The sequence below is a fragment of the Sporolactobacillus laevolacticus DSM 442 genome (assembly GCF_000497245.1).
Classification (GTDB): domain Bacteria; phylum Bacillota; class Bacilli; order Bacillales; family Sporolactobacillaceae; genus Sporolactobacillus; species Sporolactobacillus laevolacticus.
In genome coordinates this window covers 1-57,671 of sequence record NZ_AWTC01000008.1, presented here as the reverse complement: position 1 = coordinate 57,671, position 57,671 = coordinate 1, and the positions used below count along the sequence as shown (strand labels likewise).

The 57,671-nt window shown below is 44.8% G+C and carries 43 protein-coding genes (1 of these 43 running past the window's edge); 23 read left to right on the top strand and 20 right to left on the bottom strand.

The window, feature by feature from the left end:
- The 3 genes from P343_RS27750 to P343_RS27740 form a co-directional block, all read left to right on the top strand.
- A protein-coding gene (locus tag P343_RS27750; protein WP_152525279.1) for a SpaA isopeptide-forming pilin-related protein crosses the window boundary here: on the top strand, positions 1-6,484 show its 3' portion. Its footprint begins 731 nt before the window's first position; the window shows 6,484 of its 7,215 coding nt (coding positions 732-7,215); the start codon falls outside the window, past its left edge; it ends in the stop codon at positions 6,482-6,484.
- 325 nt (positions 6,485-6,809) lie between these two features.
- A complete protein-coding gene (locus P343_RS27745) occupies positions 6,810-7,442 on the top strand; it encodes a class A sortase (RefSeq protein ID WP_023510095.1) in 633 nt (210 codons plus the stop codon).
- 107 nt (positions 7,443-7,549) lie between these two features.
- The gene (locus P343_RS27740) at positions 7,550-9,451 is read left to right on the top strand and encodes an ABC-F family ATP-binding cassette domain-containing protein (RefSeq protein WP_023510094.1); all 1,902 of its coding nucleotides are present in this window, start codon (positions 7,550-7,552) and stop codon (positions 9,449-9,451) included.
- Between the two features lie 64 nt (positions 9,452-9,515).
- Here P343_RS27740 and P343_RS27735 read toward each other — a convergent pair whose 3' ends face one another.
- Positions 9,516-9,965: a nuclear transport factor 2 family protein gene (locus P343_RS27735; RefSeq protein ID WP_023510093.1), complete on the bottom strand. Its 450-nt coding sequence runs from the start codon at positions 9,963-9,965 to the stop codon at positions 9,516-9,518.
- Between the two features lie 4 nt (positions 9,966-9,969).
- Positions 9,970-12,159 carry an alpha-galactosidase gene (locus P343_RS27730; RefSeq protein WP_031263915.1) on the bottom strand — a complete coding sequence of 730 codons (2,190 nt, stop codon included), beginning with the start codon at positions 12,157-12,159 and terminating at the stop codon, positions 9,970-9,972.
- Between the two features lie 433 nt (positions 12,160-12,592).
- Here P343_RS27730 and P343_RS27725 point away from each other — a divergent pair, with 433 nt between their 5' ends.
- The gene (locus tag P343_RS27725; RefSeq protein ID WP_023510091.1) at positions 12,593-13,102 is read left to right on the top strand and encodes a PTS sugar transporter subunit IIA; all 510 of its coding nucleotides are present in this window, start codon (positions 12,593-12,595) and stop codon (positions 13,100-13,102) included.
- Positions 13,103-13,162: 60 nt separating this feature from the next.
- Here P343_RS27725 and P343_RS27720 read toward each other — a convergent pair whose 3' ends face one another.
- Both P343_RS27720 and P343_RS27715 read right to left on the bottom strand, forming a co-directional pair.
- A complete protein-coding gene (locus tag P343_RS27720) occupies positions 13,163-14,371 on the bottom strand; it encodes an ABC transporter permease (protein WP_023510090.1) in 1,209 nt (402 codons plus the stop codon).
- The gene (locus P343_RS27715) at positions 14,368-15,099 is read right to left on the bottom strand and encodes an ABC transporter ATP-binding protein (RefSeq protein WP_031263913.1); all 732 of its coding nucleotides are present in this window, start codon (positions 15,097-15,099) and stop codon (positions 14,368-14,370) included. The genes P343_RS27720 and P343_RS27715 overlap by 4 nt, the downstream gene beginning before the upstream one ends.
- 160 nt (positions 15,100-15,259) lie before the next feature.
- Here P343_RS27715 and P343_RS27710 point away from each other — a divergent pair, with 160 nt between their 5' ends.
- Positions 15,260-15,880 carry a TetR/AcrR family transcriptional regulator gene (locus P343_RS27710; protein ID WP_023510088.1) on the top strand — a complete coding sequence of 207 codons (621 nt, stop codon included), beginning with the start codon at positions 15,260-15,262 and terminating at the stop codon, positions 15,878-15,880.
- Between the two features lie 76 nt (positions 15,881-15,956).
- On the opposite strand, the gene P343_RS27705 is transcribed toward P343_RS27710, so the two are convergent.
- A complete protein-coding gene (locus P343_RS27705; protein ID WP_023510087.1) occupies positions 15,957-16,586 on the bottom strand; it encodes a fumarylacetoacetate hydrolase family protein in 630 nt (209 codons plus the stop codon).
- A 118-nt stretch (positions 16,587-16,704) separates the two neighbouring features.
- Positions 16,705-17,547, bottom strand: a complete 843-nt coding sequence (gene pdxK / locus P343_RS27700) for a pyridoxine/pyridoxal/pyridoxamine kinase (protein WP_023510086.1) — start codon at positions 17,545-17,547, stop codon at positions 16,705-16,707.
- 241 nt (positions 17,548-17,788) lie between these two features.
- On the opposite strand from pdxK, the gene P343_RS27695 reads away from it, so the two are divergent.
- The 9 genes from P343_RS27695 (at position 17,789) to ptsP (ending at position 30,724) form a co-directional block, all read left to right on the top strand.
- Positions 17,789-19,561: a putative bifunctional diguanylate cyclase/phosphodiesterase gene (locus tag P343_RS27695; protein ID WP_023510085.1), complete on the top strand. Its 1,773-nt coding sequence runs from the start codon at positions 17,789-17,791 to the stop codon at positions 19,559-19,561.
- Positions 19,562-19,706: 145 nt separating this feature from the next.
- On the top strand, positions 19,707-20,867 hold the full coding sequence (locus P343_RS27690) for a LysM peptidoglycan-binding domain-containing protein (protein WP_023510084.1): 1,161 nt from the start codon (positions 19,707-19,709) through the stop codon (positions 20,865-20,867).
- 438 nt (positions 20,868-21,305) lie between these two features.
- Positions 21,306-22,256 carry a cytochrome aa3 quinol oxidase subunit II gene (qoxA, locus tag P343_RS27685; protein ID WP_023510083.1) on the top strand — a complete coding sequence of 317 codons (951 nt, stop codon included), beginning with the start codon at positions 21,306-21,308 and terminating at the stop codon, positions 22,254-22,256.
- Positions 22,257-22,272: 16 nt separating this feature from the next.
- On the top strand, positions 22,273-24,216 hold the full coding sequence (gene qoxB / locus P343_RS27680; RefSeq protein ID WP_031263907.1) for a cytochrome aa3 quinol oxidase subunit I: 1,944 nt from the start codon (positions 22,273-22,275) through the stop codon (positions 24,214-24,216).
- Positions 24,216-24,845, top strand: coding sequence for a cytochrome aa3 quinol oxidase subunit III (qoxC, locus tag P343_RS27675; protein WP_023510081.1), 630 nt, complete (start codon positions 24,216-24,218; stop codon positions 24,843-24,845). The genes qoxB and qoxC overlap by 1 nt, the downstream gene beginning before the upstream one ends.
- 1 nt (position 24,846) lies before the next feature.
- Entirely contained in the window at positions 24,847-25,164 is a 318-nt protein-coding gene (gene qoxD / locus P343_RS27670) for a cytochrome aa3 quinol oxidase subunit IV (protein WP_023510080.1), read from the top strand.
- 395 nt (positions 25,165-25,559) lie between these two features.
- Positions 25,560-26,471, top strand: a complete 912-nt coding sequence (gene pfkB, locus P343_RS27665; protein ID WP_023510079.1) for a 1-phosphofructokinase — start codon at positions 25,560-25,562, stop codon at positions 26,469-26,471.
- A gap of 220 nt (positions 26,472-26,691) precedes the next feature.
- Positions 26,692-28,611 carry a PTS fructose transporter subunit IIABC gene (locus P343_RS27660; RefSeq protein ID WP_023510078.1) on the top strand — a complete coding sequence of 640 codons (1,920 nt, stop codon included), beginning with the start codon at positions 26,692-26,694 and terminating at the stop codon, positions 28,609-28,611.
- 394 nt (positions 28,612-29,005) lie between these two features.
- Positions 29,006-30,724, top strand: a complete 1,719-nt coding sequence (ptsP, locus tag P343_RS27655) for a phosphoenolpyruvate--protein phosphotransferase (protein ID WP_023510077.1) — start codon at positions 29,006-29,008, stop codon at positions 30,722-30,724.
- A gap of 286 nt (positions 30,725-31,010) precedes the next feature.
- Here ptsP and P343_RS27650 read toward each other — a convergent pair whose 3' ends face one another.
- Complete coding sequence (locus tag P343_RS27650) at positions 31,011-33,032, bottom strand: penicillin-binding transpeptidase domain-containing protein (protein WP_023510076.1); 2,022 nt, start codon at positions 33,030-33,032, stop codon at positions 31,011-31,013.
- Between the two features lie 321 nt (positions 33,033-33,353).
- On the opposite strand from P343_RS27650, the gene P343_RS27645 reads away from it, so the two are divergent.
- Positions 33,354-34,919, top strand: coding sequence for a bifunctional metallophosphatase/5'-nucleotidase (locus P343_RS27645; protein WP_031263906.1), 1,566 nt, complete (start codon positions 33,354-33,356; stop codon positions 34,917-34,919).
- An 83-nt stretch (positions 34,920-35,002) separates the two neighbouring features.
- Entirely contained in the window at positions 35,003-35,692 is a 690-nt protein-coding gene (locus tag P343_RS27640) for a uracil-DNA glycosylase (RefSeq protein WP_236620349.1), read from the top strand.
- Positions 35,693-35,764: 72 nt separating this feature from the next.
- On the opposite strand, the gene P343_RS27635 is transcribed toward P343_RS27640, so the two are convergent.
- From P343_RS27635 to menB, 10 genes are all read right to left on the bottom strand, one after another.
- Complete coding sequence (locus P343_RS27635) at positions 35,765-36,907, bottom strand: ABC transporter permease (protein WP_023510073.1); 1,143 nt, start codon at positions 36,905-36,907, stop codon at positions 35,765-35,767.
- A 15-nt stretch (positions 36,908-36,922) separates the two neighbouring features.
- The gene (locus P343_RS27630; RefSeq protein WP_023510072.1) at positions 36,923-37,840 is read right to left on the bottom strand and encodes an ABC transporter ATP-binding protein; all 918 of its coding nucleotides are present in this window, start codon (positions 37,838-37,840) and stop codon (positions 36,923-36,925) included.
- A 19-nt stretch (positions 37,841-37,859) separates the two neighbouring features.
- Positions 37,860-38,381, bottom strand: coding sequence for a CcdC protein domain-containing protein (locus tag P343_RS27625; protein WP_023510071.1), 522 nt, complete (start codon positions 38,379-38,381; stop codon positions 37,860-37,862).
- Between the two features lie 14 nt (positions 38,382-38,395).
- The gene (locus P343_RS27620; RefSeq protein ID WP_023510070.1) at positions 38,396-39,133 is read right to left on the bottom strand and encodes a hypothetical protein; all 738 of its coding nucleotides are present in this window, start codon (positions 39,131-39,133) and stop codon (positions 38,396-38,398) included.
- Between the two features lie 11 nt (positions 39,134-39,144).
- Positions 39,145-39,843 (bottom strand): ABC transporter ATP-binding protein, encoded by a 699-nt coding sequence (locus tag P343_RS27615; RefSeq protein WP_023510069.1) that lies wholly within the window; start codon positions 39,841-39,843, stop codon positions 39,145-39,147.
- Between the two features lies 1 nt (position 39,844).
- Complete coding sequence (locus P343_RS27610) at positions 39,845-40,243, bottom strand: GntR family transcriptional regulator (RefSeq protein WP_023510068.1); 399 nt, start codon at positions 40,241-40,243, stop codon at positions 39,845-39,847.
- 277 nt (positions 40,244-40,520) lie between these two features.
- Complete coding sequence (locus tag P343_RS27605) at positions 40,521-41,957, bottom strand: PH domain-containing protein (protein ID WP_023510067.1); 1,437 nt, start codon at positions 41,955-41,957, stop codon at positions 40,521-40,523.
- A complete protein-coding gene (locus P343_RS27600; RefSeq protein ID WP_023510066.1) occupies positions 41,947-42,429 on the bottom strand; it encodes a PH domain-containing protein in 483 nt (160 codons plus the stop codon). Before P343_RS27600 ends, P343_RS27605 begins: the two co-directional genes overlap by 11 nt.
- 502 nt (positions 42,430-42,931) lie before the next feature.
- On the bottom strand, positions 42,932-44,404 hold the full coding sequence (locus tag P343_RS27595; protein WP_023510064.1) for an o-succinylbenzoate--CoA ligase: 1,473 nt from the start codon (positions 44,402-44,404) through the stop codon (positions 42,932-42,934).
- Positions 44,405-44,433: 29 nt separating this feature from the next.
- Complete coding sequence (gene menB, locus P343_RS27590) at positions 44,434-45,255, bottom strand: 1,4-dihydroxy-2-naphthoyl-CoA synthase (RefSeq protein WP_023510063.1); 822 nt, start codon at positions 45,253-45,255, stop codon at positions 44,434-44,436.
- A gap of 228 nt (positions 45,256-45,483) precedes the next feature.
- On the opposite strand from menB, the gene truA reads away from it, so the two are divergent.
- Entirely contained in the window at positions 45,484-46,221 is a 738-nt protein-coding gene (gene truA / locus P343_RS27585) for a tRNA pseudouridine(38-40) synthase TruA (RefSeq protein WP_023510062.1), read from the top strand.
- A 5-nt stretch (positions 46,222-46,226) separates the two neighbouring features.
- On the opposite strand, the gene P343_RS27580 is transcribed toward truA, so the two are convergent.
- Together P343_RS27580 and P343_RS27575 are read right to left on the bottom strand one after the other, a co-directional pair.
- Positions 46,227-47,918, bottom strand: a complete 1,692-nt coding sequence (locus P343_RS27580) for an adenine deaminase C-terminal domain-containing protein (protein ID WP_023510061.1) — start codon at positions 47,916-47,918, stop codon at positions 46,227-46,229.
- Positions 47,919-48,152: 234 nt separating this feature from the next.
- The gene (locus tag P343_RS27575) at positions 48,153-49,391 is read right to left on the bottom strand and encodes an MFS transporter (RefSeq protein WP_023510060.1); all 1,239 of its coding nucleotides are present in this window, start codon (positions 49,389-49,391) and stop codon (positions 48,153-48,155) included.
- A gap of 351 nt (positions 49,392-49,742) precedes the next feature.
- Between P343_RS27575 and P343_RS27565 the strand changes: the two genes are divergently transcribed.
- Positions 49,743-50,891 carry a branched-chain amino acid aminotransferase gene (locus tag P343_RS27565; protein ID WP_023510058.1) on the top strand — a complete coding sequence of 383 codons (1,149 nt, stop codon included), beginning with the start codon at positions 49,743-49,745 and terminating at the stop codon, positions 50,889-50,891.
- Between the two features lie 141 nt (positions 50,892-51,032).
- Positions 51,033-52,196, top strand: coding sequence for an aminotransferase A (locus tag P343_RS27560; RefSeq protein WP_031263900.1), 1,164 nt, complete (start codon positions 51,033-51,035; stop codon positions 52,194-52,196).
- A gap of 84 nt (positions 52,197-52,280) precedes the next feature.
- Here P343_RS27560 and P343_RS27555 read toward each other — a convergent pair whose 3' ends face one another.
- Positions 52,281-52,745: an Hsp20/alpha crystallin family protein gene (locus P343_RS27555; RefSeq protein WP_023510056.1), complete on the bottom strand. Its 465-nt coding sequence runs from the start codon at positions 52,743-52,745 to the stop codon at positions 52,281-52,283.
- A gap of 287 nt (positions 52,746-53,032) precedes the next feature.
- On the opposite strand from P343_RS27555, the gene recQ reads away from it, so the two are divergent.
- From recQ to P343_RS27535, 4 genes are all read left to right on the top strand, one after another.
- Positions 53,033-54,826 (top strand): DNA helicase RecQ, encoded by a 1,794-nt coding sequence (gene recQ, locus P343_RS27550; protein ID WP_023510054.1) that lies wholly within the window; start codon positions 53,033-53,035, stop codon positions 54,824-54,826.
- A 475-nt stretch (positions 54,827-55,301) separates the two neighbouring features.
- Positions 55,302-55,559: a hypothetical protein gene (locus P343_RS37180; protein ID WP_023510053.1), complete on the top strand. Its 258-nt coding sequence runs from the start codon at positions 55,302-55,304 to the stop codon at positions 55,557-55,559.
- Position 55,560: 1 nt separating this feature from the next.
- Positions 55,561-56,838, top strand: coding sequence for a glutathionylspermidine synthase family protein (locus P343_RS27540; protein ID WP_023510052.1), 1,278 nt, complete (start codon positions 55,561-55,563; stop codon positions 56,836-56,838).
- A gap of 90 nt (positions 56,839-56,928) precedes the next feature.
- Positions 56,929-57,516: a YdcF family protein gene (locus P343_RS27535; protein ID WP_023510051.1), complete on the top strand. Its 588-nt coding sequence runs from the start codon at positions 56,929-56,931 to the stop codon at positions 57,514-57,516.
- Positions 57,517-57,671: the final 155 nt, after the last annotated feature.

Genomic DNA, 57,671 nt, shown 5'->3' with positions numbered 1-57,671 from the left:
GAACGGCCAGAAGCAGACAGTAGATGTTGCCGTTAAGGCGGAGGAACAGAGCGAGGCGCAGTCTTCTACATCTTCTTCTACAGGTTCAACAGATAGCAGCGCAACAGATAGCTCCTCTGCAGCAAAAGAAGATCAGACGAAAGCAGATTCGAGTTCGTCGGACAATACGTCCAATACGTCGAATTCGAAAACAGCATTGTCGCCGGCACCCAAATCTGCTTTGCGCTCATTCGTAGCCTTAGCCGCACCGAAAGAAATTACGCAAATCACATTTTCAGAGATTAAAGTAACCGATGCTAATGGAAACGCGTGGAACTCAAGCAATCGCCCGGGTCTTAATTCACCCGCAAAAATAGATATGACTTGGAATATATCGGATTCAGTTGACGTCCAAGATGGTGACTATTATCAATTCGATTTGCCCAACCAATTCGCCATCTACAATACCATCACAGGAGACCTGACAACAGCCACCGGCGGTTCGATCGGAACGTTCACGATTACGCCCGACAGCAATCATATAGGTACTGTGAAAATGGTGTTTAATGGTGTCAACGCAGATCATTCCCAGATTCAAGGAACATTGCATGTAAACACCGAATTCAATCAACAAGAAATTACCGGTTCGACGCAGCAGGAAATCACATTCCCTTTTGAGCAACCGTATACGCTGACCATTCCGTTCAAGCCGTCGGCAACAATGAGTTCTATTGACAAACAAGGTAAGCCGTGGGACGGGAGCACGCAAACGGCCTTTAATGCCACAAGTATTAAATGGACCGTGAACATTAATGAAACAGAGAGCCACCTGACCAACGCTAAAGTGACGGATCCGATTCCGGACGGCTTAAGCCTAGACGGCAGCTCAGTGGAAATCTATCCGGTTACGGTCAATGTGGATGGATCGACAACTGTGGGCAATACGCCAATCGCTGCGAATCAATATACATTAACAACAACGGGAAGCAATCTGGAAGTGGATTTTAAAGATCCAATCGACAGCGCCTATCAGATTCGCTATACAACGAATATTGACGATAAGACAAAGAGCCCGTTCGTAAACACGGCCACACTTTCGAGTATTGAAAATGGAAACCAGCCTGCAAGCGCGACCGTAGCTGTTACCAAAGGCGCTCATCTAACAAAATCGAATACCAGCTATGATCCGAAAACACAGACGATCACATGGACGGTCAATTACAACGGCGACAATCAGACTATTTCTAAAAATAATGCGATTCTGCATGATTGGTTTGACAATACACAAGCGTTAGTACCGGGTTCAATCAATGTATATAATGCGACAGCGACATCACCAACGACATTTACCAGAGGTTCGCTCGTTGACATTAGTGAATACACGGTAACCGACCCAACGAGTACTCCACATGCAGGTAAGAATGGCTTTGATCTGCAGTTTAATCAGACCATCAACAGCGCTTATCAGATTGTTTACCAGACAAAGGCGGTCGGACTGGTGACCGATAATGGCAACGTGAATAATACAGTTGCTGAAGGCGGTACTACAGGGATTGGTGCAGGGCAGGCAATCACGCAGCAGAACTTGATCAAGCATTGGGATGGCACTGCCGATTATAATGGCAAGAAAACGACGTGGACGATGACCGTTAACGGCAATAATTACCCAATGAAAAATGCAACGATCACCGATACGTTCGATAAAGGCGGATTGACGTTGATTCCGGAAACGTTGAGCATCAACGACAAAACGTCAGGGGAGATATTAATTAATGGCAAAGATTATACGGTTAACCCAACCGCTAACGGATTTACGATTACATTCCTTAACGGATTAGGCAATGGCGGCACTGCTGATTACACGAATACAACCGACAGCTTCACGATCATGTATTCGACCAGCTTCGATTATAAGACCTTACCGGCAGGAGTTACAACCTTTCCGAATACTGCGGTGATTAACTGGACGGGTGCCGATAATAAGACGCATACGAGTTCATCGAGCGACACCTTTACTCCGGATTCTTATACACAGAACGACGGATATAAAAATGGTACGTACAATGCGGTGACGAAAGAGATCACATGGAAGGTTGGTTTCAACTACAACCTGCGGACGATTCAGACACCGATCATCAAGGATCCAATTCAGGGGAACCAGCAATTCGAAAACAATTCGCTGGAAGTCCATTATATGACGCTGACCGGTGGCTCCAATGGAACGGATGATGGCGGCACCGTTCCGGCAACCGATTACGATGTTGCTTACCCGGGCGATAACGGGGGGACACTCCAGATCACCTTTAAAAATCCGATTAACTCGCCGTACTATATTACCTATAAAACATCGCTCAACGGTGTGGTTGTGAATCAAACATACCCCAATACGGCGACGCTGTATGACGATCAGCAAAAGCTCGTTGATCTGACGGGTTCGGTCAGCCCAGCTAATGGCGGGACATTCGCGACAAAAACAGGTGCGCAAGGCACCGGCACCGATAGCGAAAACGTTAACTGGACGGTGACGATCAATCCAAGTCAGTCGACCATCTCGAATGCTGTGCTTACGGATGTGCCGACGAATAACCAGATCATTGATCCGGATTCATTCCATCTATACAAAACAACAGTAGCTCAGGATGGAACCATCACGCAGTCTGCTGAAGAACTGGTCAAAGGAACGGATTATACGGTTCAAGTGACTGATCCCGATACTAATGGAAATCAGCAGTTCAAGATCGTATTTACACATCGAATCACTGAGGCTTATATCCTCGCCTATAAAACAATCATCAATGCCGGTAACAATGCACAGCTCGGCAACACGGCGACGCTGAATGGAGATGGCGTGGACTTAATCACCAAACCGACCATGAATACGGTTACCGTCAAGTTCTCCAGTGGTTCCGGAACCGGAAGTGGCGTTAACGGCAATCTTGATGTAGTGAAAACTGATGCAGATACTGGTACTAAGCTTCCGGGTGCCACCTTCGCACTCTACGACAGTACCGGAACAAAATTGTTGCGTACATTGACGACCGATAATAATGGTGAAGCAAATTTCAATAACTTTAAATATGGGACTTATATTTTGAAGGAAACGAAGGCGCCTGAAGGTTATGTCATCAATCCTGCTTATGCAGGTAACGGCAAAGCTGTACAGATCGGTGCCACGTCAGGCTCGAATCCGATAAATACGGTAACGGTTACCGATCAGAAATTTGTCGGGAAGGTTGTACTGACTAAGACCGATGCAACCCAGCTCGGATTAAAACTGGGCGGAGCGGTCTTCCAGCTTCAAGATCAAAACGGCAACCCGATCAGCGGCTATTCGAATCAGACGACGGATCCTATTAACGGTCAGGTGACCTTTGACAACCTGACTCCGGGAGATTATCAACTCGTTGAAATAACGGCTCCAGCGAATTACCAATTGGATGCTACACCGCATAAGTTTACGGTTGCTGTTAACCAGACAACAGTTATTCCGCTCTCTGCAAAGGATAAAATTAATCCTGGAGGAGTTGAACTAGACAAGGTAGACGGATCAACGAATAATTTTATTACATCTTCTCCAGCAGTGTTCCAATTGATTGATAACAGTACGAACAAGGCTGCTGTTGATGCCGATGGCAACACAATCACTTCCGAACAATTGACAACGAATAACGGCAAATTAATCGTTACTAATTTGCGACCGGGAGATTATACATTCAAGGAAATTTCGGCACCGACCGGCTACCTTTTAAATAAAGAAACCTTGACGGTTCATATTACAGCCGGGCAAAAAGCGGCGGACAATGTTTTAACTTTTGAAGATTATCAGGGCTCAGCTTCATTAATCAAAGAAGACGCAAACAGTAATGCATTGCCAGGGGCCACATTTAAAGTAATCAATACCATCACGAATGAAGATGTTCTGACTGGATTGATTTCAAACAGCGATGGTGAAGTTAAAGCGGCAGGACTCAAACCGGGAAACTATGCATTTGTCGAAACAGCAGCTCCTAAGGGGTATGTGAAAAATACTCAATTACGACCGTTTACGATTGAAACAGAAGCTACAGGCGAACCTATTACAGTTGACGCCGGTACTTTGGAAAATGGGCAAGGCTCAGTACGGTTCACGAAGGCTGATGAGAGTGGTAATGGGTTGAGCGGTGCGATTTTCAAAATCACCGATCTTCAAGGACATGTGATTCAGGGGCAGGATAATTTGAAGTCGGTTGACGGTGGATTTGTTTCAGCAATCGGACTTGCACCGGGCACCTATCATTTTGTTGAAACCTCCGCGCCTGATGGCTATATTCTAAATTTGGATGAACTTGAATTTACAATCGACGCTGAGGCGAATGGATTACCTTCAATTAAGGTTATTCCAGGTCAATTTGTTAACTACAAAGGTTCGGCTGAATTGAATAAAGTTGGCAGTGATAATAAGCCATTATCGGATGCACATTTCGATTTACAGAAAAAGAACAAAGATGGTTCATGGACAACGATCAAATCTGATTTAACAACTCCTGCCGATGGTAAAATCAGTGTTTCTGATCTGAATGTTGGTGACTATCAGTTTGTTGAGACTCAAGCATCAAATGGTTATCTAATCCATGATCCTGTTGGCTTCACGATTGTAGATAAAAATAATGGCAAGCCAGCAGTTGTTAAGGTTCCTATAACAGATCAATTAAATAGTGTTGTTCTGACGAAGGTCGACAAGAATGACACCAATGCGAAACTTGTCGGTGCAGAATACAAGCTGGTTAAAAAGGGAACCGACGAAGTCGTTGATAAGGACATCAATGGAAACAATCTTAATAGCATCTGGACCACTGATGAGCATGGTCAATTTACGGTAACAGGTCTCCCTTCCGGAGAATATGAGTTTATTGAGACAAAAGCGCCGGATGGTTATGAATTAGACACTACACGAATTCCGTTTACGGTTACGAATAAGGATGTACAGGCTCAAGAAATTACCGCAACTGATAACCTGAATGAAACCGTGTTGACGAAAGTTGATGAGAACGATAAAAATGCAGTGCTAACCGGAGCGGAGTTCAAGATTCAAGACAGCAATGGCAAAGTTGTAACCAAAGACATCACTGGAAAAGATCTTCCGGCTACTTGGACAACGGATGATAAAGGCCAATTTACAGTCAAAGGCCTGCCAGAGGGAAGCTATCAGTTTATCGAAACCAAGGCACCGAACGGCTATCAGCTTGATACGACTCCAATTCCGTTTACGGTAACGAAAACAGGAACAAAAGCAGTTGAAATTACCGCAACGGATAAACTGAGCGAAGTCGTGCTGACTAAGGTCGACAAGAATGATAAAGACGCTGTTCTCAAGGGTGCAGAATTCAAACTGGTCGATAAAGACGGCAACGTTGTAGAAAAAGATGCAACAGGCAAGACGTTGTCTAAGGTTTGGACGACGGATGAAAAAGGCCAATTTGCAGTCAAAGGACTTCCAAATGGAAAATACAATTTTATTGAAACAAAAGCACCAAACGGCTATGAACTTGATGCAACGCCGATTCCGTTCGAAGTTACGAATCAAGATACCAAAGCAATTCCGATTACGGCAACAGATAAATTAAACAGCGTTGTCCTCACCAAAGTCGATGAAAATGATAAAGGTGCTGTGCTGGCCGGTGCTGAATTTACACTTTATGACAGCAACGGAAAAGTTGTAGAAAAAGATGCGAATGGTAAAACACTTCCATCTGTTTGGACTACAGATGAAAAAGGCCAATTCACTGTAAATGGTTTGGCACCTGGCAACTATCATTTTATTGAAACTAAGGCACCAAAGAATTACGATCTGGATACAACGCCAATTCCTTTCCAGGTGACAAATACGGATATCAAGGTGATCCCGATTACAGCGACAGATAAGTTGACGCCAGGCGATGTGCGTCTGACTAAAGTCGATAGAAACGATAAGGATGCAGTGCTCAAAGGCGCAGAATTCAAGTTGACGGACAGCAATGGCAAGACGTTGAAAACAGGATTAACGACTGATAATAGTGGTCAGTTCGTTGTGAAGGGTCTAGCACCAGGCAAGTACTTCTTCATTGAAACCAAAGCGCCGAAGAATTACGCATTGGATGAGACACCAATTCCGTTTGTCATTGAAAAAGGCCAGGCAAAAGCCGTTGAGATTACAGCAACGGATAAGCCGCTCGAAATTACGAGAACTCTAGATGGCAAGCCAGGTGCAACTTACAACGTTGTTGATAAAAATGGGCACATCATTGCACGCGGTGTAATGGCCGATGAGGAAGGTAATGTTAATTTTAAAGGTCTTGCAACGGGCCAATATCATCTAGTTTTGGTTCGTGGTGTAGAAGCGGAAACGCAGACGAGCAAGAAAGCAAACGCCAAAGGACTGCCAATCACCGGCGATACGAATGATATTATGACGATGGCTGCTGGAGCACTTCTTCTTCTTGGTGGCGGATCCTTGGCGATCTTCTCAAGAAGACGGAGAAAAAACTAAGCTGTAAAAATAAATAATGCAATTGAGAAAGCACTCGATCAACATATTGATCGGGTGCTTTCTGCTGGTTCAGAATTTGTAATAGAACGCGTATTTTGCGCTAAAAAGTGAAACAGATTTGCCTGTAACTGAAGACACCAATAGTCAGTCTGGTTTATTGGTTCGGCACACTATTTCTGCTCACAACCGCTATTATAGGCTTTGCGGGAAGAAGAAAAACGAAGAAATCACGATGATTGATTGATAAAGATAACAATCCACATCTGATCATGGTAAGATTTGATCAGGTGCTTTTCTTTTTTCGGAATAAAGGCGGGATCATTTTATGTGGCGAAGAGCATTGATTATCATTCTAATTTTAGCAGGCGCGGCTTTGATCGCATCGCCATTCCTCAAGGAAGGCTTGATCGGATTCTTAAGCGCAAAATATAATACTGAGAAGCTGACTGCTACCCAGTTAGCGAAAAATAATCAGCGGGATGCTCCCTATGATTTCAGCAAAATCCAGCCCCCTTCATTTTTTGAAACCGTAAAAGCGAGTGCACATGTCAATTCAAAAGCGATGATTGGTCAGATTCAGATTAAGCGGCTGGGGATTAAACTGCCGATACTTAAAGGGACGACCAGTGCGAATCTGTTGGCCGGTGCGACAACGATGCGTCCTGACCAACGGATGGGCGAAGGTAACTACCCGCTTGCCGGTCACCATATGCGCCGCGAAAATCTGCTCTTCGGTCCTTTGATGCGTACCAAAATTGGTGATCAGATCATGATTACCAATTTGAAAAAAGACTATGTCTATAAAGTTGTGAGCAAAAAGATTGTTTCCGAATCCGAAGGTGCTGTCATTGACCAGACAAAGGACAAGCGGATTACACTTGTGACCTGCGATAAACCGACACGGACACCGAAGCGTCTCGTTATTATCGGAAAAATGGTCCGTGCGACGAATCATTAATAGGCTACTCGTTATGAACGGGAACAGTCTCTTGGGTACTGGATCGGCTTAATCATTGGCAAAAAGCTTTTACTAGTAAAAAGTTAAGTTTAGATAGGATGATTTACGTGAGTATTCTTGATGCGGAAGATTTATATAAAACATACGGCACACAAACACTTTTTAATCACTTCTCTTTTTCTATTTCCGAAGGTGATCGGATCGGTCTGATTGGTGTTAATGGAACGGGTAAATCGACGTTGCTGAATGTGCTGGCAGGCAGAGATTCGGCGGAAAGCGGAACACTGCGCCATGCGAACGCCTTCCGGCTCGCTTATCTGTCGCAAACACCGGTATTTGAATCCGGTGTAACGGCTTTGGATTACATTTACGGAGGAACCTCGCCGATTATGATTGCATTGCGTAACTATGAACAGGCGCTTGCCAATTTGGAAAGTAATCCTTCCGATCAGGCACTTCAAGAAAAGCTGATTGACCGCCAGCAGCAAATGGATACGGCGGATGCTTGGGAAGCGGAAGCGGCGGCGAAGAGCATTTTAACTCGTCTTGGTGTGCAAGATTTTCAGACACCGGCGAATGAATTTTCCGGGGGACAGAAGAAAAGAATTGCGTTAGCAAGAGCTCTGATCCAGCCGGCGGATCTATTGATTCTCGATGAACCGACGAACCATTTGGACAATGACATTATCGACTGGCTTGAGGAAGCGCTGAACCAATATCCGGGGGCACTCCTGATGGTTACCCACGACCGCTACTTCCTGAACCGCGTGACCAGTAAGATTTTTGAACTGGATCATGGAAATCTCTATATTTATGACGGGAATTATGAACTGTTTCTTGAAAAGAAGGCGGAACGAGAGGAGCAGGAGACAGCAGGAGAGGCAAAGCACCAGAATCAGCTGCGCCGTGAGCTGGCCTGGTTGCGGCGAGGAGCCAAAGCGCGGTCCACAAAACAAAAGGCCAGGGTTGAACGGGTACGGGAAATGCAGGAACATAAGGGACCGGAACTGAAACAATCGGTGGACCTTGCGATCGGATCCACTCGGCTTGGCAAAAAGGTGATCGAAGCAAAGCAGCTGTCCAAGACATTTGGTGGGCAACATCTGATTCATGATTTCGATTTGCTGGTGACGCCGGGTGAGCGGCTCGGGATCATCGGCGGCAACGGAAGTGGCAAAACGACATTGCTCAACTTGCTCGCCAAACGTATCGAACCCGATGCCGGGTCTGTGGATATTGGTGAAACGGTAAAGATCGGTTACTATACTCAGGAACATACGGAAATGAACGAGGAACTGACGGTGATCGATTATATTAAAGAGGCTGCGCAAGTACTGAAAACGGCCGATGGGCAGCAAGTGACCGCTGAACAGATGCTGGAACGCTTCCTTTTTTCACGTCCGCGCCAGCGTACGTTCATTCACAAGCTGTCAGGCGGCGAGCGTAAACGGCTCTATTTGTTGCGTGTATTGATGACGGAACCCAATGTCCTCTTTCTGGATGAACCGACGAATGATTTGGATACGGAAACGCTAACGATCCTTGAAGATTATCTACTTCAGTTTCCAGGGACGATTCTTGCGGTTTCTCACGATCGCTACTTCCTTGACCGGATTGCAGACCGCCTAATCGCATTTGAAGGAGCCGGCGTCATCCGCCGCTTCGAAGGCGGCTACACTGAGTACATGGCTGAAAGAAAGATGGAGCAGGCTGCAGTAAACAAAGCGGAAGCGGACAGAAAGGTCAAACCAGCACCTGCTCAAGTTGCCTCCAAAAAGAAAAAGCTGACATACAAAGAGCAGCAGGAATGGAACAGCATAGAAGATCGGATTGCAGAGCTTGAAGAACGTGTCGAACAGCTGAAACAGGCGGTGACCGATGCCGGAAGTGACGCAGGGAAGGTACAATCACTGTATAAAGAACAGCAGGACACTGAGGTTGAGCTGGATCATGCGATGGAACGCTGGACAGAGTTGTCGCTAAAAGTTGAGGAACTGGAAAATCAATAAGCAAAAAAAGCAAAAATCTGGTATGAGGATTTTTGCTTTTTTGCTTCTCAATCTTTATCTTTTTTTAACCAGTTGTATTGAAATCACTACTATGAAGTTTCGTAACGGTTCCTTGATGAAAAAGTAGTTGCCATCTTCCATCGATAAATTTCCATATAGAACTTCGAAGTGTATTTCGGTTTCTCGTTTTATTATTAATAAAGTATGTGGTTAATACAACATCTGGAGCCAAGACATGCATATCAAAGTTATAGAGTTTTAGGTCATCTAATGCTACTCCATTTTCCAAACAATCTTGCTTATAAAACATAGCACCGGAACTTCCTATTTCAAAAAAATCATCAGCAAGAATATTGTCTAATGCTTCCGGAGATTTACGAATCTCAAGGCTTAAGTGGCTTTGCTCCAGCGTTTTAAGCAGATCTCTTATTTGGTTATCCATTGCCCTAGCTCCTAAGTCTCTTTTTTTATGCTCTTTTTGCATTTCTGAATTATATTTTAACGTTTTTAGCACGAATTCATCCCTGAACTCTCTTGAACTGCCAAACATAGCTGCGGAAGTCGCCTTTTTCATCAGGTACATTGAGACCGGCATTCATCAGTTCATCGCCGCCAAACACCTCTCCGGTTGCCAAGTTCTCATATAGCGCCTGCGGATTAAGTCCTTGAAACCGGAATGCTTTGAGTACTTGAGCCGGACTTGCCAGTACTTTAAAGTAAAAGCCAATCGCTTCCGACTGATCAGGTGAGACAAAGCACCACGCTGTGTCATCATCTTCAAATGGACTATTGATTCGGTAAAAATCGCCAAACTGAATAAGTGGGCGGATTCGTTTATAAAAAGTGACTTGTTGCCGGACTTGCTGCTTCTCCTCATCGGTGAGTTTTGTTAAATCTAGTTCATATCCAAAGTTGCCAGACATCGCAACATCACCGCGGGTCTTAAGTGAGGTGATACGTCCAACCTGATGATTTGGCACGGCGGAGACGTGAGCGCCCATCGTGATCGGCGGATAAACGACACTTGTGCCATATTGGATCTTCAGTCTGCAAATGGCATCGGTGTTGTCACTCGTCCATGTCTGCGGCATGTAGTAGAGCATGCCTGGGTCAAATCGGCCTCCGCCGCTCGAGCAGCTCTCAAACAAGATGTCCGGAAATGCTCGGGTGAGCTTATCGATTAGTTCATAAAGTCCGAGCATGTAGCGATGTGCGGTTTCCCGTTGCCTTTCAGGCGGCAGCAGGGCTGAACCAATTTCAGTCATGTGCCGGTTCATGTCCCATTTGACATAGTTGATATTAGCACTGGAAAGAATGGCGGATAGTGCCTGCAGGAGATAGTCACGCACATCCGCACGCGACATATCGAGCACAAGCTGATAACGGCTTAAGCTGCGCGGCCGATCGGGAACATGCAGAGACCAGTCCGGATGTTCCCGGTAAAGGTCGCTGTCCGGAGATATCATCTCAGGCTCGAACCACAGCCCAAATAGCAAGCCCATTTCATGGATTCGATTTGAGAGCCATGAAAGTCCGTGCGGTAATTTTTGCCGGTCGACAAACCAGTCGCCTAGTGAACTTTTGTCGTTGTTGCGGTGCCCAAACCAGCCGTCATCCAAAACAAACAGCTCAATACCCGCTTTCTGTGCTTCTTTAGCGATCGCAAGCAGCTTTTCTTCACTCAGCTTAAAGTAGGTAGCTTCCCAGTTATTAATAAGGATTGGCCGTAATCGATCACGGTGCTTCCCACGGGCGAGGCGTGACCGATAGAGTTGATGATAGGTTCGTGACATGCCGCCTAGTCCGCAATCTGAATAGACCATGACCGTTTCCGGTGTTTGGAAGGATGCTCCGGAATTCAGCAGCCAGGAAAAATCAAACGGATTAATCCCGATTGATGCGCGTACGGTGCGATATTGATCGACCTCGATCTGCGCGGCAAAATTGCCGCTGTACACGAGGCTGAAGCCAAACACTTCACCTTGCGTTTCATCCGCATTCTTGCGCATAAGCGCGAAAAACGGATCATGCTGAGGACTGCTGGCGCCACGTGTGCTGTCGATCACCTGCATGTCAGGATATAGGGGCCGTCTATTTATATTACGTTCATTATTATGCGACCCATAAAAGGTGAGACTGTCAAATTGGTCGTCTCTAAAGTTGACGCTTGTGCTTGCTGCACGTAGAAGTCTTAGAGATTTGGTCCCTCTGTTTTCAAATCGGACGGATCTGGTAATGGCATCAAAATCGCGAAAGACGCAATAGGTGAGCACAACGGTAAGTCCCGCTACGGAATCTTCTAATATAATGTCGAGTGATTGCGCTTCTTGATCCTGTTCGACGTATGTGCTTGGCAATCCATCCAGTTTTTTCTTCCCTGAATAAATGACATGTCCGGCATAGTGTAGATCCGTGACTGTTGATCCATTCTCAAGCTGCACTTGGTAGGCAGGATGACGGAAATCGCCATTTCCGTAAGCCGGGTACTCTAGAGGAAGTGTGCTCAAGCTAAATCCGCGATGGGTAGGATCTGCATAGGGTGCGAATGATCTCGGCGCGTAAACAATAGGGCGGCTTCCTCTGTATGTGGTAATTTTCTTTCCCCAATAGTGATGGAGCAGATAGCCGTGATCCAGGCCCATGACATAACTTGAGTGCTTCGTTTGCAAATGAAAGACTTTGTTTTTAGAGTCATAGTCGATCAAAATGAATCCTCCACATATCCTTTTTATTGTGAACTGTAGCTGAATTGATTTTAATTCAGGGCATGATGGTTGTAAAGTAAGCGCATTCTTGCATTTGAAAAAAATAATCTTTTTTTATTTTTCTATTGGCTATGTTAAAGCTCAATGTTGATTTTTCTACTCTGTTGATTGGAGCGGAAGGTGCGAGACTCCTGCGGGAACAGCGAGCCAGGCGAGACCCCGCAGCGAGGTGCCGAGCGAGGAGGCTCGCGGATTGCCCGCGGAAAGCGAGCACATGAAGCGAAAATGAACAGGCAAGTTTAACAAAGCTTTTCTATGTAAAAATTCTATAATTCCCCTTGTATTCGCATAGTGCGACAAATTTGCCTAAATGGATGATGAACAGTATATTTAATTTAACGAGTTATTCATGCACTTTGTGGAGAGGTGGTCAGGGATGGGCTTTCTTAAAAAATTGTTCAACAAAAGTGAATTGGATACGAATCAACTGGAGCCAAGTGAAGAAGAAATTGCTGCTGCGGGTGAATTTTACATGCCGCTGAAGGGCAAGGTCGTACCAGTTACTGAAGTTCCCGATCCAGTTTTTTCACAAAAAATGATGGGAGACGGCTTTGCGATTATTCCGGAAAACAACATCGTTCGCTCCCCCATTGATGGTAAAATCACCAATATATTTCCAACGAAACATGCGATTTCTCTTAAGTCAAATGAGGGCAGGGAGCTATTAATTCATGTTGGATTGGAAACGGTTTCTCTTAAAGGCGAAGGATTCACTGCTTTGGCAAAAGACGGCGCCAATGTAAAAAAGGGTGAACCGATTTTAAAGGTCGACTTTGATAAGATTGCCGAAAAGGTTCCTTCTATAATTACATCCGTTGTTTTCACCAATTTAAAAGATGGTGAAAAAGTAATCATTGATAATAATAAAGTAACAATCCAGGCATAAACAGTACATGCGAAAAAGGCTGCACCTATTGAGGCGCAGCCTTTTTCATGGCCATGTATGTTAATCAACAACGGGTCTTGATGCCCGGATGACCAAAATATTAATGGCGATAAAGACAATTGAAAAGAGAACAAGAATCAATCCATCGAACCACCAACCGGAAAATCCAGTACCGCGAATCATGATGTTACGAAGTGCTTCGGTTGAGTAGTGAATCGGCATTAGATTGCCAAGCGCCCTGACCCATCCGGGTAATGTATCAATAGGGAACAGCCCGGATAAGAAGACCTGCGGCACAATAACGAGCGGTATAAATTGAAACATCTGCAGCTCGTTCGATGCAAAGGTCGAGAGCAGTATACTGAGCGACAGTGCACTGAACGACAAGATGAAAACAATGATCAGGACATCCAGCAAGTGACCAATGTCGTAAATGTTCAGGACATAAACAATATAACAGGTCAGAATGAACGATTGAACGATCACAAACAGTCCGAATCCAATCATGTAGCCCCAAATGATTTGATAGTTCTTTATTGGTGAAGCCATCAGTCTGTCCAGAGTTCCAGTTGTCCGTTCGCGCAGGAAGGAGACGCCGCCAATCATGAAAATAAACAAGAAGACGAATATACCAACCATAGCAGGGCCAAAGGAGTCAAAGGTGTTCAGGTCATCATTGCCATGCAAATAAGTGACGTCCAGTTTCACCTTCTCTGGTGCTGCAGCTGCGTGCGGCTTTTCACCTTTAGGTGCATTCTGCATGATCGTTGCAAGCGCAGACGGTGCGTAACGTTGCATCACTTCCGTCATTTGTCGTAAAGTTTGTTGCTGTGCCTGAATCGTTTTTTGTTGCGTTTGAATTGCGCCGGTTAACTCAGTTTTCATTTTTTTCACATTAATTTGCTGAACAGCTTGCATCGATTTTTGAATTTTGCTCATGGCAAGACCGTTTCGGGAAGGATCGCTGCCTTCCAGATGCACCTTGACTGGAGTTTTCAAATCAACGTAAGCATCGATCTTTTTATCAGCCAGTGATTGCCTTGCCTGAAGCGGACTCATTCGTTCATAATCAGCAGATTTGAAGGCGGGCAGCAAGTCTGAAGATTTATAATGAATAATAGCAAGATTCGGTTCGGAAGCTTTTGCTCCAAAGATATACCAGACAAGAGTCAGGATTAGAAGCGGTGCGATAATCAGCAAGGCCAAGGTCCGTTTGTCACGAACGATTTGATGGATGATACGCCGCGCCATCGCAAACAGGTTTCTCATTTCTTCGCGCCTTCCTTCTCAATCGCGATGAAAATTTCTTCAACGGATGGCACCCCGTATTGAGCCATCAAATCCCTTGGTGCGCCCTGTGCGATAATTTTACCCTCACTTAGCAGTCCCACACGATCACACTGAGCCACTTCGTCCATGACGTGCGTGGTGACAATGATCGTTGCCCCTTTTCCTTTCAAATAATGAAAGAGAGTCCAGATATTGCGCCGAATCATCGGATCCAACCCGACTGTCGGTTCGTCGAGCAGGTAAAGACGCGGACTATGGACAAGCGCAGCTGCCAGCGACAGGCGCCTCTTCATGCCACCTGAAAATTGAGCGACGTTTTTCTTAAGATCCTTTTCCAGGTCAACGCTTTTTGCCACTTCAAGAATACGCTGTTTTTTTTCTTTTCCGCCCATCCCTTGAATAGACGCGAAAAAATCAAGGTTTTGGTAGGCACTTAATTCGTTGTATAATGCATCGGACTGGGCCATATAGCCAAGTGAACGGAAAGCATTCAGAGTTGGCCGTTGCTCAAAGAGTTCCACATTGCCGCTGTCCGCTTTTTCAAGGCCGAGCAAGATTCTGACGAGTGTCGTTTTTCCGGATCCGGACGGACCAATCAGACCGTAAATTTCGCCTTCTTGAAGCGTAAGAGATACATCATCCAGCACAATTTGGTTCTTAAATCGTTTGTGAAGATGCTCTCCTTTCACTGGGTAACTCACGTTCATCACACCCTTAGTTTCGTTAGTAATTAATGAACACTGTGTTCATTAATTATGATAGAATGGGATGGGCAAATGATCAATAGCCAATAGTCGTGAAAATGATCATTAATGAACACATGGATGAAAAAAGTCAATTATCTATGGTTAATCAGGAGGTACAACGATGCATCCCGGTTCAACAGATTTACGCGTGGTGAAGACACGTCTTGCGATCCAATCGCGCTTCCTCGATTTGCTTCTTAAGAAAAATTTTAATGAACTTACGGTTAAAGATATAGCTTCGGCGGCGAATATTGGTCGGGGTACCTTCTATCTTCATTATCAAGACAAATATGATTTGCTTGAAAAAGTAATTGAAGAGGGGCTTGAGACAACAATAGATATGTTTCAGCCACATGAATATCTCGTAGGTGGACAAGTGATACCGGAGCGTATTATCCAATTTGTTCTGAAGATTTTTGAACACTTTCGGGAAAATGAACGCTTCTTCCGTGCGATGCTGTTTAATGAAGGTATTCCGATGTTCAGGCACAGAATGCAGCAGAGATTTTTGAAAAAGTTTCATCATGAAGTAGAATTGATCGGGCTTCCTGGCCAGGTAGCTGATCCGTCGACTCTGGAAATCCTGCCTATTTTTATTTCCTCCGGAATGATCGGTCTTGTTGGCTGGTGGTTTGAAAATCAAATGCGTATTCCCGAAAAAGATATGGCTCGAAAAGTCTTTCTTGTTATGACTCAAGGTCCTCTAAAAACATTCGGTTTTCGTGTTGAAGAGAATCATTGATGGCAATAAAAAAATCGCCTGCGTGTTGTGCGCGACGATTTTTTATTAACTACCGATTTAGATAAATGGTTAGTGTTCAGTTTAAAGAAGCAATCGCTTCGCCGGCGACCTCAGTTCCCCATTTTAGCGTGAGATGATCGCCATCTGCGATTTTTCCAACGCCTGCCGGAGTTCCTGTGAAAATAACATCCCCTGCATCCAGTCCATAATGCTTCGCGCAAAATTCAAGCAGCGCTTGGGGACTGAAGATCATTTGGCTGATATTCCCGCGTTGAACTTCCTTATCATTGACATTAAGTGTGAAATCTATTTTACTGCATGCCTCGAGTCCTGGAAAGTCGGTGAAAGGTGTTAAAAGTGCAGAATTAAGGAACCCTTTAGCGGCTAGCCATGGATAGCCTTTTTCCTTCAGAACGCTTTGCGTATCACGCAAGGTAAAATCAATGCCAAGCGCCATTCCGTCAATCAGTTCGTCCGCTTTAGCCCCTGGAAAGTACGGGCGACCAATATGGATTACCCATTCTGCCTCATAATGCACATCGCCTTGATCCCCCGGAAGCGTAAAGGTCTGTCCATCTGTCCGGACAATAGCATGCGTTGGTTTTGAGAAAAAGAGCGGTGAATCAGGAACCGCATTGCTCAGTTCCTGTGCATGCAGCACATAATTTCTGCCGACGCAAAAAATATTAGAAATTGCTTTCTCCATGTTCATGCTCCTTTATACCAGAATACTTGCCTAAATTATTCGCATAAAAAAGGATTCTGGAGCGCGAAAAGCGAATAGATAAAAGGCGAAGTGAAGACCAAGCATGTCTTCAAATGGATCATGCTTGCTTTGCGGCTATTTCTTTTTTATAGGCGCTGTGATCGGTTGGTCCGGTGTAATCGTTCAGGCTGAATGAAGCACGAATACCGGCAGTGACGAACGATTTGGCGACTTTAACGGCATTCAGCACCGAATTTCCTTTGGCCAATTCCGCGGTAACTGCTGCAGCATATGTGCAACCGGCACCGTGGATGTTGGGTGTATTCACACGTTCATCCGCGATAATATGGAAGTCTTTTCCGTCATAAAGTACATCAATTGCCTGGTCGGTATCAGGCAATCGACTTCCGCCTTTAACCAGCGCATTTTTTGCACCAAGCGCAACAATCTTTTCTGCTGCTTCCTTCATCTGATCAATGGTCGTAATTCGTTGCATCCCGGTTAGTCTGGCAGCTTCATAAAGATTTGGGGTTGTTACTAGTGCTTTGGGAATGAGCAGCTTGAGCATAGCTGACGTATTTTCAGGCTGCAATTCAGGCTGCAATTCTTCTTCCGCTCCTTTGCAGACCATCACAGGATCAATAACCGTTCGTTCCAAATTGTTTTTCTCAATAGCGTCAGCAGCGATCCGAATAATTTCTGGAGAACCAAGCATGCCTGTTTTCATCGCATCAATACCAATGCCGACAACAATCGTGTCTAATTGCTTTTTTAATAGCGTTGTGTCCAAAGTTGTGACGCTATGTGACCAGTGTTTGTACGGATCCATGGTGACAATGCACGTCAGTGCAGTCATGCCGTATACGCCTAATTCCTGAAATGTTTTTAAGTCGGCTTGCATGCCGGCTCCTCCGCTTGTATCGGATCCGGCAATCGTCATTGCTTTAAAATGTTCGCTCATAAACAATCCTCCTGTGAACGGCTAAGCTATCTTTTTAATTTATTATAATGAGTAAACCATGAAAAAACTATGTCAACGTCTTATATTTACTGAAGAGGCCAAGTGAGTTATAGTAAATCTTTTTGAGAAATTTACAGTTCGTCATTAAATAGCAAGATATGCTAACCGATAAATAAGATATAGATTATTGTCGCTAATTTGTATTAGCAGGTTTGGATGTGAGAATCAGGTGCTTTCTTCAATGTCTGTTAACAGCGAATGGCTGATTATCGTTGCGGCGATTCTGGCTATTCTCCTTTGCTTAGTTTCTTTACTGATGTTTTTTCACATCCAGAGATTACGGATTAAAGAAGAAAGTGAAAAAAACATTAGAAAAATTACCGATAGCTTGCATATTGGCGCTTATATCATAAAAGCCGACGCATTTATTTACGTCAATGACCGGCTTTGTGAATTGACCGGATATTCGGCCGAAACTTTGAAGCAGATGAAGTGGCAGGATGTCGTTTCCCTTCAAAACTTAGAGGATACTGCGTTATTGATCAGGCAGTTGAGAGAAGGGAAAAAGCAGGAAATTGAGGATCGGCTTGTTGTGATCAGAGGGGACGGTTCACGCATCTCCCTAATTGTAAAATGCCAGCGAATCGATGGACAGCACAGCCATTATGTAGGTACTGCAGATGTTGAAGAACGCGCTTATTTGAAGAGCGAGACAGACAAAGAGAGCCTGATTGACCCGGTAACCGAACTTCCCGGCAGCGTCGCCTTGCGTAAACGGCTCGAACACGAAACGGTTGAAAATCCCGCGCTTTCTCTTGCATTAGTGTTTGTCGATATTGATAGCTTGAACAGAGTAAACGACACTATTGGCAGAGAGGCAGGAGACAAGCTCCTTCAGGAAGCGGCAAAACGTCTGAAAGAATGCGAAGGAGACCGTGTCTATCACTATAGGGGTGATGAGTTTGCCATTCTGTTCAAGAATAGGACAAGGGCAGACATTAAGATGCATATTAAGCGCATCATGAACACGTTCACAGCACCCATCCACCTACACGATAGACCTTGGTATGAGTCCGTTACCATGGGTGTCAGTTTCTTTCCTGAAGATGCGGATACCGGAAGCAAGCTGATTCAATGCGCAATCGCCGCCATCCATTATGCTAAGAAGAACAGTCGCGGTAAGTATGAGTTTTATAATCCCGGTATCTTAAACGCTTTAAGAAAGCGGCTGGAACTTGAAATGGATTTGCGCCATGCGGTGAAACGCAATGAATTTACGCTGCATTATCAGCCGCAAATTGACCTGAAAGCCGGGAGGGTCGTTGGTTCTGAGGCACTTATTCGCTGGATCCATCCAGTGCGCGGTGTGATCTCTCCTGGGGTTTTTATACCCATGGCAGAAGAGCTGGGGCTTATTGAAGAAATTGGAGAATGGGTGCTCAGGACAGCTTGCCGGCAAACAAAGCAGTGGAATGAGCAAGGTTACCCCTTTAATGTCTCGGTTAATCTATCCCCCCGTCAGCTCGTTCAGGAAAATTTGGTAACACTTGTTCAGTCGGTCCTTCTCGACGCTGATCTGCCGGCAGAACGCCTTCAACTTGAGATCACCGAAACGGCGGGTGCTGATTTATTTGTTATGTCGCAGAAGCTGCAGGCACTTGAAGAGCTTGGCGTAAGTATTAGCATAGATGACTTCGGAACGGGCTATAATTCATTGAACTATTTGAAGCAGTTGCCGTTGAGTCAACTTAAGATTGATCAATCTTTTATACGCGGCAACCGTCATGATCAGCATGACGTGGCACTTGTCAGAATGATCGTTGCACTGGCGAATGAATTGGATCTCCAGGTCGTTGCTGAGGGTGTTGAGACCGTTGAACATGTTCAGTTTCTGAAACAAACAAATTGCGCGCTAGCGCAAGGTTACTTGTTTGCCCGACCGTTAACCGCTGAGCGTCTGATTGAACAGCTTGAAACGATAAACGTGCAAATTAGCGAAACGGTCATGCCATGAAAGATTAATCATTTATTTACAAACATTTGTTTAGAGTTTTAGTAACAACTTGGATTCACCTGCTATAATAATTTAGAAGAGCCCCAGTTCATAAACATAGATTACCATTCAAACATTTAGCAGGATTTTAGGAGGCGGTTTTTTTATGAAAAAAATCATTGTTCCTGCTGCAATTGTAGGAGGACTCGTTTTCTCGGCAACCGGCCAACAGGCCTTAGCTGCATCCGGTCAGGATGTCGTCAATCAGGCACTAGCTTATCAGGGCAAACCGTATGCTTATGGCGCACCCTCCTTTTCTGAATCCGTGTTTGATTGTTCGTCATTTACACAACTTATGTACAGCAAGGTCATGAATGTTTCTTTGCCAAGAAGCTCAGCTGAACAAGCGAATGTTGGAATCCAGGTGTCCAAAGATCAACTACAGCCCGGAGACTTGCTATTCTTCGATACAACAGGCGACGGCGGTATTCATCACGTTGGTATATATATCGGCAACGGACAAATGATTAGTTCGGAGATTACAGTTGGTGTACATATCGCAAATGTGTTTAGCGGGGGCGGTTCGCAAACATACTGGGAACCAAGGTTTAAAACAGCTCGACGGATCGTGGAAACAGGAAGCAGCGTCACTGCTCCGGTTCAGGAAAACAAAACGCCGGAACAAGCGCAACCAGCTCAATCTTCGCAACCGTCCGGGGCTAATTCATCGGCAAAGACCTATACGGTGAAAAGCGGTGACAGCTTGTGGGCGATCGGCAACAGAAATGGCCTCTCTGTTTCCAAATTGAAATCTCTTAATGGCTTGAAGTCTTATACAATTTATCCAGGTCAGGTACTGAAGCTTTCGGGTGAGTCAACCGCGTCCCCTTCTTCTGCGCCAAAGACAGAACCAGCGGAGCCATCTGCACCAAGTTCAGCACCAAGCAGCCAGCAAACTTCCGGATCAGTTTACACTGTAAAAAGCGGAGACAGCTTGTGGGCAATTGCTAACAAAAATGGTATGTCGGTAAGTGCTTTAAAATCTGCGAACAGTTTAAAATCAGATGTGATTTATCCTGGACAAACATTGAAACTGTCTGCTTCAGCCGCGCCTTCTACTAATCAGGTAACGCAGACCTCCTATTCAGTGGCAGCTAACCAGTCTTCAAAATCTGAAGGTGCCTATCAAGTAAAGAAAGGCGACAGCCTATGGGAAATTGCGACGCTCCACGGTGTCACGGTAAATAAAATAATGAAAGCAAATAATCTGTCGTCAACGCTTATTTATCCGGGACAGCACCTGTTGATTCCTGGAAAGTATATATAATGATAGGACGGATCTATCACTGCTTTACACGATAATTTGCTGAATCTTTATAATAAAAATCCGAAACGCGATTTGTTCGCTTTTCGGATTTTTTGCGTATAATAGATTGTTCTTGGCTAAATGAGATACGTGTGTCTAAGGCTAAAATCGCGGTGTATTCGTGTATTTGCTGATCAGCTAACAGTACCTTTAACGATCATTCAAATGAATGTAAGCGCTTTATGTAAGGGCGAGTTTCGTTTATAATGTGAATATATGGTGAACAATAGGTGGACGAAAATCTACAAATCATGTTATTGGTTGAAACAACAATACTTTGTAACAAACATCACTTTAATGATATTTTATTAAAGTTATAATTAAAAGTTTATGCTATAATGTGGATGTTTACTTTGTGCAAGATGCGGAACAGAGAAATAGAGGGGAGGAAGAGAAAACGTGAAGAATTTAAAAACAATTATAAAACCGGCTTTTCTCTTGCTGGTTCTACCCATGATTGCAGGCTGTTCAGATAAAATTGCTGTGCTTAATCCTCAAGGCCCCGTGGCACGATCACAATACCACTTGATTATCTGGTCGCTAATCATGATGAGCCTGGTTCTCGCAATAGTACTTATATTGTTTGTTTATGTGCTCGCACGATTTGGCCGCAAGAATAGCAAAGGATTTGATCCTAATGACACAGGCAACCGGAAACTGGAAATTATTTGGATGATTGTTCCGGTTGTCATTTGTGTACTGTTAGCCGTACCAACGGTAAAAACGCTGTTTGCGCTGAGCCATCCGCCAAAAGCAACGGCGGCACCTGCTCAGACTGCAGGCAAAACGCTCACTATTGATGTCACGTCTGTTCAGTGGAAATGGCTTTTCCGTTATCCTGGTCAGAAAATTGAGACTGTCAATTACGTGGTGATTCCTGCAGGGACACCGGTCAAATTCCGACTTCATGCTTACGATGCAATGAATGCGTTTTGGGTACCTGAGCTTGGCGGTCAACAATACACAATGACCGATATGCCGATGAACTTGTGGCTGCAGGCTGATAAGCCTGGTAATTATTCGGGCAGGAGCTCAAATTATTCGGGACGTGGCTTTGCACACATGACGTTTACAGTTATGTCGAGATCGGCGGATTATTTTGATAGCTGGGTTAAAGATGTAAAGGCGAATAAGCCGGCACTGACGCATGTCAAATACATGCAACTATTGGAGCCTAACGTGTTAGATAAACCTCAAACATTGACTTTTTCCTCATATCCGGAAATTGTTGCAAAAGATTTAAACAAAGCACAAATGGATGCGCTCATGGCAGGTAAACCAATTGAAACGGACTCCATGCATGGGATGGATATGAAAAACGACGGGAAAGGGGGACATCACAATGATTGATTCCATTAAGTCGTTTATGGGATGGTTTTTTGTTACCGGTGATCCAATGATTTATGGCGCCGATGCATCAATTGCTTTGGTCTCTATCGGCATTGTCGCTGTTCTCACGTACTTTAAAAAATGGAAGTGGCTGTGGGAAGAGTGGCTGACTACGGTCGATCATAAGCGAATTGGTATTATGTATATTATTGCAGCATTGCTTATGCTATTCCGAGGCGGCATCGATGCCCTGATGATGCGCGCGCAGCTGACACTGCCAAATATGCATTTTCTTGATGCAGAACATTACAATCAGGTATTTACAACGCATGGTACGATCATGATCATTTTTGTTGCGATGCCATTTATTTTTGGATTGATGAATATTGCAGTGCCGCTTCAGATCGGTGCGCGTGATGTTGCTTATCCGTTCTTAAATGCGCTCAGCTTCTGGTTCTTTTTTGTTGGGGCGATGCTTTTCAATCTTTCGTTTGTCATCGGCGGTTCTCCGGATGCCGGCTGGTCGAGCTATGCTCCGTATGCCGGCGCGGAATTGAATCCCGGTGTTGGACAAAACTATTATTTAATAGGTGTACAGATTTCAGGAATCGGCTCATTGGCTACAGGAATCAATTTCCTGGTGACCATTCTTAAAATGCGTGCACCGGGCATGACGCTGTTCAAGATGCCTATGTTTACCTGGTCCGTCTTGATTACGTCTGTCATTGTTGTCTTTGCATTTCCTGCCTTTACAGTTGCCCTTGCATTGATGACGATCGACCGACTGTTTGGTGCGCACTTTTTCACGATTGCAGCAGGCGGGTCGCCAATGCTTTGGGCCAATCTGTTCTGGTTCTGGGGCCATCCTGAAGTATATATTGTACTGTTGCCGGTCTTTGGTATTTTTTCCGAGGTTATTGCGACCTTTGCTCATAAGACCTTATTCGGTTACGCGGTTATGGTCTGGTCAATGATTGCGATATCGGTGCTCAGTTTCATCACATGGCTGCACCACTTTTTCACAATGGGAAATACAGCACCGGTCAACGCGTTTTTCTCGATATCTACGATGCTGATCGCCATTCCAACCGGTGTGAAAATTTTCAACTGGCTCTTTACGTTGAATAAGGGCCGAATTCAGTTCACAACACCGATGCTTTGGGCATTGGCATTTATACCGAACTTTACTATTGGCGGCGTTACAGGCGTCATGCTGGCGATGGCGCCTGCTGATTATCAATACCACAACAGCTATTTTCTTGTGGCACACTTCCACAGCACGTTGATCGCAGGCACGGTGTTTGGCATCTTCTGTGGTCTTCATTACTGGTGGCCTAAGATGTTTGGCTACCTGCTCGATGAAAGAAAGGGCAAGTGGTCATTCTGGATCTTTATGATCTCCTTTAATGTTTGTTTCATGCCGATGTACTTCCTTGGCTTAATGGGAATGACGCGTCGCATGTACACTTATCCCGCTGGCCTAGGCTGGACACCAATCAATGTGGTCATGACGATAGGCGCGGTTGGAATGGGCGTTGGGTTCGCGCTTATGGCATGGAATATTATCTGGAGCGCATTTTATGGCAAAAAAGATACAACCGGCGATCCATGGGGCGGTCGTACTTTGGAATGGGTGACTGCTTCACCTGCGCCTGAATATAATTTTGCCCACATTCCGGAAGTCTCCACTCGCGATGCATTTACTGCAATGAAGGAAGAAAAGGAAAAAGGTTTAGCGAAATCTTCTAAGCCATATGAACCGATCCATATGCCGAATAATACAGGAATTCCAGTGATTATGGCATCATTTATGTTTGTTGCCGGATTTGGGTTTGTATTCGAATGGTATTGGATGGGTATTCCAGGTTTAATCGGCGTGATCGCCTGCATGATTGCACGCTCTTTTGTATACAACGATCATCATTATATTTCAATTGATGAGATTAAGCGGACTGAGGCTGCTACGGGGAGGTTATCCTGATGACTGATTCAGTATTGCGTCTTCATGAAAGAGACAAAAGCAGTTTGCCTATTGAGTATTCAAAAGAGGAAGGCGATTTGCGGATTGTCGGATTTTGGATCTTCCTTGCAGCTGAATTAGTGCTGTTCGGCACTTTGTTCGGTACCTATCTTGTGCTGCAGAGCCACACGGCGGGGGGGCCGACTGCGAAGGACTTGTTTGAAATCGGACCGGTGATGGCTGAAACGATTGTCCTGCTGGTCAGCAGTTTTACATGCGGTTTAAGTACGATAGAACTGCGTCGTCACAATACAAAAGGACTGATTGCTTGGCTGATCGTTACGATACTTCTTGGCCTTGTATTTGTCGGCCTTGAGGCGAATGAATTTTATACTTATGCGGTGCATGAAGGCGCGACGCTTTCAAGAAGCGCTTTCCTTTCAGGCTTCTTTGTCCTCCTTGGGACACATGGATGTCACGTATCGCTAGGTATTGTCTGGATCATCGGCATTTTGCTGCAGCTTGCGAAACGGGGAATCACACCGGTAACTGCAAGAAAAGCATTTATGGTCGGCCTTTACTGGCACTTTCTTGATGTTGTCTGGATTTTCATCTTCACAGCCGTTTATTTGACAGGGTGGGTGATCTAATATGAGCGAAAATCAAAGTCAGATGACGAAGCAGGAGCATGCTGGATTTCCATGGAAGCAAGTGATTGGTTTGTTCATTTCACTTGCCTTGACAGTACTTGCGTTGTGGATTGCCGTTGGATTATCGCTCCCGGTACATGTCACGTTAACGATTATTGTTGGTCTGGCAATTTTTCAGGCCTTTATCCAGTTGTTTATGTTCATGCATGTTACCGAAGGGACAGAGCCGGTACATCAGATCATTGGCATTATCTTTGGTATCTACGTCGCTTTTGCCGTCGTTGCAGGTACGTTGTGGATTTTGGCGTACACGATTTAATAGCAAAGCAACGCTGATCTATTATTTGGGGCGAAGCATTCGGTGCTTCGCCCTTTTGTTGCGGCGAAAAAAAGAAAACCAGTTCATAAAACAGTCAAAAAACGTCAAGTGTTGGTTATTTATGAATTAATTTGATTGATAATGAATGTTTTTCACTTTATAATTAATATCTTGAGGGATATATTTTACGTGGTGTATGCTAAATACTAAGGAATAATGCAAACGATTCCTCGGGAAACGGAATCATCATAGAACCTCTTGTATGGAACTGTGTCAAGCGGCAGACAATACAAGAGAATTGCTCGATCTTTGCAATGAATCCGCTCTCTATTTTTAGCACGGTAAGAAACCCACTTATTATAAGATAAAAATTCTAGATTAGGGGCTGATCATTCGTGATTTATACATGCACATTGAATCCGGCGATTGATTACTTTTTACAAGTCGATAATTTTAGAGCTGGAGAACTGAACCATGTCAAAGCCGACCGAAAAATGCCTGGCGGCAAGGGCATCAATGTCTCCAGAGTCTTAAAGCATCTGGAACAGGATTCCAAGTGTCTTGGGTTCATCGGCGGTTTCACCGGAGAATTCATTAAAGGTAAACTAGCAGAAGAAGGCATTGAAGCAGATTTTGTTCCGGTTGATGGCGATACCCGCATCAATGTAAAGCTGAAAAGCGACACGGAAACAGAAATTAATGGTGTTGCTCCTCAAATTACTGATGAACAATTGAACGCTCTTTTTGCAAAACTTGAAACGTTGACTTCGGAAGATATTCTTGTACTCTCAGGAAGTGTTCCTGCCACATTGCCTGTAACCATCTACAAAGAAATGATGGAACATGTCAGCGCTAGCGGAGCCAAAGTTGTTGTCGATACGAGCGGCAAGGCTTTCCGTGAGATCGTTGATGCGAAACCATTCTTGGTTAAGCCGAATCATCATGAACTCGGCGAATATTTCGGCGTAACGATTGATACCTTTGACGAAGTGAAAACCTATGGAAAGAAGCTCGTTGAAAAAGGTATTGATCACGTCATTGTTTCAATGGGCGGCAAAGGAGCCATCTACATAGATAAGGATGAATACCTTTATGCTCCACCTGCAAAAGGCGTGCTAAAAAATTCAGTAGGCGCAGGCGATTCACTCGTTGGCGGATTCCTTTCTGAATATGCGGTAAGCGGTGATTTCCGCAAGGCATTCCAAAAAGGCGCGGCATCAGGAAGCGCGACTGCCTTCTCCGTTGACCTATGTACAAAAGAAAAAGTTGAAGAAATGCTGCCACAGATCGAGATCAGCACTATTTAATGTTGATTTTTCTACTCTATTGATTGAAACGGAATGTGCGAGACTTCTGCTGGAGCAGCGAGTGCATGGAGCGAAAATCAACCGACAAATTTAACAAAGCTAATTGAAAAAAAGCAATGTGGCCGGAGTGAACGATGGGCAAATAGATATAAAAAAGCGTCAGGATTCCGCCACCAAATAAACAACTGGGTAACCTTTTATTGAGAGGATGGGAAAGATAATGAAAGTGACGGACCTGTTAACGGCGGCGACCGTTAATTTGGACTTGAAAAGCACGACCAAGAAAGACGTATTAGATGAGCTGGCAGCGACGCTAGACAAAGCGGGCAAGCTTAACGACCTTGCCGGATACCGAGCTGCACTGGACAAGCGCGAAGAACAAAGCACGACGGGAATTGGCGACGGCGTCGCTATCCCTCACTCGAAAACGGCAGCAGTTAAAGAAGCTGCTATCGCTTTTGGACGTTCAAAGGAAGGCGTCGACTTCCAGTCTTTGGATGGACAACCTGCACACTTGTTTTTCATGATTGCTGCAACAGACGGCGCGAATGCGACACACCTTGAAGCGTTGTCCACACTTTCGACCTTCTTGATCAAACCGGACTTCCGTGAGAAATTGTTGAATGTTGCAACACCTGAAGAAATTGTCGCGGCGTTCGATGAACAAGAAGAGACGAGTGAAAATGTAGCCGCTGAAGAGAAAAAAGCGGCAGAAAATAATACTGACGGTTATGAAATTTTGGCTGTAACGGGCTGCCCGACCGGTATTGCTCACACCTACATGGCTGCCGACGCGCTGAAACAAAAGGCAAAAGAAATGGGTGTGTCGATCAAGGTTCAAACGAACGGTTCGACCGGTATCAAGAACAAGCTCCAAGCCGATGAAATCGCAAAGGCTAAAGGTATTATTGTTGCCGCAAGTATTAAAATTGATGTTGAACCATTCAAAGGCAAGCCGCTCGTTCAAGCACCGGTTACCGACGGTATTCGCAAACCTGAAGAGCTGATTAACCAAGTACTTGAGGGTAAAGCTCCGGTTTATCATGGTGACGGAAGCAAGTCCCAAGCTGCTGAAGAAGATGCATCCGGTGCAAAGAAAATCAATATTTACAAGAACCTGATGAACGGTGTCACCTACATGCTGCCATTCGTTGTCGGTGGCGGTATTCTGATCGCTATTTCTTATATGATCGCATCGATTATGGGCATTGAACTGAAACCGGTCACGAATGTCGCTGATGTTCATAGCTTTGCCGGTTTGCTCAGCTTTATCGGAAGTGCGAATGCGATGTACTTAATGATCCCGATCTTGGCAGGCTTTATTGCGATGAGTATTGCGGATCGTCCGGGTCTTGCTCCAGGTATGGTCGGCGGTTTAATGGCGCTGACAAGCAACGCCGGATTCCTCGGCGGCTTGATTGCCGGATTCTTGGCTGGATACACTGTTGAATTAATAAAATGGGCGTTCCAAAAATGGCCACAGTCCCTAGACGGATTAAAGCCTGTTCTGATCTTCCCATTGCTCGGCATTTTCATTACCGGTGGATTAATGTTCTTAATTAACCAACCGATCAGCATCTTCGTGGATGCAATGACCCATTGGCTTGGTGGAATGGGCACAGGCAACCTTGTACTGCTTGGTCTTATTCTAGGCGGCATGATGGGTATTGATCTTGGTGGCCCGTTTAATAAAATCGCATTTACATTCGGAATCGCGATGATCAGTGCCGGAAACTTTTATCCGCAGGCTGCAGTTATGGCCGGTGGTATGGTGCCTCCGCTGGGCATGGCTTTGGCAACAACATTATTCGCTCATAAATTCAATCGCGCTCAGCGTGACGCCGGAAAAGTGGCCTACGTACTTGGCGCTGCGTTTATTTCAGAAGGAGCGATTCCTTTTGGAGCCGCTGATCCGTTACGTGTTGTTGTTTCAACAACAATTGGTTCCGCATTGGCGGGTGGACTCTCACTGCTGTTCGGTATTGGATTGCGCCCACCGCATGGCGGCGTGTTTGTTATTCCGCTCGTCAGCAACGGAAATCCATTACTCTATGCACTGGCTATTATTATCGGAACGGTTGTAACTGCAATTATCTACGGCATTTGGAAGAAGCCTCTTGAAGAGAAGGAAATTGCATAAACGATTTAAGGGCATTGTATAGATTATCAACAAATGATGACAAATAAAGTAAAATGATTGTAGTCGCTTTCAATTTAAAAAAACTCTTGATATAATAATAACTGTTACGTTTTCCAAGTTCTTAATTTAGTCTGGAAAACAAATACGCAGGTAGGCCGAACACCGGTTCAGCTCATGACACCCATGGATAAACTTTGTGAGGATGTCGCTGACTGGAAGGTGAGTGTTTGCCTGAGCGAATGAACGTCAGAGAGGCTTCTGAACGATTAGCTCAGATCCGTGGGGATCGAGCATGAAGCCGGATTCTAATGAGCTGCTTAAGGTGTGAAGACTACTGGGCGGTTCCATGAATCGCTGAACTTTTTATATCTGAAGGGTTGGGTGAAATAAAATCATGTCAGAAAAGATTACAGGTATTGCTGCTTCCGCTGGTATCGCTATTGCCAAAACATTCATTCTGAAGAATCCGGATCTTTCTTTTGAAAGAAGCACGGTAAGCGATAAAGAAGCAGAAAAGAAAAAGTTAAATGATGCTTTGGCAATTTCAACTAAAGAATTGACAAGCATTAAGGAAACCGCCGAAAGAGAACTGGGCAAAGACAAGGCTGAAGTATTCGCCGCACACCTGATGTTCCTCAGCGATCCAGAATTTGTCGGACAAATCTCATCAAAAATTGATGATGAAAGCCTGAGCGCTGAAGCAGCTCTTGACGATGTGTCCAGCTTCTTTATTCAAATGTTTGAAAGCATGACAGATAATGAATACATGAGAGAACGAGCAGCCGATGTTCGCGATGTGTCCAAGCGTCTTCTGGCCCATCTTCTAGGCGTTTCGTTTACGTCTCCTGCAAGCATCACGGAAGAAACCGTGATTATTGCTGAAGACTTGACACCTTCAGATACTGCTCAGTTAAATCGCAACTATGTAAAAGGCTTCGCAACCGATATCGGCGGCCGTACTTCACACTCCGCGATTATGTCGCGTTCAATGGAAATCCCAGCTGTTGTAGGTACGAAGACCGTAATGGCTCAAGCAAAAGAAGGTCAGCTAGCCATTATTGACGGCCTGAACGGTGAAGTGATCCTTGATCCGAGCGAAGAAGAAGTGAAAGAATATCAGGCAAAGCAAGCTGCTTATAAAGAACAGCAAGAAGAATGGGCGAAACTTGTGCACGAAACCACAAAGACGAAGGACGATGCACACGTTATTCTTGGAGCGAACATTGGTAATCCTGGTGACGTTACCGGCGTGCTGAACAACGGTGGTGAAGCGGTGGGCCTGTATCGTACGGAATTCCTGTACATGGGTCGTGACAAGCTCCCTACAGAAGATGAACAGTTCGACGCATATAAAGAAGTTCTTGAAAAAATGGAGAACAAGCCGGTCGTTATCCGTACATTGGATATCGGTGGCGACAAGAAGCTCTCTTACCTGCCGTTGCCTGAGGAAATGAACCCATTTCTTGGCTTCCGTGCAATCCGTCTCTGCTTGGAACGTCAGGATATTTTCCGTACACAGTTACGCGCCCTGCTAAGAGCGAGCGCCTATGGAAAACTACGGATTATGTTCCCGATGATCGCGACGATCGATGAATTTCGTCAAGCCAAAGCCATTCTTCTTGAAGAAAAAGAAAAATTGGTTGCTGCGGGAACGAAGATTTCCGATGATCTTCAGGTCGGCATGATGATGGAAATTCCAGCTGCTGCCGTACTTGCTGACCGTTTCGCTAAGGAAGCTGACTTCTTCAGTATTGGTACGAATGACTTGATCCAATACACAATGGCTGCTGACCGGATGAACGAGCATGTGTCCTACCTGTATCAACCATGCAACCCATCCATTCTTCGACTGATCAGCAACATTATCGACGCTGCCCATAAGGAAGGCCACTGGGCTGGTATGTGTGGTGAAATGGCCGGCGACGCTACCGCTATTCCGCTTCTTCTCGCACTTGGCCTTGATGAATTCAGCATGAGCGCAACCTCAATTCTGCCGGCAAGAAGCCAGCTGCTGAAATTGTCTAAAGAAGAATTGGCAAAACACAAAGAAGCATTCCTCAACCTTGATACGGCTGAAGAAGTGCTTGACTATGTAAAAACAAAAATGATTTAACAAGATATTAAGAAACCGGACAGGCGCTTCTCATTGAAGCGAACCTGTCCGGTTTTTTTGTTTTTATTAAAATCTGAATTAGCTGTTGGCCATTACTTCATCAGTATGCGATTGCTTTGAAGCGGGAAATCAAGCCAGAACTTACTATCTATCTAGAATTTTACTCTCTGAAAAGTAAACTGATCGATATATTTTTGGAAACGATCGATAAAATTTTGAAAGTGATCGATATATTTACTGATCGATAAACGCTGTAAGCACCGAGAGCCCTTCAATCTCGGTTTGGTTACGGCTTCAGCACATCTTCAAACACTTTTTTAACCTTCGGAGTTACATAGTGGCTGCCACCATGTTTTTGCGTATTTTCAACGACCATGGTAACCATTAATTGAGGATTATCTGTATTGTAAGCAACAAACCAGCCATTTTCACGTCCGGATTTTCCCTGTTTCTTTTTGAACTCAGGTGTACCTGTTTTTCCGGCTAGAGTGATTCCGTTGATCTTCGCATCATGAGCGGTTCCCGCCGAGTTGTTAACTACTTCAATCAGGTCTTTGTTCAGCAGTTGTGCGATCTCTGGTGACATAACATTTTTCTTCCAGAAAGTTGGCGGATCGTTTGTTTTGATTAGCCTTGGTTTAATCATGCTGCCATCATTAACGAAGGCGGAATAGATTAAAGACAAATGAAGCGGATTAACAGTGACTTGGCCCTGCCCATAACCTGAGTTGGCGAGCAGTGTCTGGCTATCAAGTTTGCCGTTATTCGAGATCGTAGATTTGCGCATCGGATATTGTATCGGCAATGTTTCGCCAAAACCAAACTTTTTAGCATCGCTTGCGAACGTTGATCCGCCAATCTTAAGCGCTGCTTGAGCGAAATAAATATTATCTGAGCGATACAACGCTTCTTGCAGATTCACTTCAGGATCATGATCAAGCCGCGTTACATAATAATCGCCCCAAGATTTGTTCGCCTGCCATTTTGTCCCATTAATCGCTACAGCTTGATTAGGATCGATAGATTTGTGGGTCAATGCAATGGCTGCGGTTAACGCTTTAAATGTAGAACCAGGAGCAGTTGCGGTCGTAAAACGATTCAACAATGGTTGTTTTGGATCATCACTCAGTTTTTTATAAGCACTGGAAGACATGCCAAGGACAAAATCATTGGGATTGTAAGAGGGTGCGCTGACAAGGCCTAGTATGTCACCATTTCTTGGATCAATCGCAACACCGGTTCCTGCGTCTTTTTTGAGCTGGCTGTACATGGCGTCCTGAACGTTGCGGTCGATCGTCAGTTGAATATTCTGTCCGTTGACTGGTTCTTTCTTGGCAATGGTCCCCACTTCAGCACCGGTCGAATCAAGCCGGATAATCGATGCACCATCGCGCTGGCGGAGTTGTTTTTCGAATAGGAGTTCGAGCCCTGTTTTACCAATCACAGAGTTCGCATTATAACCTTCATTCGGATGCTTTTTCAGAAGCTCCGCTGTCATATTTCCTACATAACCAATCAGATGTGCACTGGCATTATTATCCGGATATACTCTGCTGTTAACGTCGGTTTTGACGACCCCAGGCAGTTGAGTAACCTTTTTAATAAGGTCTGTTTTTGTAGCATCAACGGTTGTGATCGGTACAAGGCTGTCAACTTTAACCCAGGAAGCTGCAAGTGCGGTATCGATCTGCTCTTTGCTGACGCCAAGCAGCTTCGTCAAAGTCTGGATGGTCTGAGTCTTGTCACTGTCCGTACCCATTTTTCCAGGAATAAGATCAATACGCGCGGCTGTGCCGTTGATCGCCAACGGCTTACCGTTGCGGTCGACAATTTCACCACGAGTGCTAGGCAGTGTGTCGACACGAACTTTCGAGTCTGCGTTCATGCCAGGAAGAATCATACTGGGCGTCCAATTGACGTACCAGTTTGCTGTGTCTTTTCTCTTCTCTTTTTTCAATTGAATGTTCTGTGAAAACTTCACGGGACCTGCGACTGTCGATAGTGATGCATTAAGATGGACAGCGCCGTCAGTGCTTTTCTTGCCATCGGTCACCGTCGCTGTCATTTTACCGGCTTCAATACCTTCATAAATACGTTTGTACCGAGCGATAAAATCGGATTTCTTGACACTTTTTTGCGATTGTTTTGAGAGAAGGCCGTACATTTTGGAAAAATCTTGTTTCTGCCATGCCTTAACATAGTCATCCATGCGTTCTTTTGCTGTCGGTTGATGATTACCGCACGCAGTGAGTGCGACGAGAACGGCAAGTAAAAGAATGGAGAGGATCGAAAACTTACGTAAGTTCATCAAAGATTACACCTCCATAAAATCCGTGACAGGACCTAGCGATAAAAGAATATATTCCAGCGCTGCCGATTCCATGCAGGCTGTCCAAATGAGCACATTCAGTATCTATTATAAAGGATTTGCAATCAATCTGCAGGTCTACAGAACTATGAAATTATATCGCCATAACATAAAAAATAACAAACCTATCAAATTAATGACATCAATAGTGCAATTATTGACAGCCCTTACTGATTTTGTGAAGCTGTGTTTCATTTTTTAAGCCAAAAGTCGCCACAGCATGATAGTATTGAAGAGGAACGAGAGGTGGATGGTGAGGCAATGAAACTGGTCATTTTGGAGACAAGTGATGTCCATGGCAGCATATATCCGCTAAGTTACGCGGATAACAAGCCTAAAGATGTCGGTATGGGGAAAATTGCGACCCTTATAAAGAATGAGCGTGCTGGTAATCCGTCTACGATGCTGATTGATAATGGTGACATGATTCAGGGAACACCGCTGCTCTATTATTATGCACGATTTGACAAAAGCAGACCGAATCCGATGGCTGTGATTGCCAATGAATTAAACTATGACTGTGCCGTTTTCGGCAATCACGAGTTCAATTTTGGACGTGACATTTTAGATCGGGCAGTGTCTGATTCTAAATTTCCATGGCTAGCAGCTAATATTGTCAATCAATCGACAGGCGAACCCTTTTTTGGTAAACCGTATATTATCAAGAGTTTTGATCAAGGGGTACGCGTCGCCGTTCTTGGCTTGACCACTAAATATGTTCCGAACTGGGAGAAAGCAGAACATATAACCGGCATGCGCTTTGAAGATCCAGTTGAAACGGCAAATAAATGGGTGCCTTTTTTGAAAAAAGAGAAGAAAGCAGATGTGGTTGTTCTTTCATACCATGGTGGGTTTGGCCGTGATCTCGATACTGGTAAAGCGATTGAGGAGCTAAAGGGGGAAAATCAGGCCTACCAAATCTGTCAGGAGGTTCCTGATATTGACGCGCTATTAACGGGACATCAGCACCGGATGATCTATGGGAGTGCTGTTAATGGTGTGACGGTGATCCAGCCAGGCTGCAATGGCACACATCTGGGCAAGGTGACTCTAGAACTTGAAAAGCAACAAGAGCGTTGGCACATCACGCGCAAGATGTCTGAACTCATTTCTGTGGCCGGCGTAGAGGCGGATGCCGGTCTCCTGAACAAGGTGGGAGACTATGAAAAGGATGCACAGAACTGGCTCGATCAACCGCTAGGTAAGATTGAAGGCGATATGCTTGTTCGTGATCCGATGAAGGTCCGCACTGAAGACCACCCCTTGATCGAGTTTATTAATCGACTTCAAATGAAAGCATCAGGCATGGATATTTCCTCCACTGCCTTATTCAATAATGAGTCACCGGGTATGCCCGAAAATGTTTCGATGCGCGATATTGTCGCTAATTATATTTATCCCAATACCTTGCGGGTGATCAGAATAACCGGGCAGGACATGCGGGATGCCCTTGAACGTTCAGCGTCTTATTTTAAAACGTATAGTGGCGGCTTGATCGAGGTTAGCAAAGCATTTACGGACCCGAAACCGCAGCATTATAATTATGACATGTGGGAAGGTATTGACTATATTATTGATATTTCACGTCCGGCTGGTAATCGGATTGTGAAGCTGGACTATCATGGAGTACCGGTTAAAATGACTCAACATTACGATGTGGTGATGAATAATTATAGAGCCGTCGGTGGCGGAGACTATGCGATGTTCAGCAATAAGCCGGTCATTAAGGACATACCGGTCGACGTGACGGAACTTATTGCCAATGAGGTGCTTGAAAAGAAAGTGATTAAGGCCAAAGTGGACCACAATTGGAAACTGATCTATTAGAGACTTTCATCGACAAAAAAATCGAAGCCGGCGGGCAATGGCTATTTCATAAATCAGAGAGGTGCACGAACGTGGGGAAGCACATTTTGAAAAATGATTGGGAGCCGCTTTTGGAACCTGAATTTGAGAAGGATTATTATCAAAAGCTGCGGCAATTTCTAAAGGAAGAATATTCAAGCCAAACTGTATATCCTGATATGTATGACCTGTTCAACGCGCTAAATTATACGCCCTATGAGAAAGTCAAAGTGGTCATTCTCGGCCAGGACCCATACCATGAACCAGGACAGGCACATGGACTCAGTTTTTCAGTTATGCCTGGAGTCAGGCAGCCGCCTTCCTTGCAGAACATCTTCAAAGAATTACGGGATGATCTGAGCTGTACGATCCCGAATCACGGATGCTTGATTGAATGGGCACGTCAAGGCGTACTTTTATTGAACACTGTGCTCTCCGTTCGGCGAGGTGCCGCGAATTCCCATAAAGGAATGGGTTGGGAACAGTTCACCGACGCAGTGATTCGCGATCTCAATGACAGAGATCAGCCAATCGTGTTTATCCTGTGGGGGCGTCATGCGCAGACAAAAGAAGAGTTGATTACCAATAAGCGGCATTTTATTATCAAGTCGCCGCATCCAAGCCCTTTCTCTGCGCGCTATGGATTCTTCGGCAGCCATCCCTTTTCGCGGACCAATCAGTATTTAGAACAGGCCGGCGCAGAGCCGATTAACTGGCAGGTTTCTATCGAAGAACCGGATCTTTCTAAGGTATAAATCAAACTCTCCGCCAAGAGCCATTTCCTTAGCGGAGAGTTTGTCGTTTATGAATACGATGGATTGAGTGAATCAATGAGCTGCTGAACGGATGAATGGCTTGAATCGGAACAGAGCAATAACAAGGCCAAATAAGCCAAACAAAATCAGAAGCAGAAGATTAAGCCAGATGGTACTGAGACCGGCATCGCGTAGCATCACATCTTGAAAGCCCTGCATTGCCCAATACTGTGGCGTAAAATAGCCGATCTTCTGGACAAATGAAGGGAGAAGTTCAGTGGGGAACCATAATCCTGCGACGATTGCGCCGCCAAGTGTGATCAGCTGCGTAATGCCAATGCCCTGATTCTGGCTGCGGGCGATCATGGAAAGGCCTAGGCCAAGCCCAGTTCCGCAGAACGCGAGACTGACGACGATCAGAGAGATAGCCAAAGGATCACCAAGATGAAGATGATAGAAAATCTTTCCGCAGGCAAGCAGCACCGTGCATTGAATCAGGACGGAAATGAACGGCGGAATCCACATGCCGACCAGATAATTGGCCGAACCCAATGGGGTCCCCTGAAGGCGAGCGATCATCCCGGACTCCTTCTCTTTAATGAATCGTTGCAGCATCGAGATCATGATAAAGAAAACGAACATGACGGTATAGCCAGGTACAATTTGGGTCATAAAATCGACATGCTTGCTGTTTTCAGAGATTTGTTCTACTTGGATTGGCGGGGCAAGTGTCTGGCTGATTTGGGATTGATTCAGCCCTTTTGATTGAAGCGATTGTGCGATCTTTTGGTCGCGATACTGATTAGCCATATTGTGAAGTATTGCTTGGATAGGGGCTGTCGTACTTGCCTGGGCGCTATCCTGATAGAAGCGAATGGTTCCCTTCCCTTGGACGAGCTTTTGTTCAAAGCCCTTATCAATGACAATTAAAGACGAAAGATCACCGTCTTTTATTTTTTTAATTTGAGAGGATAGTGAAGAATTCTCGTCTTTTTTTACTTTAAATCCTTTTAAACTTTTGATCTGTTTTACAAAAGCTTTTGACGCAGATGAATGATCCTGATCACGTACGTGGACCGTTATGGAGTCGACACTCGATTGATTGAAAATCGATCCGAAAGCGACAATGAACAAGAGCGGCATGATCAGGAGAAAGAAGACGTTGCCTTTTTCTTTAATCATTAATTTAAATTCTTTGAGGACAATATTTATCATTTGAGTTCAACTCCTTTAGTCTCTCAGTCGTGTTCCGGTCAATGACAGGAATACATCCTCAAGGGATGGTCTGATCATTTCAATTGCTTTTAGCTTTAGCTCTGACTGCTGTGCATCCAGTATGGTTTTCATGACTTCGATCGGCTGGTCGGTTTCGAGTACCCATCCGTGATTTCGCGGATAGCTTTTTTTAATTGCATGGATTGAGTCTGGTTGAAACGGGCCCTCCGCCTCAACAAAAACCGCTTTTTGTGCATAGCTGGCAAACAATTCGTCAAGCGTGCCTTGAGCGATCACCTTCCCTTGATCGATAATGGCGATGTCATCACAGAGTACTTCAACTTCTTCCATGTAGTGTGTGGAATAAATGATCGTTACACCGTTGTCCCGCAAATGGCGGATCATTTCAAAAATATGGTTGCGCGATTGCGGATCAATGCCGACCGTCGGTTCATCCAGGATCAGCAGTTTCGGCTGATGAAGAAGCGCGCATGCAATATTAATTCTTCGTTTCATTCCTCCGGAGAAGCTTTTTACCGGATCTTTTGCACGATCAAGCAAACCTGTTTCTAGTAGAACATCATGTATCCTCTTTTTTAGAAGCTGGCCTTTGATTCCGTAAAGCCTGCCAAAAAACTCAAGATTGTCATTCGCACTTAATTTATCATAAAGCGTAATTTCCTGAGGGACATACCCGACCTGCCTTTGAACGTTTCGTTGTTGTTTAAATGCATTGATTCCAAAAACATGAACACTTCCGCTGTCGGCGCTTAGAATACCAGTTAATATTTTCATAGTCGTAGACTTTCCGGCACCATTTGGTCCGAGAAGTCCGAAACAAGAGCCCTTGGCAATTGAAAATGAAACATTGTCCAAAGCGGCTTTCGGCCCATATCTCTTCGTCAATTTTTGAATGTCGAGAATCGGTTCCAATGTGATCCCTCCCATTAAATCATCTTGTTTCTGCTGTTTCTACGAGTTGTTTATGTTTCCGTAAAAGAAAAATATAGTAAACAATATAATAGGCAAAGATAATGAGCAGCAAACCAGCTGTCCAGGAGTTGCCGACTTGATTGATCTGCTGCGGGTTTGCAGCGTTGCCTTGAAGGAGTCCGCTTGTGTAAAGTCCGTAAAATCTGAAGAAAAGGCGTCCGAGAAACAGTGCGCTGACCAGACTGCCGATCCAAACATTCGGGCGGTAATGCCACTGTTGATCCCGTTGCTCCATATGCGTGATTTTTGCGCTGTAGACGGCGAGTAAAACCCCGGCGGCGATTCCTAAAGCGTCTGAAAGTAAACTAATCGGATGAAAGGCACTCCCGATCAAAAACAAGAAGCCGATGATGGCGAAAATTGTGATGCGCGTGATCATCCGTTTTTGGCGCATAAGCTGCCAGCCTATATTACGGCGAATCCGTCGATAAATGACGAATAAGATAAGTGCTACAATGATCATCCATGATTGTTCGTTCATCTGTATTCTCCTTCTTAAAGATCCAATTTTTTCTCAAGCAGCCAGGAAGCAAGTAGAATGAGTATCCAGGTTAATAACCAGCTTCCGATAATTGCTGCAACAAGTTCGATAGGAATTTTAAATTGGCTTAACGGCTCAAACCATCCGGCAGAACCGCTGAGCCCCCATGAAAGCCCCCATATGATCCAGAAAAGCGGCATTGCCGGACGAAGCTTAGTCCGTCCGAGTGTGCCGAGAATCAGTCCGGCACCGACTGCGAGAGGAAGGGCAGCAAGATCCAAAAGGATAGGGATAAGCCCAGATTTGATAAAAGCAAGAAAGTCGCCGAATGAAAGTGTGCTACTGACAAGAGTCGCAAAAGCTCCGAAAACGATAATCAGTAAAAGAATGCTGCATGCTAGGCTTACCCCGCGAACGAGCATTGCCCAAAATTTGGCGGCAACCAATGTGCTGCGCGGGTAGGGAAACGTTAGCCACCAGCCGACAGTCTCATTTCTCCATTCACGATGAATCAGAGAAATGGATAACCCAAAAATCATCCAGGGGATACCCCAGCAAATATTCCAAATATATTTGAGTTGAACATGGTAGATCAGATTAAAATAGATTGTCAGAATCATCGCGATCACAATGAAGGAAAAGAAATAAACGAGACGCCATTGCGCGTTTATTCCTTTTCTTCCATTTTCTCGCCGTCTTTTTAATTCATGTAGAAACAACGTTTTAAGCGGCTGTTCGTGACGAGCGTCCATGATTTTACCTCCTAATCACTCAGTTTCCGTGAAAGTGTGTCAATCGATCCATACTTCCGGCGCAATTCTTCTGCTTCACCTGAGAGTAGGACATGCCCATTCTGAAAGAAAATCACATCATCAAACAGACCCTCAGCTTCATGGATTTCATGTGTGCTGATCAGTAAAGTCTGCTCCTTTTCGCTGATCGCATCAATTAAGGCTTCCATAATGCGTTCTCGTGATGCTGCATCAATTCCGGAGAACGGTTCGTCGAGTACGACGAGCGGCACATTACGGGCAATACAAAGAATAAGCATGAGCCGAGCTTCCTGGCCTTTTGACATACCGTCGACTTTTAAATCGAGCGGAAGCCTCATCAGTTCGGCAAAGCGTATGGCTTCAGATTTATCGAATCCTAGCAATAACCGAGCGGCCAAATCAAAACTTTGCTCTGCTGTATAATTGTTATACCAGCGTGCTCGGTCAGGAAGATAGGCAATCTTTGCATTCGTATGCCATCCTGCATTTTCACCAAGAACAGACAGTGTACCGCTATCTGGGCGAACGATTCCTGTGATCATTCGGAAGAACGTTGACTTTCCGGCACCATTTGAACCGAGAATGGCAGTCACATGCCCCTTTTTGATAGTGAGGCTCAGATCGTCAATTGCTCTTTTTTTGTCATAGTGCTTTACTAAATGTTCTGAGACAATAATTGATTCCGTCAATTCAGAGTCCCCCTTTCCCATGAGTAAGCTTCTCTAGATAGGCTTCAATCTCATCCGGTCTGAAACCGAGATTTCGCATGTTGAGCAAGAACTCGCGTGTGTAGTCCAGGGCCAGCCGTTCTTTAAAATGCCTGATCTGAGTTACAGAATTCGTAACAAATGTGCCCTGACCACGCCGTTTTTCCGTCAGTCCGTCCCGCTCCAGTTCTTGATAGGCATGCATCACTGTGTTAGGATTTATTTTCAATTCATGCGCCATTTCACGGACAGAGGGAATCTTCTCTCCCACATCAATCTCTCCTTTTGCGATTAAACTGCGCATCTGAGAAAGTATTTGTTCATAAAGCGGCTGGCTAAAGTCGATTGTGAACCTGAGCGAGCCAATCCGCCGTTCATCCATAATTCAACCCTCCGATCGGGTTAGTGATCTACATGTTTCAAGTGTATTATATCAAATAATACACTTCGGTCAATAGGCTTTGAAATAAAAGGGTAACAAACAACTGAAAAATAGAAGTTAGACCGAAGCCTTAAAAAGTTAGGCGTAACAAATGGAAAGTTAGACCGAATCCCAAAAAAGTTAGACCGAAAAGAGGTTTCAAGATAAATTAGCTGTTTTTCGGTAAAAAAAAACTGAGCGAAATTGAATCTCCGCTCAGTACGTCAGTTGCGTCAGTCTATTTAGTTCTGAACCATTGAAAGATGGCACGAGCATCTTGTTCTTCGAGCTGGCGAACGGTAAATGTCTTTCCCGAGGCTGCTCGTATAGTGACACTGCATGAAGCTAAATTCAGTCTGCGCTGAAGGCGTGAATTTTTCTTTGCGAAGGACTGGATGTGGTTTTTCCGCGTGATTGTCGTCGTTTTTGCAAAAAAGCGATTAATAAAAATAAGTCGGTTGTTCTGCAAAGAATAACCTTCCGATCGATAACTGAACCAGAAAAAAATGAAAATCACAGGCAGAGCGATAAAGGCGTATTTTCCCCATGACAATCTCCAGGCAAGAATGGAAACGAAGCTGGTCCAAAAAACAACGGGGAGAATCATTCGGTAAACAGAGCCCCGTACAGGTAAATGATTGAATGTGATCGGTCCGGAAAATCTAGGGATTGCATGCTCAAGAAAAGTGGGGAGCTCTTTTTTGCGAAGCAGTGGAAAAACAAGAACAGATCCGCCGTCACTTTTTTCCAAATCGATACTTCCGCTGCAATCGGCATAAACGGTGCACCAGCCGAACAGTTGTAGTAGCCATTGTTCTTTGATACGGATTGCTTGAACGCGATCCTTTTTATAGGTCTCGTCGCTTGTCTCCACTATCCCGCGATGAATTCTCCACTCCCCATCATATATGGAAAACTTGAATCCTCCCCATCTGAATAATGCTGTAACCAATGAAAACAGCCAGAGCAGGAGAATAGCAAAGCCGATAAGTACAATGATGCCGACCAGAGAGGCGTGTTCAATGTAGCTCAGCGAGCGGCCGCGTATGCTTTTCGGTACGAGATCATCTGCCTGAGACCAGAGGCCGAATACTGCGGCCAGCATGACGCCGATTTTGGAAGATAAGAGAGAGGCGGCCAGCAGACGCTTACCGGATAATGCATAGACTTTTTTTGGTGACTCATCGACGATCGGAGTCTCTGCCAACGCTTCTTCAGAAAGAAACTGGACTTGCTGCGTCTTTCCGCGGCTGACTTGCGCTTTAATATGCTCCGCTTCCTCACGTTTTAGGGCAGAAAGGACGATGTCTCCTTTGAACGCGGGATCCGCGGTATCGAACTTTAATTGAACCACCCCGAGCAGACGCAGCAGCAGATTCGTTTTAATTTGAACCGACTGAATACGCTGAATGCGAATATAGCGGTCATTACGTACCAGCACACCGGAACGGATATGAAATTGGTCGTCAACAAACTCATATTTGAAACGTAGCCATTTAAAAAAGTTAAAGACTAAAATAATGACTGGAATAATGATGACGTACCCGAAAAGGTCGTCTAAATGGCGGACGCCCCAGAAAAATCCAAATCCAAGAGGAACAATGATACTCCATAGTGTTGAGACAGCATCATTGAAAATAGCGAAAAAGTGGAGATGTTTGCCGTTAGAGTTCATTCGCAGGGTTCTCCTTAATCAGCTCTGAAATCTGGTCGCGAAGAGCAATCGCTTCTGTTTCCTCCAAAGCGGGAATTTCATGAACGCCTGCTGCTGTAGTGACAGAAACAGCGGTTAGATGGTGTTTACGTAACAATGGACCTTGCTCCGTTTCCACATTTTGTACACGTGTAAAAGGAATAACGGTCTGCTTGATAATGATAATGCCATCTTGAATAAGCAAATCTTCTTTTCGGATCGCATAGAAAAAAGTTCGGTAGCTGATTTTTGGAAAGACTACGGCAAAAAGGATAAGCTGAAGAACGTTGAGGGTTGCGAGTACAGCTACGATATAGAATAGAAAATGTGGCCAGTGAAGGAAGAGAATACTTGCGGCACATCCGCCGATTATGAGCCAGCAAATGATGTGGGTCATGATGGCTCTTTGGCGCCAGATCGTAATAATACCCGAATTTAATTGTCTTTTTTCCAAATAGTGTCTCACCTTTCGTAGATACTGAGGCAATAAATGAGTCTTTTTGAGAGACTTTGGTAACATGCAACAGCCATATTTTGTTAATCTATAAAAATTATAACATGAGTTATTAGAGAAAAAGAAAGGGAATAAGTAGATTTAAGGCATATTGATGACGGCTCGTTTTCTGGGGAGAGGAGCAAGTACCGTAACGATCAATCAAATCAAATGAAAATAATGGAAGTTTATAAGTTGCAGGAAATCATCGCATTTTGTCGAATATTTATATAAATAGAATGAAGGGAGGTTACCGCAATGGATGCATGTCCTCATTACAATGGATATAGAAGTGCTTTAGTCACCAGAAAATTGGGATCAGGCCATTATTCTGTGAGGAGGATCAAGTGCCCAGTATGTCATGCTGATATAGAAGTAATTTTCCGTGACGAAGTAAAAATTAAAAAAATCGCTCACTTTGAATAAAAAAACCGGGCTCAGCCCGGTTTTCATCTGTCGACATTTACTGATTCATTTTTTCATAGTCCTCGTAAAGCTTGCGTCTTACCAATTTGTGCGACGCGTTTTCTGGAAGCTTATCAATTGTGAAAATGCGTTTCGGCACTTTATAAGCAGCTAAATGCGCTTTACAGCTTGCAATAAGATCCGTCTCTGAAAACGTTGCTCCCTCTTTCAAGCGAACAAAAGCGACCGGTACTTGTCCCCACTTTTTGTCCGGCACACCGATTACACCTGCTCCGCGAATGGCAGCACAACCATTTAAAAAGGATTCGACTTCGGCTGGATAAATATTTTCGCCGCCGGAAATAATTAAATCCTTTCTGCGGTCCAGTACGAACAGGAAACCATCTTCATCTAGATAACCGATATCCCCAGTGCGAAACCATTCATTGTCAAAGTCATTCTCCGTAGCTTCAGCATTGTTTAAATAATGACTGAAAACGGTCGGTCCTTTCACCATAATTTCTCCCGGTTCACGTGGTGCAGCTTCATGTTCATTCAAAGAAATCCGGATTTGGATAGGAAAAAGCGGTTTTCCTGCTGATCCTGCCTTATCGAGCATATATTCCGGTGGCAATGTTGCCGCCTGCGATGCAGTTTCACTCATTCCATAGGTTTGATAAATCGGCATCTGCTGATCCAGACAACGCTGAAGCAATTGCTCGGGAACAGGTCCGCCGCCAAGCAGTACACAGCGTAAGGATTCAGGATAGGTATTTTCGCCCAGTTGATCGATCATCCGCTGAAGCATCGAAGCAACGACAGAAATGTGAGTAATCCCGCCGGAAATGATCAACTGATTGACCGTCTCCGGAGAAAATTTTTCACACAAATACACCGGCATGCCGTAAATGACGCTTTTCATTAAAATCGACAAGCCACTTACATGAAAAAGTGGTACGCAGCAGAGCCATTGATCACTCGGTGACATACCGAGATTTATTAATGAAGCATTGGCGCTCCACCAATGATTCCCATTGGTGAGCACCACACCTTTCGGCCGCCCGGTCGTTCCCGAAGTGAAAATCACAGTGCAGGGATCGTCTAAACGAACTTCCGGATTGAATTCGGCGAGGGGCATCTCTTGCTGCTCCAATTCAGCTGCCAGCAAAACTGTACAGCCTGTCCGTGCACGGACTTTTACCGCTTGATCATAAAAAGTCTGATCGGTGATCAGTATGCTGCATTCACTATCTTGAAGCTGCTGTGTCAGTTCGTCCTCCGACAATCGAGTGTTGAGCGGAACCATGACGGCTCCGGCCATCATCAACGCATGAGTGATGACCGCACAGGTAAGTGTATTTGCTTGCAGTGAGGCGACATGTGCCAATGGCCTAATTCCTAAAGCCTGAATTGATGAAGCCGTCTGCCGAACACGCGCATATAATTGGTGGAAAGTGAGTCGTTCATTCTTCGTCTCCAATGCAAGCCGATCCGGAGTCAGCTGCGCGCGTTGAGCGAGCCATTGCGGCATAGATATGCCTGACTTCCTCTTTTCCGGGATCATGGAAACTTAGGAAACTGGCTGAAATCAGGATCGCGTTTTTCTTTAAAAGCGTCGCGTCCCTCTTTCGCTTCATCCGTTGTGTAATAGAGAAGGGTTGCGTCTCCGCCGAACTGTTGCAGACCGGCAAGTCCATCCGTATCCGCGTTAAACGATGCTTTTAGGAATCTAAGCGCCGTAGCACTCTTTGACAACATTTCCTTCGCCCATTTCACCGTTTCTTCTTCCAGCTGTTCCAATGGAACCACAGTGTTAGCCATGCCCATGTCGAGTGCTTGCTGTGCATTGTACTGGCGGCACAGGTACCAAATTTCACGCGCTTTTTTGTGACCGACAATGCGTGCCAGATAGCCTGCCCCGTACCCAGCATCGAAACTGCCGACTTTTGGACCGGTCTGTCCAAAGATTGCATTATCTGCGGCGATCGTCAGGTCACAGACAACTTGAAGGACATTTCCGCCGCCAATCGCATATCCGGCAACCATCGCGATCACAGGTTTCGGAATAATGCGAATCAGGTGCTGCAGGTCGAGCACATTCAGGCGCGGAATGTTGTCTTTTCCAACATATCCGCCGTTTCCGCGCACTTTCTGATCCCCGCCGGAACAGAAGGCTTTCGTGCCTGCACCGGTAAGAATAATGACGCCGATAGAAGCATCGTCGCGCGCCCGGGCAAACGCGTCAATCATTTCTACAACTGTATTCGGTGTGAACGCATTCCGCACATGCGGACGATTAATCGTAATCTTGGCAATTCCTTCGTATGTTTCAAAGAGAATGTCTTCATAGTCTTTGACTTTTTGCCATTCAAAAGAGGACATGATTCCACCTGGCCTTCTGAAAAATTGATTGATTTGTCATCATTTTGTCAAAAGTGACACACATATTGTAGCACATTTTGTCAGCTTTTCTCAGGGATGATTCCTAGAAACAGATTCAGAGGCTGAGCGAAAAATGAGAACAGAGCATGCAATTGACAGAAGGATTGAATTTGGGAGACAATGCGTAGGACATTAAGTCAAGATTCCCGTGTACAGAAGGAGCAAAACATGAACAATTACAAACTAACGATCCAATATGACGGCGGCCGCTATAAAGGCTGGCAGCGCCTTGGTGATGAAAAAAATACGATTCAGGGGAAAATAGAAAATGTGCTGTCAGCGATGGAAGGAAGCTCGGTTGAGATCGTTGGCTGCAGTAGAACGGATGCTGGTGTTCACGCGCTTGCTCAAGTTGCCAATTTTAAGAGTCAAAGGGATTTATCCGAGCAGGAGATCAAGGATTATCTGAATCACCAACTGCCTCAGGACATCAGCGTGCTGGATGTCGCGAGTGTTCCCGAACGTTTCCATGCTCGTTACAATGCCAAGGAGAAAACTTATTTATATAAAATTTGGAATGAGTCGCAAAGCCATCCATTTATGAGAAAATACAGTATGCATATTGAGCAAAAGCTGGATCTAACGAGCATGAAGCAAGCCGGAGCCTTTTTTATCGGCGAGCATGATTTTACGGCCTATGCCAATGCCAAGTCCAAGAAAAAATCGGCAGTGCGGACCATATCTGCCGTTAAAATTGAAGAACGTGACGGACTCATTGAGATTCGATTGACCGGCGACGCTTTTCTTTACAACATGGCTAGAAAAGTAGTCGGCACGTTGATCGAAGTCGGGATCGGCTCTATTGACGCAACGACAATTCCGCAAATTTTGGCATCAAAAGAGCGAATTCAAACAGGCCGCATGGCCGAAGCCTGCGGTCTGTATTTGGAAAAGATCAATTATTAAGATGCTCACTGGGTTGGCGCAATAATTTTGGCGGATTTGATGTCTATGATTCCTTCTGGAGTCAGTCGGACATAAGGAAGATGTAACTCAGTCAGGAAAAACAGGCAGAAGAACGGATCGTCAAAGGCGAATCCGCTCTTTTTCATGTGATCCATGAATTGTTCGGCCTCTAAGCTCAGCGCACCAATCGACTTATTGCTCATGACGCCGAGCATATCGAGGCTGATTGAGAGGGCGCGCGTTTCGTCGAACTGCGCTGTGATGCCTTGAAATCCGTCCAAGATTTTCTGATAAGCGTTCGCCATTGCCTGCTTGTCCTGTCCAATGAGCAGAATGTCTCCCGAAGCGCAGTAGGTGCTGCCTAGTGCGCGGAGGGCGTGCGAAAAGTTCTTGATCCGTGTGTTTAAATACATGCCGTTTGATCGGCAGATATAAGTTAATAAGCACTCATTTTCCGCGAGTTCGCTGTCCGGTGCAAAAGAATAGGGGTGGGTAATGACACTGTTCTGCAATTCAATACCTACAGAAGTTGTCTGCTGCAGTGGACAAGCGTCCGGAAGATGCGTGAGATCGGCTCGATTTGAGTAATGCTCCAATGAAAAAGTGGATGGCTGCATCACTTTTTCTTCATCACGTACGATCCATTTGCCTTCAAAAAGAACGTTCGTCGGTTCCGGTTTCTCTAGAGATTCTAGAATATTGATATCCGCAATCCTTCCAGGAGCCAAGCTGCCCACCGTATCATCCATGCGGTAGTACACGGCAGGATTCAAGGTGGCCATGCGATAGGCATCAGGCATCGAAATGCCGCAGTCCATGACCTGCTTAATCATCGCCGCATGTGTCGCCTGCTTCAAGAAGGGGAGCGAGGCACCGTCATTCGTCAGCATAATTTTGGACAAATCAAGTCCCGGTTGGGTTGCCAACTCATTCATAATCACCGGAAGATCCGGCCGAATAGACGAATAACGGATCGCCGTGTAGTAGCCCAGATTCAGCCTGTTGATGACATCTGCCGCGGTCATGGATTCATGGTCGGCGGAAACGCCGCCTGCCGCAAACAGATTCAACGTATTGACAGACGATCCGGGCAAGTGGCTTTCCATCCGCTTTTCTGAGTGTCTCACTGCAAAAAGTTTTTCGTATAAATCGGGTGAGCCGAATTTAAGCGGCAGCCAGTGACTGAGTTCCCCGCCTTGCATCACGAGCGGATTATTCAACCAGCCGCTAAGCGTATCGATTTCGGCAGGATTCCCCTCCTCAAAATAAGCCCACCAAAGCCAAGTATGCAAGCCTGTTTGATTTAATGCATGTACAAAAGCATTCAATTCTTTTTCATTAAAATGAGCCATGAAAAGGCTGTTATCATTGACTGAGATCATCGTTCCCTTCTCTGTCAAATAGCTTCCTAATGTCAGCGGATTGTATAGCAGGAACGGATGAGCATGAGGTTCGATATAGGCAGGTACCATAATTTGATGATCTTTTAAACGGCAAACCTCCGTCTCATCCGAGAGTAACGGTGTATCCTGTCCAACATAGGCGATTCGATCACCGCACAACCAGACATTTTCCCTCTGTACAATTCCTGAGTAGACATGCAGTACGTTGACGTTTGGAAAGTACATGGTTGCCGGCACTTTTTTACGGGCAGTATCGATCAATCGGCAATGCATTTCATAAGTTAATGGATTCATATGCTCACATCACAATCCTAAGTCATCTCTAAGATTTCAGCTTAATGCCTCTATTATACAGAGGCTTGTCCTACTTTTCATTGTATCATGCTGTCATCGCTTACGTTTTCGGCAGTCCCTCAAGCTTAGAGTTAATGTTATTTTTTAAAGACCGATATTGGAACAGCTATTGAATGATTTCCTTTCGACAGCACAAAAAAAGCCCACGCGGAGTGGTCCACGCAAGCTTAAAATTTATTTATATCGAGCACGTCGCGAGGCAATTGCCGGCCGTGTATGATACCATCGTTTGACGCTCAAAATCGGACGCCCGCTGCGCAAGCGGTTAATGACAAGCAGGAAGATCAAGTATGCGGTCGCGATGCTAACGATATACCACAATGTCAACGTCATGCCGGCGCGATCAATCGCAAAACCGGTGAGTGCCGGAAATATGGCGGAGCCAAGTCCTGACAGCCCGGAAATGATCGGTGTGACCAAATGTGCGCTGTTCGGAATCGAGTAATTCGCATAGACAAGTGTGATGGAATAAATACCGGACATCATCAACCCAAGTGTGCCGACAAAGATATAACCCATTAAAGCATTTTTCAAAACAATAAACAAAACAAGTGAAACAATAGATCCGATGATATTCATCAGCAGGTACGTGCTGTACGTGAGTTTGCGAATGATAATCGCCGTTGCCGCGCGCCCGATGACCATTGCACCCCAGAAGATGCCGACGCTGATGGACGCATAATAAGCGGCCTGGTTCAAATAGTGAATGAAAATTGACGACATAAAGTTGTTCAAGCTGCCTTCAAGACCGCCATATAGAAAGACGATCAAGGCGAACAGTCCAAGCACGATCCATTTCAAATTCGCACTCAGGGGGCGCTGCGCGTCACTCGATCCGGACGCATCCAATGGTTCACCTTGGTCCACAGCTTGCTTGGAATAGGAAATCCGTGTCCAGACGATAGCGAGTACGACCGCGAGAACAGCAGTGAGTACAAACAGATATCGCCAGATGCCATGAGCGATGAAGAAGCTGGCAAGCAGCGGCATGGTAAAGGCGCCGAGACCAAAAGATACTTCCAAATAACTCATTGCGACAGCCTGCCGCCCGATGAACACCTCGATGAACATCGTCGCGACAACAATACCAATCGCGGCCGATCCGACACTATTAATAAAGTAAAGTGTCATAAACAGCGGGAATGGCGGGAGCAGCAGGATGCTGAACTGTGCAAAGGCAATCACGAGTGCAGAAATGGTTAAAATCGGTTTCGGCTGAAAACGGCGATTCAGCCATGAAGTGAGCAGAACGCCTGTAAGAAAGCCCATCGCGCCAACGAAAATCAGCCTTCCGCCAATTGTGTATGAAACGTGGTAATAGTTTAAGAGTTCAGGCATCACAGATCCGATTGAAATAGCAGTCAGTCCGGTCAGAAAATACAGGGCACAAGAGGCAAAGGTAAATTGGCGCATGGAATGGCGCTCCTTTCAAATAAAGATTAAGAAAGAAGCGTCGTCGAATTTCAACGCGCCTCTTCAAGTCAACTCAGAACATTGTAACAGGGTAGAACAAACAATAGAAGAGGTTCGTGTGCTTTTTTTATATTTTTTACAATTCGTATCACTTACGGTACATTTCAAGCCTGTAATCGATGCTGCCAGTCGAATAACAGTGGAATATATAAAGATAATATTATTGGAAACTTTTTTTCACCATGTGTAAATTTTTCGGCGCTTAAGAGTGAATGTTTGGGCATTGTAGCGTAATATGGATCGGATTGTTATAATCAAGCTAAGAAAACAAATTTTAGGAGGATTCGAATCATGGGGCAGTCGATCACGTTCCATAAAGCTGATCAGTTAAAAGCGAAGCCGGACGCAGGACAACTGGGTTTTGGTAAATATTTTACAGATTATATGTTCGAAATGGATTATTCGGCAGAAGAGGGCTGGCATGATCCGAGAATTGTTCCGTATGGCCCCATTTCACTGGATCCGGCGGCGACGATCTTTCATTATGGCCAGGAAGTCTTTGAAGGATTGAAAGCGTATCGAACGGAAGACGGACGGATCTTACTGTTCCGGCCGGATAAGAATATGGAACGCATGAACCAGTCATGTGCGCGGCTTAATATCCCGGAAATTGATGAGAAATTTGTGATTAAAGCAATTAAGAAACTTGTTGCGGTTGAAAAGGACTGGATTCCGTCGCAGTCGGGACAGTCTCTGTATATTCGTCCCTTCATTATTGGTACGGATCCGGCACTCGGTGTGCATCCTTCAAATACTTATAAGCTTTTGATCATTTTGTCCCCTGTCGGATCTTACTTTGGAAATTCAATACACCCTGTGAAAATTTACGTGGAAGATGAATTTGTCCGCGCGGTTAAGGGCGGCGTCGGCTATGCCAAAACATCCGGAAACTACGCAGCGAGTCTCAAAGCACAGACAAAATCGGAAGAACTTGGTTTCGATCAGGTGCTATGGCTGGATGGTGTAGAACACAAATACATTGAAGAAGTCGGCAGCATGAACATCTTTTTCAAAATTGAGGATGAGGTGTGGACACCGGCGTTGAACGGCAGTATCCTGCCCGGCGTAACCCGCAACTCGGTGATTGGTTTGCTCAAACATTGGGGCATCACCGTGAAGGAAAAGAAAATATCTGTAAGAAAACTGTTTAAAAAAGCGGAAAAGCAGAAGCTTCTAGAAGTTTTTGGAACCGGTACGGCAGCCGTTATTTCTCCGGTCGGCTTTCTTAAATGGGAAGACAAAGTTATCAAAGTGGGCAACGGTGAAATCGGTGAACTGTCTCAGAAGCTTTACGATACATTAACTGGCATACAGACAGGAAAAAGTGAAGACCAGTTGGGCTGGACACAGGAAGTTAAAATCGAAAAAGAAGAAGTCAAAGAAAAGGCAGTAGACAAGGCAGAAGAAAAAGCAGAAAAAAAACCTGCTGTGACCGAATAACCGCGTCTGAATGGAAAGCCTTCGCGTGAATCACGGCGCGCAGGCTTTTTCTGTACCTTTTTCTATGTACGACATGTTTGAATAATTTTGAACGGCAGGTACTTGATCAGCTTTGGGGGAGTGAGAACATTCATGACATTGATGGAAGAACGAATCAATGGACGTGTCCGCGCGATTCAGATCAGCGGCATTCGCCAATTTTTTAATAAAGTTAAGGACTATCCGGGTGCAGTATCATTGACAATCGGACAGCCTGATTTTCCAACGCCGGAACATGTGAAGGAAGCCGGAAAGGCGGCAATTGATCACGACAAAACGACCTATACGGCGAATGCAGGCCTTCTCGAATTGAGACAGGCAATCTCCGGTTATGTCGCTGAAAAATATGAGCTTCATTATCTGCCGGAATCAGAGATCATCACAACAATTGGGGCCAGTGAAGCGATTGATCTCGCGTTTCGTACCCTTTTGGAAACCGGTGACGAAGTCATTCTTCCCGGACCGGCCTATCCGGGCTATGCGGCGCCGATCACGTTGGCTGGAGGAGTACCTGTCTACGTTGACACTCGCGAGACGGACTTTAAAATGACGGCAGAGCAGATTGCCGATCATCTGAGTGAAAAAACTAAGGCTGTTGTACTTCCTTATCCCTCAAATCCAACGGGATGTATGCTGAATGAATCGGAAATCGCTGCAATCGCTAAGGTACTCAAAGACAAATCCGTCTTTGTCGTCTCAGATGAAATTTACAGCGAACTCACCTATGGGCAGAAGCATGTCTCAATCGCAACGTTCCCAGGCATGAAGGAAAAAACCATTGTCATTAACGGCTTATCGAAATCACACTCCATGACCGGCTGGCGTATGGGCTACATACTGGCAGACAAGCCGATTGCTGATCAGCTGATTAAGGTGCATCAGTATGGTATTTCCTGCATCACGAGTATCACCCAATACGCAGCTATCGAAGCACTAACTGTGGGAAAGAATGATGCAGAACCCATGCGCTTGGCTTACAAGGAACGGCTCGACTATGTGATCGGAAGGCTTGAAGGAATGGGAATCGATGTTGTGCGGCCTTCAGGTGCATTTTATGTGTTTCCATCGATTAAAAAATTCGGGCTGTCGTCGGAAGAATTTGCGCTGCAACTTCTGGATAAAGAACGGCTTGCGGCTGTCCCAGGCAGCGCGTTTTCATCTTATGGAGAAGGCTACTTGCGTTTGTCTTATGCCTATTCGATGGATGTATTGAAGGACGGATTGGATCGACTGGAACGTTTCGTCTCAAGATTTTCAAATAAATAAAAAGTAAATGGATATACCAATTGTTACGGAAAGTGCACGAAAAAGAGAACCGGTAGGCAAATTTGTCTCCGGTTCTCTTTCTCTTTAATCTATGGATAGGGTATGGCCGGTTTTCGGAAGCTTAGGTCCATGGATTTTCAGTACCCCATTTGTATAGGCTGCCTGAGTCCGTGATCGGTCAATTCTGTAAGGCAGTGTGACAATCCGTTCAGCATGATCAAATCGACGTTCATGAGAATAGACGCCCGACTCTTGGTGCTGGGATTCCATCTCTACGTCATTTTCCACGGTGATTTTTACACGGTCACCAAGAAGCTCAATATGAATGCTTTCCCGATCCGCGCCTGGAAGTTCAGCCTCAACTACCCATTCATCTTTTGTGTCGTAGAGTCTGACCGGAAAACCGCCGACGAATGAATGGTTATTGAAGAATTCATCGATTGACTTCAGCACACCGCCAAAAGGATTGCTCTGAAAAAAAGCATCGAGCTCATCCAATGGACGCCTTTTGATCGGCTGCTGGGGTTTTTGAGGATCCTTGTTGTCCATAATGGTTTCACCTCTTCAATACTTTTCTTACATCAGCATATGAGAAAGGATGTCTTTTGTTTCATGGATTTAAGTGAACGGGTGTCAAAATGCGGTCAAATGCTGATTGCGCCATCTGGAAATAATGGTGAGCAAATGGAGGACAAACGCAGATATACGGAAAAGTCGAAAATCAATTTGTGATTGTCCTTCTAAGTGCGTTCGTTTCTGCTTTCAGCCAAACATTTTATGTTAAGATGGATCTAGTACTTTAACGGACAAGCACGGATTCGAAGGTGGTTTCATCAATGATCGACGCAGCTTATAAAGCGCTGAAAAATTATTTTGGCTATGACCAGTTTCGAACAGGGCAGGATCAGATCATTTCCCGGTTGCTGGACGGTCTAGATACAGTCGGTATTATGCCGACAGGCGGGGGAAAATCGCTCTGCTATCAAATCCCCGCACTGCTTTTTCCAGGGATTACGCTCGTGATCTCGCCGCTGATTTCTTTGATGAAGGATCAGGTCGATGCGTTGGGCAATGCAGGAATTCAGGCGACCTACATTAACAGTTCGCTATCCTTTTCTGAAGGAAGAGAGCGGCTCACAGGGGCGGCTCGTGGCGAATACAAACTGGTTTATATCGCTCCAGAACGTTTGGAAGTTCCTGATTTTGTTCACACGCTGGAGCGGATGAATGTGTCGCTGGTGGCAATTGATGAAGCTCACTGCATTTCACAATGGGGCCATGATTTTCGACCAAGTTATCGCTCCATTCCAGCGATGATTGATCGTTTCGTGCGCAAACCGGCGGTGGTCGCCTTGACGGCCACTGCTACGCCGAATGTGACGGAAGATATTCGTCACCTCTTAGGCATTTCCCCAGAAGGTGTGGTTGTTACCGGATTCGCGCGTGACAATCTGAATTTTCAAGTGATCCGTGGCCAGAATGCTGACGTTTTTCTGCTGGATTATTTAAAGGAGAACCGCGATCAGCCGGGAATTATTTACGCAGCGACGCGCAAAGAAGTCGATCGACTATATGAGCGCTTATCACGAAATGGATTAGCTGTGGGAAGGTATCACGCGGGTCTATCCGGACAAGAGCGAGCATCCAGCCAGGAACGCTTTCTTTATGATGACTTGACGGTACTTGTTGCCACCAACGCATTCGGGATGGGCATCAATAAATCCAATGTCCGGTTCGTTATTCATTACAACATGCCGCGCAATATTGAAGCCTACTATCAGGAAGCAGGGCGCGCTGGCCGCGATGGCGAGAAAAGTGACTGCATCCTTCTTTTCTCCCCGCAGGACATCAGGCTTCAAAAATTCTTTATTGATCAATCCGAAATGGATGAATCATTGATAAAAGCGGAATACCAGAAGCTCGATCAAATGATTGGCTACTGTCATACGGAAACCTGCCTGCAGACTTATATTCTGCGTTATTTCGGTGAGCAGGAATTTGAGAATTGTGGTCATTGCGGAAATTGTCTCGACACCCGTGAAAAATCGGACGTAACGGTTGATGCGCAAAAAGTCATGTCCTGTGTGAAGCGGCTACGCGAACGCTATGGTAAGACAATGGTTGCTAAGGTACTGTCAGGTGCAGAGGATCAAAAAGTGCTGCAATTTCAGCTCAACCGCTTGCCCACATACGGCATTATGAAGGATCGGACACAGAAGAATATCAGTGAATTTATTGATTTCTTGACTGCGGAACAGTTTTTGGTGCAGCAAGGCGGTGCCTATCCGACTTTGGCGCTGAGTGAAAGAGCTGTTCCCGTGCTCAAGGGTGAGGCCAAAGTTTATAAAAAGGGACGTGTTCGTGCAGAACGGATCGTCGTTGATGACGCGCTGTTTGAGGTGTTAAAAACTGTTCGCAAAGCGCTCGCCCAAAAAGAATTTGTCCCGCCGTATATTATTTTTTCCGATCAGTCAATGCGTGAGATGAGCGCCAGACTTCCGGCTACCGATCACGATTTTCTGATGATTAAAGGCGTTGGCCAGCAAAAGCTTGAAAAATATGGACAAGCCTTCATGGAAGCGATCGCTGCGTATGAAGCAGAGCATTCAGAACCAAAAGAGCCAGTTTGAAGAAATCCAGGTCTATGAGTGGTTCATTGGAATTGTGAATCGTTGATAGAGTCTACAAAACAAGTATGGAAGTGATGAGTATGTAGTAAGTGAAAATTAAAAAACATAGTTTCATGTGTCTGTTAATAACTTGGATAAGGATTTTACCATATTATGAAAATTGCTTGGTATGCGTCCAGACTTACGATTTAAATATCCAGCAATGCACCTTGAATGAACCTCAATTCGTGATTTCCTCGCTTATTTTGAACAAATCCATGTGAAGATAATAAGAGAACCACTGAGTGTACCAACTGGTAAAAAGGTAATAGACAAACATCCCGACGGTCTTATTGCGGAATATGTTAAGTATCATTCTTCCAAAGTAAAATGAATCAATCTGATAAAAAAATATAATCTAAGTTCAATTTCGCAAAACGTGATTTACTGGGAAGTTGACAGCTAACACGCATTAAAAAAAATGGAGGATTAGCAGATGAAAATATCAAAAGGGAAAATGGCAATGGTCGCTGCGTCTCTAGGTTTAGCTTTAGTTGTTGGGGGCTGCACTCAGGAAACGAATGACTCGAATAATGATAGCAGCAGTAGCAGCGGAGCAACCGGGCGCTATGTACCCGTTCACAATTCTGGGGTTAATTCTTCGGATGAGGGGAAAGCAAGTACAAAAACCGGCGCTACAAAAGGGACTAATGGTATCGGCGCTACTCACGGAACGGGACACGTTGGTGGTTAATATGCCGGAAAAAACAGCATTAGAAAAAAACCTAAGTAGTTGGTATCAACTTCACTACCAGATGAGCGAGCAGGGCTTTGATTGGGGCATGGTTCCGGAGAAGAACAGTTATAAGCAGTACATGACATTGACCATGCGCCATTTAACTAAAAATCAATGGAACGCTATTCAACGAGCGACAAGGGAATTAGGCAGCATCTTTAATAAAACGTATCATTATTTCATGAAAAATAAGCGTTTAATAGAAAATCTCGGTATGCCTCAGTTCCTTGCACAATCATGTTGCCGCTCGATGGAACAGGAATGGTTCAGCTTAATCACGCGCTTTGATTTTATACTGAGTGACAATCGAATTAAACTTTGTGAAGCAAACACAGCTACTCCCCAAGGACTTCCTGAATCCCATATTGCTAACCAGATCCTATGTGATTATTATGGGTTACGTTCTCCAAACAAGATTAAAGAAAACCTATCAAAAATGTGGGAACACTATTTTCAGTCTCATAAAGAGATTCGTTCAGATGAGCCACTATATTGCACAACATATAAATGGTTTTCTGAAGACTTCAATACAGCTACGTTTATTGCTCGATGTGCCAGGGACGGACGTGAAATACGCTTCATCCCACTGGAAAAATTATCTGTAGATGAACGTGGGGTTTATGACGAAAAAGGTCAGCAGATACGGTTACTGTACATGCTTTATCCAATGGAATTCCTTCCGTATGACACCGATAAACAGGGAAAGAAAATCGGCAATATATTTCTCGATCTGATCGCTCAACAAAAAATAAACGTCATTAATCCCTTGTCAGCAACGATTATGCAGTCAAAAAATGTTCTTGCTGATATTTGGAAACTGCACATGGATCAATCAGATCTATTTACTGATTCAGAACATGAGTCAATTGAAAAATATTTTATACCGACATACCGTTTTGATAAGAACAAAATGGATGACTATTTTGCAAAATTAGGAGAAACGATTGTTATCAAGCCAGTGCTTGGCCGTGAAGGGAAAGGCGTTCGCATTGTAACAAGGGAATCTGTTGAAAAAATACGAATTGATTATGATGACAAGTGGTATGATACGCAGCCCTTTATCGTTCAGCAATATGAAGAACTGCCGGATCAAATCGTAGATACATGGTCTGGAAAAGAAATCGGGAAAATGATTTGTGGTTCCTATCTTATTGACAACAAATCTAGTGGAATTTATTTACGTGTTGATGAAAAAATAACCGGTGACGATTGTTATTGGATAGGAGTAACCATCTAAATACGACTACACTGGTGAATAGTAGACGGACACTGCTCAAATTAGAACTAATTTAATAACCGAGCAAATGGGTAGGAGGATGATGCTTCGATGCTAATTGTATATATTTTATTAGCAATATTTTTATACTTAGTGTTCTTGATTGTAGCAACCAGATGCTATTTTAAAAAGAAGCCCTATAATGACGGACAAAAAAAAGATGTTTTAATTGTACTAGGTTACCCCACAAAAAAAGATGGAAGCGTATCAGTGATTTTAAGAGAGAGAGTAAATAGGGCGGTACAACTTTATCATGAAGGAATTTCTAACACCATCATTTGCTCTGGTGCGGCCGCCCATAATGACTTTATTGAAGCCGACGTCATGGCACAAGCTCTGATTGATCAAGGAGTTCCTAATAACTGTATCATTCGTGAAAGACACTCCAAAAGTACATATCAGAATATAGTAAACTCAAAAAAAATCATGCAGAGAATGAAGCTGAATTCGGCAGTCATTGTATCCTCTCCATGGCATTTACGCAAAGCCAGTTCATATGCAATTAAGCTGGGAATTAATCACACTGTTGAAAAATCAAAACTCCCACGTGAGTATCTAATCATAGGTATTGGTATGATTTATATTTTTGAATACACACGGATGCTGATAACCCATTGGCGATATTCACAAGTTAAGTAAATGGAAGTTACGCAGTCCGACCCTACTGCGCAACATCACCTGTCCTCAGTAAAGGACATTTTTGTCCAGTAAACAACTTTATTGTTTAGTAAAGAACTTTATTGTCTGGATACAGCTGATCTATGGGTGCTTGGACATCAATGCCCTCACCGTCA

Coding starts and splice junctions, on each gene's coding strand:
- P343_RS27745 (WP_023510095.1), top strand. CDS start 6,810: ATGTGGCGAAGAGCATTGATTATCATTCTAATTTTAGCAGGCGCGGCT.
- P343_RS27725 (WP_023510091.1), top strand. CDS start 12,593: ATGGGCTTTCTTAAAAAATTGTTCAACAAAAGTGAATTGGATACGAAT.
- P343_RS27720 (WP_023510090.1), bottom strand. CDS start 14,371: ATGAGAAACCTGTTTGCGATGGCGCGGCGTATCATCCATCAAATCGTT.
- P343_RS27715 (WP_031263913.1), bottom strand. CDS start 15,099: ATGAACGTGAGTTACCCAGTGAAAGGAGAGCATCTTCACAAACGATTT.
- P343_RS27710 (WP_023510088.1), top strand. CDS start 15,260: ATGCATCCCGGTTCAACAGATTTACGCGTGGTGAAGACACGTCTTGCG.
- P343_RS27705 (WP_023510087.1), bottom strand. CDS start 16,586: ATGGAGAAAGCAATTTCTAATATTTTTTGCGTCGGCAGAAATTATGTG.
- pdxK (WP_023510086.1), bottom strand. CDS start 17,547: ATGAGCGAACATTTTAAAGCAATGACGATTGCCGGATCCGATACAAGC.
- P343_RS27695 (WP_023510085.1), top strand. CDS start 17,789: ATGTCTGTTAACAGCGAATGGCTGATTATCGTTGCGGCGATTCTGGCT.
- P343_RS27690 (WP_023510084.1), top strand. CDS start 19,707: ATGAAAAAAATCATTGTTCCTGCTGCAATTGTAGGAGGACTCGTTTTC.
- qoxB (WP_031263907.1), top strand. CDS start 22,273: ATGGGATGGTTTTTTGTTACCGGTGATCCAATGATTTATGGCGCCGAT.
- qoxC (WP_023510081.1), top strand. CDS start 24,216: ATGACTGATTCAGTATTGCGTCTTCATGAAAGAGACAAAAGCAGTTTG.
- qoxD (WP_023510080.1), top strand. CDS start 24,847: ATGAGCGAAAATCAAAGTCAGATGACGAAGCAGGAGCATGCTGGATTT.
- P343_RS27660 (WP_023510078.1), top strand. CDS start 26,692: ATGAAAGTGACGGACCTGTTAACGGCGGCGACCGTTAATTTGGACTTG.
- ptsP (WP_023510077.1), top strand. CDS start 29,006: ATGTCAGAAAAGATTACAGGTATTGCTGCTTCCGCTGGTATCGCTATT.
- P343_RS27650 (WP_023510076.1), bottom strand. CDS start 33,032: ATGAACTTACGTAAGTTTTCGATCCTCTCCATTCTTTTACTTGCCGTT.
- P343_RS27645 (WP_031263906.1), top strand. CDS start 33,354: ATGAAACTGGTCATTTTGGAGACAAGTGATGTCCATGGCAGCATATAT.
- P343_RS27635 (WP_023510073.1), bottom strand. CDS start 36,907: ATGATAAATATTGTCCTCAAAGAATTTAAATTAATGATTAAAGAAAAA.
- P343_RS27625 (WP_023510071.1), bottom strand. CDS start 38,381: ATGAACGAACAATCATGGATGATCATTGTAGCACTTATCTTATTCGTC.
- P343_RS27620 (WP_023510070.1), bottom strand. CDS start 39,133: ATGGACGCTCGTCACGAACAGCCGCTTAAAACGTTGTTTCTACATGAA.
- P343_RS27610 (WP_023510068.1), bottom strand. CDS start 40,243: ATGGATGAACGGCGGATTGGCTCGCTCAGGTTCACAATCGACTTTAGC.
- P343_RS27605 (WP_023510067.1), bottom strand. CDS start 41,957: ATGAACTCTAACGGCAAACATCTCCACTTTTTCGCTATTTTCAATGAT.
- P343_RS27595 (WP_023510064.1), bottom strand. CDS start 44,404: ATGCCGCAATGGCTCGCTCAACGCGCGCAGCTGACTCCGGATCGGCTT.
- menB (WP_023510063.1), bottom strand. CDS start 45,255: ATGTCCTCTTTTGAATGGCAAAAAGTCAAAGACTATGAAGACATTCTC.
- truA (WP_023510062.1), top strand. CDS start 45,484: ATGAACAATTACAAACTAACGATCCAATATGACGGCGGCCGCTATAAA.
- P343_RS27580 (WP_023510061.1), bottom strand. CDS start 47,918: ATGAATCCATTAACTTATGAAATGCATTGCCGATTGATCGATACTGCC.
- P343_RS27575 (WP_023510060.1), bottom strand. CDS start 49,391: ATGCGCCAATTTACCTTTGCCTCTTGTGCCCTGTATTTTCTGACCGGA.
- P343_RS27565 (WP_023510058.1), top strand. CDS start 49,743: ATGGGGCAGTCGATCACGTTCCATAAAGCTGATCAGTTAAAAGCGAAG.
- P343_RS27560 (WP_031263900.1), top strand. CDS start 51,033: ATGGAAGAACGAATCAATGGACGTGTCCGCGCGATTCAGATCAGCGGC.
- P343_RS27555 (WP_023510056.1), bottom strand. CDS start 52,745: ATGGACAACAAGGATCCTCAAAAACCCCAGCAGCCGATCAAAAGGCGT.
- recQ (WP_023510054.1), top strand. CDS start 53,033: ATGATCGACGCAGCTTATAAAGCGCTGAAAAATTATTTTGGCTATGAC.
- P343_RS37180 (WP_023510053.1), top strand. CDS start 55,302: ATGAAAATATCAAAAGGGAAAATGGCAATGGTCGCTGCGTCTCTAGGT.
- P343_RS27540 (WP_023510052.1), top strand. CDS start 55,561: ATGCCGGAAAAAACAGCATTAGAAAAAAACCTAAGTAGTTGGTATCAA.
- P343_RS27535 (WP_023510051.1), top strand. CDS start 56,929: ATGCTAATTGTATATATTTTATTAGCAATATTTTTATACTTAGTGTTC.